The following is a 49029-nucleotide window of genomic DNA, read 5'->3' on the forward strand; positions in this document are numbered from 1 at the left end:
GGCCCTGGGGTGCGACGTGGGTGCCATTGCCAACAGTCTCGTGTTCATCTCCGATGATGAACCCGTTCTGGTTCTGGCCAGCGGTCGGCACAAGGTGGACACCACGGCACTCGCCGCCCGGTGGGGGCGTGGCAAGCTCCGGCGCGCCACCCCCGAGCAGGTGCGCCAGGCCACTGGACAGGCGATCGGAGGAGTGGCCCCCGTCGGCCACCCCCGTGCACTTCCCGCCGTGGTCGATGCAGCCCTGGCCGACTACGCCCGGGTCTGGGCCGCCGCCGGAACTCCCCGCACGGTCTTCCCCACCACCGCTGGCGAACTTGTCCGGCTCACAGGTGGACTTCTGCTCCCCGTAGGCCCATGACGAAGGGGCCCGTCGGCCCGGGGACGGATCTGTCCGGGCAGGTGGCTCTGGTCACCGGGGGCTCGACCGGGCTCGGCCGGGCCATCGCGCTCGGCCTGGCGTCCGCCGGATGCACGACGGTGGTGGCCAGCCGGCGGCCAGAGGTGTGCCGTCAAGCGGCGGCCGAGATCGCTGCCCGGACGGGCAATGCTGCCTTGGGACTCGCCTGCGACGTAACCGAGGAGGACGAGGTTCACCACCTCGTCGAGGAGATCGTCACCGAGTACGGCCGTGTGGACGTGCTGGTGACCAGCGCAGGGATCCAGGCGCGAGGCGAGCTCGGGGCGCTTGACGCCGTCACGTTGCGTCGCTGCCTGGATGTCAATGTCGTCGGAACCTTCCTCGCCTGTCAGGCGGCCGTACCGGTGATGCGCAGTGCCGGGTATGGCCGCATCGTCACCTTGGCCAGTGCTCTCGGGCTCGTCGGTGCCGCAGGTCGGGCAGGCTACGCGGCCAGTAAGGGCGCGGTCGTCCAACTCACCCGCAGCCTTGGTGCCGAACTCGCCGGCACCGGTATCTGTGTCAACGCGCTGGCTCCAGGTCCCTTTCGCACACCATTGAACGACGGCATCGATGACGACCCGCACGTACGGGACTTCCTCGATCACCAAGTCCCCATGGGGCGCTGGGCCGACCCTGAAGAACTAGTCGGCGCGGCAGTCCTGCTGGCCAGCCCAGCGGCCTCTTACCTCACGGGCGCCGTACTTCCGGTCGACGGAGGCTGGACCGCCCACTGACAGCGACGGTCCTCGGCTGCCCCGGCCCCGGCCCAAGCCGAGGATGATTCGATCTGCCGCGGTCATGCCTGTCGGCATGTCGTGTACCAGGCCCGCGGCTGAAGGACACAAGTGGGTGCAGCGAGCCGCCGTCCCTGGCGCCTCGCTGCACCACTCCGAGTTGAATAGCGCCAGCGCGTGGATGCAGGTGACCCGGCAGGAGGCGGTCACTGGTCCTTGGGGTGGCCTTGGAACCGCTCGTGCGCGGCATCCCTCCCGTCCGGTCCCGCCGCGGCCCTCGGCGCCGACGGCCGGCAAAGCTGCATGCGGACAAGGGCTACGACTACGACCATCTGCGTCGATGGCTCCACCGGCGGGGCATCCGCCACCGCATCGCCCGCAAGGGTGTCGAGTCCTCGCAGCGGCTGGGCCGGCATCGCTGGGTGGTCGAGCGAACCGTGTCCTGGCTGGCCGGCTGCCGAAGGCTCCACCGTCGCTACGAACGCAAGGCCGAACACTTCCTTGCCTTCGTCGGCATAGCCGCGACCCTGATCGGCTATCGCCGAGTGGTGGGCCCACTCAGGGCCTGAGCCGGTTCTGCTGCACGTCGAAGCAGACCAGTCCCATGGAATCCGCCACGGTTGCTGCGTAGACCGATGCCTCCTCGGCCATGCTCCAGCGCATGGGGAAGTAGATCAGCGGGCCGCTGGCTTCGCTGATCAACGGGCCGGTCGACCAGGGCGAGTTGCCCTCGTCGTCCTCGGTAATGTCGCACCACCGTTCAAGCAGCGCAGCCACATAGGCCGCTATGCGTTCGGATGGAGGCTCTTCCACCTCACCGTCGATGTAGCGTTCGTACAGCTCGTTGAAGACTCGGCCGGCAGTCTTGTCGTCCGTCGGCCTCTCGCCTTCCCAGACAGCCAGGTCGTAGCTCATGCCAGGAGACTCTCACGCCGCTCTGACAGCCATGAGAAACGACGTCTATGCAGCCGAAGCCGGCGGTGTCCGCCGGTCAGGGACACCCGCAGCGGGGTACCGTGCGCGTCGGTCAGCACATGATGCTTGGAGCCCGACCGTGTTGTCGACAGCCGTGCACGGTCAACCGGACTCGGGTCGACTTTTGGGCTGCTTCGCCCCCGCTTGGCCGGCACATGTGAGGTATCAACGGTGACGCGGGAGAAGTCCAGGCGGTCCGCCGCCCGCAACCGGTCCACAGCACACGCCGGAGTTCCTCCCACACCCGGGCTTCCTGCCATTCGGCCAGCCGCCGCCAGCAGATTGGCTGGCGTGGACAGCTTCCCGCTCTCGCGTGCGCTCGCCCGTGGCTGACGCGCCCTTCGCTACCCGTCTGCGGCCGGACCTCGGCCGGCGATCGTGCCGGGGCGCCACTGCGTCCCGGGGCCGCCGGGGCCACTGAAGTGCGGCGTGTTCGACGGCTCGGCGCCGCGTTCGGTGAGGGTGATGTCGCCCTCGGTGTCGATCCGCGCCAGGCCGTCGACGATCAGCGCGGCCGTCGCTGCCCTGTCGACACCCGTCGTCCGGCCTGTCTCGGCGACGGCATGGTAGGGGTCGATCTCGAAATCGGCGAGCAACGCGCTGAGTCTGCGGTCGGCGCGGCGACTCACCACAAGGCCATGCCGAGCACGGCATACATGGCACCGGCCCGGTCAATCCCCAACGCCGCAAGGCAAGTTGGTTCACCATCCGATGGTGGCCGGGACCGGCGGCCACGGCCGGATGCCGGGCCTTCGCGGTCTTCCGGCACGTGGCCCGGCAGCAGGCGCCTCCGTCTCAACCTGATTGGCGCGCTGTGCGTGGGGGTATTCCCCGCGTGTCCTGAGAGGCTCCGCCGCTGGATGCCGAGGGGAAGGTCATGGTGTGGTTCGGGGTGCTCGCCGTGCTGTGCCTTCTGGTCGGCGCGGCCGCCGTGCGTTTCCGCCGGGCCTATCGGCGCCTCGTCGACGCACCGGTCACCCCGCGCCCGCAGCACGAGGAACTGAGCCTGTACGAGTTGGCGTTCCTCCACGGACAGGGTCGGCGCGTCGTGCTCACGGCCCTGTCCGCCATGATGCTCGGCGGGCGGCTGACCGCGTACGGCAAGGAGGTCACCATCACCGGCCCCGTCCCACGTGACGAGGTGGAGGCCGATGTCATCGAGATCATCGGCCTGGGACCGCGCTGGGGCGTGTGGGACCGCATGCACCGGCTCAGCGAGAGCGCCAGCGTCGACGCCATCGGCGACCGGATGGCCGGACAGGGGCTGGTGGGCAGCCCCACCCGTTGCCGCGTCGCCGACGCGGCCTTCGTCACTCTGCACTTCTGGCTGTGGTGCACCGTCGCCTTCACTCTGGTCGCCGCCGTGTTCGCCGCTTTGGGCGACCGTGCGGCCCTGATCGCCCTCGCCACCGCCGTGCCCGTGCTGGCCGGTGGTTTCCTCGCCCAGCGGCACTCCGAGAAGTGGGATCCCGGCGTGACCGAGGCGGGACGCCGGCTGATGGTTCCGGGCCAGAACGATGACGGTGACCGCTCGGTGCCGCGTACGAACGACGACCTGTCCCTGTACGACGTCGGATGCCTGGGAAGAGTCGTGTACGACGGGGTGTTGACCGGGTCTCTGAGCAACCTCCACGACGCCCTGATCGCTCCCCCGGAAACGTGGGACGACCCGCCGGGCCTCGGCGGTCTGTAGAGGGCGCTCCGCCCGGCTGTCGCCGTGCGGGCAGGTGTCAGTCACCACCACCGCTGCCGCAACCGTCGCCGCGACCGTCACACCCTCAGCCACCCTCGTCGGTCACCCACCCGCTCTCCGCGTGTCGGGGTGCCGTGGGTGGCGACGCGTACCGGTTCGAACGGCCGGTCAGGTACCAGAAGAGGCAGGTCACGAGCGCGGACACTCCGATAAGTCCGATCGCGGCAGCGACTCCCTCTTCGCGCACCCAGCAGGGTCTGTTGATCGTCCTCGCCCTGACCGGGGCCCCGAGGGCGTTCGTGTCTGCTTGAGCAACGCGCCGGATGTGAACCATGCCCAACCGCACCGTCAACGGTGTGTGCAGGCTTGCGAAAGCGCCCTGAAGGTCCGTTGACGACGCCGGGCCATGTGAAGGATGCTGCCCGGGCAGGTCCTGCCCGGGGCGGGGCGTCTGTCCGTCACGGAAGCACGGTCGGCCGTGCGGGGGCACGGGACCGGAGTGGGTCCCTTCGGGGAGGGATCGGCGCCCGCGCTCCTCTACCGGGTCGTGCACGACGAGCCCCGGCTGGACGGGGTGCCCGCGGGACTGCTGCGGGAGGTGGTGGAGGAGTGCCTGGCCAAACGCCCGGAGGACCGGCCCACCGCCGGGGAGCTGCTGGACTGGCTGAACGAGGGTGAGTACCTCACTGCCCCGACGGAAAAGGTGACGGCCGTACGGGAAACGACCGCGGTGACCGCCGTACGGGACACGACGCCGGGGACGTCGACGCGAGTGGTGCCCGAGCCAGGGAACCCGACCGCCGCGCCGGTGCGAGTGGAGTACTCCGCGTACTTCCGCAAGCGCGGCTGTGGCTGCGCCACCGTCGGGGCGCTGACCGGCGTCGCCTTCTGGTTCGTGCCGCGGCTGGCGGGCGGCTGGAGCTACGCGCTCCTGGTGCCGTTGCTGCTCTTCGGGCTGATGTCCCTGTGGTGGGGTCTCAACATGCTGTGGCGCCCTACCCAGGGGACGGTCGAGGTGGGGGCGGACGGTCTGACGTTCCGGAACGCGGGTTTGGGGGGCGCCGACGTCTGGCGCGGCCGCTGGGACACCGTCGCCTGCGTCACCCTGACGCCCGTCGCCTTCCGGGGAGCGGCGAAATACTGTGCCGTTCGTGTTGTGGCCACCCCGCCACCGGGCGCGGAATGGCAGGTGCCCCCGGTCTTCACGGTCCGGCTGCCGGATGCCGAGCTGAACACCCTGCGGGCGGCGCACAGCGCACTGACCGGCGCCGGAAGGGCCGTCACCGCGACCTTGACCATGACCTATTCGGAGTTCGAAACCGCCCGTCATGAGATCGGCCGGCTCCACGAGGCCCTGCTCGCCCATGCCCCCGCCCGTTACCGTCCCGACGCCGAACTGGTGACGGCGCTGCGCCGCTGAGCTCCCGCAAGGTGGCCTGCAGCAGGCCGGCGTACGCGGCCACGGCACTAGTCGCATCCCCGCGTTGCGGAAACCGGGTGAAGCAGCACGAGATCGACGCAAGGACACGCCGGGACGACGACGGAGGAGTCGGTCGTTGCATCAACGAGCACCGGGACCGCTTCGGCGGGCACTCGCACGTCCAGACCGTGACGACGGCTTTTCCCCGTGCGTGCTGCCCCTCCAGATGCCGGGGCCTCGGCCGCCTCGGCCAGCGCGTGCGTCCTGTCGATCACCAGAGTCAGATGGAGCGCGACCCCTCGGGGCAGGCCCCCTTCGTTGCGGGGCCGCCGAGCCCTCCCGCCGGCTCCCACGCATCACCTTGTCCGCCGTACGCGCCTGATGGCTGAAGCGCAGAAACCTGCTCTCAGGGAAGGTACAGCGACGCCTTCCGCAGGACGTGCTTGGTGAACCCCCCGGCCCCACACCATGAGGCCATGACGATCGACGACCCGCAGCAGCCGGCTCCGCGGCGCGGCAAGATCCGGCGGAAGGTGTTCACCAGGCCGCGCCGAAATCTGACAAAGGCCCAGGTGAAACTCCTCCTCACGCGGGCGAAGGGGCCCACGAAGGCCCTCGCCGAGCGCCTGAGGGTCTCGACCCGAACCGTGCAGCGCTACCGTGCCGGGTAGCTGACGACACCCCAGAGCGGTTCCGGCCGCGCTGGGGGAGGAGACCGAATGAGTGGCAACCGCAGGTCAGAGCACGTGCGCGGGAACAGGCGGCAACGTCTGCCGGCATGATGGTGCGCGTCGTGGCCCACTTCGGGTTCACCGCCAACGGGTCATCCGATGACGGTCGCGAGCGCACGATCTCACCGCCGATTCGCCCACCTACGACGCAGAGATCCTCCGTCTGCGGGAGGCTGGTGCGACGGAGTCGGAGCTGCATCCGGTCGTCGCGGCGGCCGTGACCAAGCCCGATTTCACGGAATGGGGAACGCGGGCCAAGGGTCTGCACGCCGACCTAACGGACGTCCTGTCTATAGAGTTCGAATTCTAAGACACCGCAATTCCTGGCCTGCTATGCACCGTATTCGTGAGCCGAAGCGCGGTGGTTGTTGCCAAGGCAGGCGTGTTGTCACGAGGGGCGTTGAAGGGGGGGCGCGCGTAGGCGCTTCACCGCGGGGGATGCCGCCGACGCACAGCCACGAGGGTTCCTGTGACGAAGGCCAGCAACAGTAGCGCAAGACCGGTGAAAATGACGGGATTCACCCAGCCCGGGGCCAGCTCGGTTCCCACACCGTTTGACGTGACGCACTGAGCGCTGACCGGCAACGTCCATCGCGTCACCACATGATCGCCCGATACGCCCATCGACGCGCACATCTGATCCGGGTCCATGATGTAAGACCCCGACATCACACCCCACGAGTACGCGCCGTACGCCGCCGCGCCAGCCAGGACCGCTACCAGAGCGCAGGTGGCGACGCTGGGCAGGTCTCCGACAAGGACCGGCTGCTGCTTACAGACCCGTCGGACGAGCGCGACGGCAGCGCCCAGGCCAATGCAGGGCGCCAGGAACGGCCCGAAGGTCAGGGCGATAAAAAGAAGATCATCCATGTCTGCCCAGACATCGCCCGGGCGGGACCGGTTCCACCGATCCGTCTGAACCGAGCTGGCTGAGCGTTCTGCGTGGCGACCGTCTCCAACTGAACTGCTCAAGCCACACACGAGGCTGGTTGCCTGGGCTGGCGACCAGCAGAGCGTAGTTGCCGGTGACAACCACCATGCTTCATACGCCTCGGAGACAGGAGCGCGCCGACTTTGACATCCGCTGTGCTTCACGTGATCAAAGCTGCAGTCAGTGGACGCTGCTGGTGACACCTGTCGTACTTCGGCGCAATTCGCGGGCCGTCGCAGAAGCGCTCTGGCGGCGGCCCGCCCCTTTTGGACGCCCCATGCGATTGGAGTACTAGTGCTGCATCAGCCAACGTTTGCCCTGCATGTACGGTCGGGACATGGATGCCAGCGGCCAGCCGACGCTTGATGAGATGGTGTTCGTCGTGGTGGCCCAGTCGAGAATTCGGAGGTTGGCAGCGTGGTCCGAACTCGATTTCGTCGAGCAGCATGTCCCAAAGTACGGCTGGCCGCCGGAGACGATCGAGGAGTACCGGGCTCAGCAGCTTCAGGAGTAGGCGTCAGAGGCTTGACCAGCCGAGGAAGGACAGAACCCCGTGGACGCGATGCCCACGGGGTTCTGTGCTGCTTCGCCGGCTGGCGGGACGTCGACGCTACTTCCCGCACTTGGTCTTGAAGCCGTCCAACAGAGCCTTGCCGGCATCGGAGCTGTCACGTACGTACACGCTACCGCTGATGCTGATCGAGGTATCACTGGTCGAGATGGGCTCGCTGCCGGTCCGCTTGTTGCGGGTGTCCTCTCCGGCGACCGTCCAGATGATCTGGGACTGATCCTTGTTGAACTCGCCGGTGCTGGTCACGTCCGGCTTCTCGTAGACACCATCGCAGTCATACTCATGATGCGAGACGCTGTTGCCCTTGACAACCAACTGGCCGAGTTGGGAGGTGCCGTTGACGTCCTTGACGTAGTAGGTACCGTCGAGCTTGCTGCCGCTGTCGCTGCTTCCGCTGCAGGCGGTGAGTATGAGTGAGCCCGTGGCCAGGGCCCCGATGGACACAGCGATCTTGGCCCGCGTCCTACGAGTGGTCCTGGTGATGCTCATGGCGTTCCCCCGTCGTTCGTTCTGGATAGTCGGTTGAGATATAGGCGAGTCAAAGACATCATATGGATAGGTGACTTTGACTGACCGGGACCGCCTGTCAGGCACCTTCTCGGAGGTTGTCGAGCCGATGCTCAGTCAGCGCCAGCGCGACCTCGGCCTGATTGAGCGCGTGTTCGCCGTCCTGGATGCGCCAGTGCAGACGCTGCACGGGCGGAACGTCTGCCTCTTTGACTGCCAGGTCACCGAGTTCACGCAGCTCCGCGTACTCTCCCTGCAGCTGTTCCTCGTGGTGTGCTGACCGGCCCCTGAGGCGGCCGGCCCGCTCTTCCCACCAGCACACCCGCCACTCGGGGTCGAGCGTTTGCGTGCATGGCTCGCGGAGCTGAGGAAACGCCAGACGACGTGACGAGGCCAGAGCTGCCATCCCGGCGCCGATCGCTGCCAGGCTGATGCGCATGGCCGAACGGGTGCGGGTGCGGGAGATCGATGACGACGAGGGGCGACGGCTGCTGCGGATCATCCGCAGAGGCACTGGCTCGGTCGTAACGTGGCGGCGCGCGCAGATGGTACTGCTGTCCGTGCAGGGCATGGCCGTGGCGAAGATTGCCGAGGTGACGTTCACGAGCCCGGACCGGGTTCGTGACGTGATCCATGACTTCAACGCCGACGGTTTCGAGGCGCTTTACCCGAAGTACAAGGGTGGACGCCCCAAGACCTTTACCCTGCCTGAGCGACGCGAGATCAAGAAAATCGCCAAGTCAAAGCCAGCTGAGCATGGCCTGCCGTTTTCAACCTGGAGCCTGGCCAAGTTGGCCGACTTCCTGGTCGCCGAGGGGGTGGTCGACGACATCAGCCACGAGGGCCTGCGGGTCCTGCTCCGCGAGGAGGGCGTCTCCTTTCAACGCGTGAAGACCTGGAAGACCTCCCGCGACCCCGACTACGAGGCCTAGAAGGCCCGGGTCGAGCACCTCTACGCGATCGCCGACGGCGAGGTCATACCGGAGCCCGGCGAGCCTGAAGTCGTCTTCTGTATGGACGAGTTCGGGCCGCTCAACCTCCAACCACACCCCGGTCGGCAGTGGGCCGAACGCGGCGGCAAGCACAAGGACCCCGAGCGTGAACCCAGGCCGAGGCGGCGGGCGACTTACACCCGACCGCACGGGGTGAGGCACCTGCTCGCCGCCTACGACCTGGGCAGGGACAAGCTCTACGGTCACATCAAGGAGACCAAGACCCGCTCGAAGTTCTTAGAGTTCTGCCGCTACCTGCGCAGCCTCTACCCGGCTGGCGTGCGCATCGCCGTCGTCTGCGACAACTTCTCCCCGCATCTGACCACCAAGCGCTGCCAGCGGGTCGCAGACTGGGCCGAGGCCAACAACGTCGAGATCGCCTACACCCCGACCAACTCTTCCTGGCTCAACCGCATCGAGACCCAGTTCACGGCCCTTCGCTACTTCGCCCTCAACGGCACGGACCACGCGAGCCACAAGGAGCAGGGCAGCATGATCCGCCGCTACATCATCTGGAGGAACAAGAACGCTGCCGACGAACGGCTACGCGATCTCGTCAACAGGGCGAACGTTGCCTGATGTGGCACTAGGCGCCGAACGCCCAGAGCAGGGCGATGACGCCACCGAATCCGAGGCTGCCGAGAGCGGTCCCCGCGACCGCGGTCACCAGGCGCCCGGTGCCGCGGCGTGCGTAGTGGATGCCGGCGGCGCCGAACGTCATGGCGAGCGCTCCGGCGAGGACCGCCCACGGGAGCGTGTAGAGGGTGAGCCCGGGTGCCCACACGCCTATCACGGAGAAGGCGCCGAGGAGGAGCGCGATGGGCCCCAGGGCGACGGCGGGTGCGTCCCGGTGGTCGGACACGGTCGACTCGGACATGACCTGTTCCCCCTTTGAACGAGTTCAAAATCGTGTTCCGATCGTAGCGGTACGGCAGTGCACCCGTGGGCGCGGGGCGACGTGCGGTCCGCCACCTTCGGAGCGCACGGACCAGCGAGCCGTCGCACCACCCCGGAGCGGGATCCCGGAACAGCGCCATCCGGTCGGCCGGCCGTCGCCCGTTGGCCCGTACGGGCGCCTCCTCTCGCACGTCGATCCCGTCCACAGCAGACTGGCCGCCAGGCGCCCCTCGGGGCGCGAGCCGTACGCCGGAAGGACGTGCCCATGCCCACGGACGCCGCGCATCCCGGCCCGCTGAAGGTCCTCGTCCTCGGAGCGGCCCTGCGGGCCGGCTCGACGAACGCGCGACTCGCGTCCCTCGTGGCCCGCGTGATCACCCGCACCACCTCGGCGGACGTCGACCTGGCCTCGCTGCGGGACTTCGACATGCCGCTGTACGACGGCGACCTGGAGACCGCCGGCGGGCCACCGGACGGCGCCCTCGCGCTGCGCGGCCGGCTGGAGGAGAGCGACGCCTTCGTCATCTCCTCCCCGGAGTACAACGCGTCCGTCCCCGGCGTGCTGAAGAACGCGATCGACTGGGTCTCCCGGATCCGGCCGCAGCCGTTCAAGACCAAACACGCGCTGCTGGTCTCCGCCTCCCCCTCCATGGTGGGCGGCAACCGCGGGCTGTGGGCGCTGCGCGTCCCCCTGGAGCACCTCGGCACCCGGGTCTACCCGGACATGTTCAGCCTCGCCAGGGCCCACCAGGCCTTCACCGACGACGGACGACTGACGGACAACGGACTCCAGCAGCGTCTCGAAGAGACCGTGCACGGCTTCCTGCGACTCGTCGAGGCGGACACCCGGTACGTGTGCCTCCAGCGCCGTTGGTACGAGTTCCTCGGCGACAGCACCGAGGCGCCCGTCACCCAGCGGGCGGAGGACTAGGACATCCCCCTCAGGACATCCCTTCCTGAGGGCCGCTCAGCCGCTCCGCCGGCGGGAGGAAGAGCGGCGCGCCCGAGAACTGCGGGAAGGCCCGTCGAACCGCTCCCGCTCCCCTCCTGACACAAGTCCGTTTCACGCTACGCACATCGACGGAGCGTGCGCCGCAGGCGCGTGTCGTAGGGACGGCGGTGGAGGTTTCCCTGCCTACAGGGCGCGTCTGCGCCAGCTCGACCAGGCGCCGAGGGCGAGGACGAAAGCGATCAGCAGGTCCGCGGCCGTCGCCGAGCCGTCGCCGCGCTCCACCTGCTCCACCAGGGTGGCGACGCTGCCGACGGCCAGCGCGCCCAGCAGGACGGCGAGCACCGTCCAGACCTTCCTCATACGGCACACCCCTCCGGCTCGTGCGGCGACGGGCCCACGGTAGCCGCAGCGCTCCGGGCGGGGAGGGGAACGAAACGGGGCCCTCCGGGTGTCCGGAAGGCCCCGCGGGGTGGGAGCGGCTCAGCCCTGGCTGTGCGCGCGGCGACGGCGCGCCACGGCGAAGACCGCACCGCCCGCCGCGACCAGGCTCGCCGCTGCGGCGCCGAGCATGACCGTGTTGTCGCTGCCGGTGGCGGCGAGGCCACCGGTGGTGGAGCCGGTCGAACCGGAGGTTCCGGTCGTGCCGGCAGCCGTGGTGGAGCCGGTGGATCCGGCCGAGCCCGTCGTGCCGGACGTACCGGACGTGCCGGACGCACCCGAGGACGACGTGGAGCCGGACGTGCCCGACGTGGCGCTGCCGGTGCTGCCCGACGTGCCGGTGGTGCCCGACGTGGAGCCACCGCTCGACGAACCGCCGGTGGTGGTGCCGCCGTCCGAGGTGCCGCCGGTGGTGTCACCCGTGCCGTTGAGCACGATCCGCGTCGAGTTGTTCGCCTTGTTCGGGTCCTGCTCGGGGGAGACCCCGAGGTTGCGGAAGGTGACGCTGCCCGTGGCGTTCTCGACGACCTTGTCGATGCGCAGCTTGAGCGGGAAGGCGTGGGAGTCACCGGAGACCAGACCCAGCTTGTCCCAGGTGGTCAGCTTGCAGATGACCGTCGTCCCCTTGCCGCGCTGGCAGGCGTCGTCCGTCAGAGCGGTGGTGCCCGGGGGAGGCGTGACGTCCAGCTCGACCACCGGGTCGAACGAACCGTACGGCGCCAGGGAGTAGCCCGTCCAGCCCGGACCCTTGTTGGTGACGGTGAGACCGGCCGTGACGATGTCACCGGCCTTTCCGGAGAGCGTCGCGCCGGTCACGGACATGTCGGCCGTGTTCTTCACGGTGATGTACTGCGAGTGCCCGACATGCTCGCGGGGCTTGGTGGACTGCTCGACCAGCTTCAGCGCGGGGCCGGTGCCCTTTGCGGGCTTGGCCGTGCCGCGGAGCTGAGCGAGGGTCTCCTCCGAGTAGGGCGCCACCGACCAGGCGGTGTTCTCGTTGAGCGCCCGGCTCTCGGTGCCGATCGGGAGCTGCTGCGACGCGGCGTACGCCGTGCCCGGCGCCAGGGTCTCGTCCAGCACGCAGATGGCCCGGGAGGCGCCGAACTTGGTGCTCGCGGGGTTGTCTATGTACTCGCAGTTGGAGAACGCGTGGTCGAGCTTCAGGCCGTAGGAGACCTGGACATGGAGGATGGCGCCCTTGGCCTCCGTCTGTCCCTTGTTGATCACGGAGACGGGGACCTTGGCGGTGCCGCCCGACGGGAGGTCCTTGATGTCGGCGATGTGGCCGAGGGCAAGGGCCGGGGCGTCCGCGGCGGACGCGGGGACGGTGCACCACCCGGTGAGTCCGGCCGCCAGCGCGACGGCCGCGGCCGCGGCCGTGCGGCGCCTCGAGGCCGTCGAAGGTGTTGATCTTTCTGCCATGTCAGGGCAGACCAACCGGCTGGTCAAACGGTTGTACGCCCGTCGCCATCTCTTTCGTCACGGTTGCGGGCCCCGGCGGGCCGGTCGGGAGCGTCAGAGCCAGCCGTTGCGGCGGAAGCCGCGGTGGATGAGGAAGCACGCGAGGGCGATGACCCCCAATGTCAGGGGATATCCGTACGTCCACCGCAGCTCCGGCATGTGCTCGAAGTTCATGCCGTACACACCGCAGACCATGGTCGGGACGGCGACGATCGCCGCCCAGGCGGTGATCTTGCGCATGTCCTCGTTCTGCGCGACGGTCACCTGGGCGAGGTGGGCCTGGAGGATCGAGTCGAGCAACGCGTCGTACGCGGTGAGCTGCTCGGTGGCCCGCACCAGGTGATCCGCCACGTCACGGAAGTACGCCCGTATCTCCGGATCGACCAGCTGCAGCGGCTTGGTGGCGAGGGCCTGGAGGGGCCGGTCCAGCGGTGCCACGGCGCGCCGCAGTTCCAGCAGCTCGCGCTTGAGCTGGTAGATCCGGCCGGCTTCACCTCGGGCCGCCTGTTCGCTGAACACGGCCGTCTCGACCTGGTCGATGTCGTCCTGCATCGCGTCCGCGACGGCGAGGAGGTCGTCCACCACCCGGTCGGCGATGGCGTGCAGCACTGCGGAAGGCCCCTTGGCCAGCTGCTCCGGATGCTCCTCCAGCGCTTCCCGGACCGGGCCGAGCGATCCGTGCCGGCCGTGCCGGATGGTGATGACGAAGTCCGGGCCGGTGAAGACCATGACCTCACCGGTGTCCACCACCTCGCTGGTGGCAGTGAGCTCCTGGTGCTCGACGTAACGGCACGTCTTGAACACGGCGAACAGCGTTTCGTCGTACGGCTCCAGCTTGGGTCGCTGGTGCGCGTGGACGGCGTCCTCGACGGCCAGAGGGTGCAGCCCGAACAGCTCGGCGATCCTGGAGAACTCCTCCTCGGTCGGCTCGTGCAGGCCCAGCCAGACGAAGCCCCGGCCGGACGCGCGCACCCTCCGCAGGGCCTCGTCCACGGGGCAGGACCCCGGCTGCCGTACACCGCGCTCGTAGATGACGCAGTTCACCACGGCGTCGCCCAGCGGGGAGCGGACCGGATGGCTCAGGTCCACGGTCCTGCGGTAGGCGCTGCGCACCGCACGGCGCAGGTTGCGGATGACGGGCACGGCAGAGCTCCTTCGGACGACCGGCGGCCAGTGTGCCATCGGCCGGCCGCGCGGCGAACACCCCGTCGGCCCCGAGGAGCCGGGTGAGCGGGCCCCTGCTTGAAGGCCGTGGGGTGTTCTGCAAGGGTCGCCCCGACGGCCGGGGCGGAACCCGGCGCAGGCGGTGACGGGGGTGGGGGAGACGTGGGTGTCGCGTTGTTCGCGCTCGGGGGCACGATCTCGGTGTCCGGGCGTGCTCAGGGGGAACGGCTGACCGGTGCAGAGATCGCCGCCGCCGTGCCCGGGCTCGACCGGCTCGGGGTGGCGCTCGATGTCCGGGACGTCCATGCCGTCCCCAGCGGAAGCCTGACCTTCGCGCAGGTGCTCGACGTCGTCGACGAGGCCTCCCGGGCCGTGGCAGCGGGCGCGGTCGGTGTCGTCGTCACACAGGGCACCGACACGCTGGAGGAGACCGCGTTCCTCGCCGACCTCGTGTGGCACCACGAGGCACCGTTCGTGCTGACCGGCGCGATGCGGCAGCCGGCCATGGCCGGGGCCGACGGGCCGGCGAACGTGCTGGCGGCCGTCTCCGTCGCCGCTTCCCGCGCGGCACGCGGGCTCGGGGCGCTGGTCGCCTTCAACGACGAGGTGCACGCCGCGCGGTGGGTGCGCAAGTCCCACAGCACGAGCACCGCGGCCTTCGTCTCCGCCGACGCGGGACCCGTCGGTCACCTCGTGGAGGGCGAGGTGCGGGTGTTCGCCGCGCCACCACGCCGAGCCGCCCTGCCGGCCGATCCCGACCGGGCGCGGCTCGCGGCCTCCCGCGTCGCCCTCCACTGCGTCTCGCTCGACGACGACGGTGGCCCCCTCGAAGGGCTGGCCGACACGCACGGCGGTCTGGTGGTCGCGGGGTTCGGGGCCGGGCACGTGCCCGGGCCCCTCGCCCCCGTGCTGGGTGCCCTGGCCCGGCGCATCCCCGTCGTCCTGACCTCCCGCACGGGCGGCGGTCCGGTGCTGCGGCGCACCTACCGGGCGCCCGGATCCGAGACCGACCTCCAGGAGCGCGGGCTGATCAGCGGCGGCCGGCTCGACCCGTACAAGGCCCGGGTGCTCCTGCGGCTGCTGCTCGCGTCCGGGGCGGGGCGGGACGAGGTGGCGGCGGCGTTCGCCGCGCGCGGCTGAACCCCGCCGGGGCGGAGGGCGCCGGTCCGCGGGCGGTCCGGACGGTGCTGCCCCGGGCTCGTTGCGATGCCGTTCCGGCGGCTCGCGTCCCGGTTCCGGTGCGGTCCGGTGCGGTCCGGTGCGTTTTCCGGCCCCCGGACGTCCCGCAAGGAGTCCTATATGTCGTACATCACATGAAGAGTGCGGCTTGTGCGGAACATCCTCGGGCTCTGCGTCGTTGTGATGAGTGCGGCTCGCGGAAAGGGACAGTGTCCCCGGGCCTCACCCCTCGCCCATGGGGAAGATCGTTCGGCTGAAGCCCCGTGGAGCCTTTCGCCGAGAGGCGACCGCCCTTCCGCGCAGCCCGCCCCGAGCGGTCCCGGCTGGTCTCCCCCCGTCCAGCCGGGGCCTTCCTCCTGTTCGTACGCCCCGCCGCGCGGCCGCCGCCCCGGCGCTCGGTCGCCGTCCCGGCGTCCCGTGGACGAGCGGTGGCCGCGAGTGAACGCCAGGACGCTGCCCGCCACGGCGATCACGACGATGGCCAGTGCGACGCTGACCCCGCCTTCGGTGCCCCGTACACGTCCTCCAGGCTGATCAGCAGCGCCGCTTCGTCCAGCACCAGGGCCAGCCCCACCCCGTAGCCGAGCCCTCTCCACGCACGCACCCGTGCGGAGCGCTGGACCAGACCTGGCGCGCCCACGGCCGCGAGCAGCAGGAAGCCCCACGTGCAGTGGTGGAGGGGCACACTGCCGGCCTGAACGTCCCCGAGGCCGGCCACGTCGATGTGGATGAGCGAGATCAGCAGCCGCATCCCGCCGAAGGTGAGGGCGAACCCCCCGGCCACCGTACGATCCGATCCACCAGGGCCCGGGCCGGTCGCGACGGCCGGGACGCCGTCCCGCGCCGGTCAGAGGCCGAAGAGTTCCGGATCGGCGGCCAGCGTACGGAAGACCGCTCGCGGATCGGCGACGAGCCTGCGCTTCTCCAGGTCCAGCAGACCGCCGACCCCGGTCACCTCGGCAGCCACCGTGCCGTCAGCCTTGCGGATGGTCTGCTCGATCCGGAAGGTCCGGCCCTCGCCCCACAGGAACGCGCACGTCACCTCGACCTGGTCCCCGGCGCGCAGCTCACGGTGGTAACGGACCGTCACTTCGAGGGCGACCGGTCCCACGCCCCGGTTCATCAGGTCGGTCTGGCGGATACCGGCCTTCTGCAGCAGCGACCAGCGGGCGTGCTCCGCGTACTGCAGGTAGACGGCCTGGTTCAGATGACCCTGGGTGTCCGTCTCGTACCCGCGGACGACGACCGGAACCGAAAATGCCTCTGCCACGACGCTCCTCTCCGAGACCGCACACCCTACGCGGTGCCGTGCCGCTCCCTCCGTCCCGGCGCCGGAGGCGTCCGTACCGGACGACCCCGGTCGGCGTACGCCTGACCGCGCGTAACCGGGGTATCCGGCGGTCGGAACCGATACCACGGGTACGTCGAAGGAGCCACCATGCCGACCAGTGCCTCAGCCACGACCACGGACGTCGTCGAGCTCATCCTGCGGGACCACCGCAGGATGGAGGAGCTGTTCCGGGCGATGCGCAACGTCCAGGCCGACCGGGCGGGCGCCCTCCAGGAATTCGCCTCCCTGCTCGTGGCTCATGCGACCGCGGAGGAGCGGAAGGTCTACCCCGCCCTGCGGCGCTACAAGAACGTGGACGACGAGGACGTCGAGCACAGCGTGCACGAGCACGAGGAGGGCAACGAGGCGCTCCTCGCGCTGCTCGAAGTCGAGGACACGGCCTCGGAGGAGTGGGACGAGAAGCTCGAGGAGCTCGTCACCGTCGTCAACCACCATGCCGACGAGGAGGAGCGGACGCTCCTCAACGACGCCCGGGAGAACGTCTCCGACGAACGCCGTGCCGAGCTGGGCGCCGCCTTCGACAAGGCCAGGGCGGAGCAGCTGGCCGCCGACTGCGGCAGCATCGACAACGTCCGCCGACTCGTGAAGGCGCAGAAGAACTGAGGCACCGAGCAACCGAGGCGGTCATGTGCCGCGGCCGGACCGCCGGCCGCGGCACATGACCGCCTCCTGCCGTGCCGCCCCGGTTCCGGATGCCGGCGGGACTCAGCGCAGCAGTACGGCGACGAGAGCCGAGATGATCACGGCGACGGTGCAGCAGAGCACGGCCGAGTGCTGCCAGGGCGAGGGGCCGGCCCCCGTCGGGTACCGCTGCCGGAGGCGCGGTGTGTCGCTCCACGGGCCGTCCACCCAGGGGCCGTCCACGGCCTCGGACGTGACGAGGCTGGCGCAGTGGCGGCAGGGCCGGGTGCTGAAGTCGCCCCAGCCCGCGCCGCCGGCATCGAATGTGGGCTCCATGTGCGGTCAAACGCCGTGACCGCACCTCCGGCAACGCACGCACGGCAGGTCCTTACCGGATCGCGATGTTGGGCATTCGGTCGGCATAGGCGCCTGGCGCAGTCGCCCGATCGGCGCATTTCCTCCCTGCTCGCCCGTCAGCGCCTCCGCGCCGGCACCGGGCACCGGCGGCTACCACCACGGAGAAAAGGTGGAACCGTCGGGAACCGCACATGGCGCGAATGTGTCCCCGCTTCAGGAAGGCGCTGCGGGCACCGTGCACCGGTGGTCCATCGTGCGACGCGACCGCGCCGAGGGAGCGGACATGAGCAATTGGTCGGTCCCCGGGTACACCGAGACCCGGGAGCTGGGAGCGGGCGCCAGCGGACGGGTCGTCCTCGCCGTCCACGACGCGACCGGCGTGCCGGTGGCGGTCAAGTACCTCGGCGAGCGCCTGCGGACGGATGCCGCGTTCGTCGACGACTTCCGCGCCGAAGCACGTCTGCTCGGGGGGCTGGACACGCCCCACGTGGTGCGTCTGTACGAGTACGTCGAAGCGCCGGCGGGCGCCGCCATCGTGATGGAGCTGGTCGACGGCGTGGCCCTGCGCGCGCTGCTGTCCCGGGAGGGCGCGACCGGGCCCGAGGCGGCGCTGGTGGTCCTCAAGGGATCGCTGCTCGGCCTGGCCGCCGCCCATCACGTGGGCGTCGTGCACCGCGACTACAAGCCCGAGAACGTCCTGGTGGCGGCCGACGGCTCCTCCAAGCTCGTCGACTTCGGCATCGCCGCCGACCACGGCAGTACGCGGGGCGTCGCCGGCACCCCCGCCTACATGGCCCCGGAGCAGTGGCAGGGGATGCCCGCCTCCCCGGCGGCCGACGTCTACGCGGCGACCGCGACGTTCTACGAGTGCCTGACCGGCCGCAAGCCCTTCTCGGGCGAGAACTTCGCCGAACTGGCGCTGCAGCACATCGAGGCCCCGGTGCCCGACCACGAGGTGCCCGAGCCGGTGCGCGGACTCGTCAGGCGCGGACTCGCCAAGGAACCGGCTGACCGGCCGGAGAACGCCGACGCCTTCGTGGCGGAGCTGGAGCGGGCGGCCACCGCGGCCTACGGGCCGGACTGGGAGGAACGCGGCCGGGGCAGGCTCGCCGCCCTCGCCGCCCTCCTGCCGTTGCTGTTCCCGTCGGCAGGCGACGCGGCCACGGGGACCACAGCCGTCGCGACGACCACCGTGCCGGGCGGCCCGCACCGGCTGGGAAGGCAGTGGCTCCAGGGCGTACCGGTGGCCGTGGCGGCCCTGGTGCTCGCCCTGGTGCTCGCGGTCACCGCGCAGGCCGGCGACGACGACGGGGCCGTGCGTACGACCGGCCAGGTCCTCGCCACCACGAGCGCGCGGCCCGGCGGGCCGGCGGCCGCCTCCACGGCCCCGTCGATCGCCCCGAGCCTCTCGCCGGCGGTGAGCACTCCGCCCGCGGAGGCCACCCTCCCGGCGACTCCCAGCGCCGCACCGGAAACCACGCCCCCGCCGGCGCCCGTACCCGGGCCGGCCGACCCGCCCGGTCCCGCCTCCCCGGCCGCACCGGCCTCCCCGGTGCCACCCCCTCCGACCACGGATCCGCCCTCCCCGCCCGCTCCCCGGCCGGTGGCGGTGAAGTCCGTGTCCGTCACCGGCCTGCGGCAGACGGGCCCGAGCGACGCCGAGGCGACGTTCGAGGTCGCCACCGACGGCACGGGCCCGGTGAGCGTGGTCATCGCCTGGTTCACCGGAGACAGCAAGGGCGAGCTCGGTCAGCCGGACGGCTCGGAGACCCTGCGGCGCAGCGGAGCGACGCAGTACACCATCACGCTCGCCCACACCTTCCAGGGCACCGGCTGCTACTGGGGCGTGCGCGCGACGACCGACCCGGCCGCCGCGAACGGCGGTTCCTCGCAGCAGATCTTCATCCGGCGGTGCATGCTCACATGACGGACCCACGAGTTCCCTACGAGCGCGACACCGCGTCCCGGACCCCGTCCCCGCACGCGCACCCGCCCCGGCCTCCGCACGAGGGGGCACCCGGCGAGGAGGGGTACAGCGCGACCGTTCTCGCCAGCCACTGGATCGAACGGGAGGACGCATCCGCCGCGTCCGGCCGCGCTCCCGTCCCCGGCCGGCCGGCGAACGGCGTGGCGCCCGACCGCGTCGAGGGCGACGTCCTGCGCTTCGGCCCGGGCGTGACGGTGGCCGCGCGGCGGCGCTTGCCGGACGAGGACGGTGCGACGCGCGTCTGGCACGGCACGGTCGCGGGAGGGGCCGCCGCCCGGCCCGCACCACGGTGGCGCGGCCTGGTGCGACGGTACGCGCCGGCCGCCGTGATCCTGGCCGCCGTGCTCGGGTTCCTCGCCTGGCAGCGTTACGGCGGTGTCCTGACGGTGCGGGAGGCGACGGTCACGGCCGGATCGCGGGACCTCGGCTGCGACGGCACGGCGGACATCGTCGGAGAGGTGAGGACCGACGGGCGCCCCGGCACGGTGACCTATCGCTGGGAACGGAGCGACGGCACCGCGTCCGGGCTCCTGCGCGAGAAGCTCCGGAAGGGCCAGGAGCGCGCGCGGCTCCACCTGCTCTGGACCTTCCACGGGCGCGGAGAGTACCGGGCGACGGCCCGGCTGGTCGTCGTCTCACCCGGCGAGCACACCGCCACCTCCGGGGCCTTCACCTACCGGTGCCCCTGAACGGCCCGCCGCGAGCCTCCGGAACGGCACTGCCGTTGCGCGCCCGGTCGGGGCACGCAACGGCAGTGACGGGTGCGAGGGGCCCGGCTCAGAAGGTCAGGTTCCAGGCGTCGATCCTGCCGGTGTCCTGGGTCGCGATGTCCCGGACCCGGAGTTTCCAGGTGCCGTTGGCGGCCTCGGCCGAGGCGTTGACGGTGTAGGTCTTGGCCACGTTGTCGGTGCCGTCGTTGTTGGCGAAGTCCTCCAGCAGGTACACCGTGCCGTCGGGAGCGACCAGGGAGACGACCAGGTCACCGCGGTAGGTGTGCTTGATGTCGACACCCACCTTGAGCGTGGCCGGTGCATTGCCGCTCAGGCCCGAGACGGTCAGCGGGCTCTCCACGGTCGCGTTGTCCGCGACCGCGACGTCCGTGGTGGTCTCGAAGTACGAGCCGGGGGGCGGGGTGGAACCGGCGACGGCCTTCAGCGCGTCGGTCTGCCCCTCGCCGAAGAAGCCGTTCTTCGTGGCCGTACCGGTGCAGCGGCTGTCCGACGGGCAGGCGACGTCGCCGGCCTGGACCCCGAGCCTGGAGCGCAGGTCCGCCGGGGTGGCGGCCGGGTCGGCGCTCGCCATCAGCGCGGCGACGCCCGCGACGTGCGGCGAGGCCATCGACGTACCGTTCTTGTTGCCGTACTTGCCGCCGGGCAGCGTGGAGTAGACACCGGACGTGCCGTCACCGCCGGGCGCGGCGATGTCGATGACGCCGTTGCCGTAGTTGGAGTACGAGGCCTTCACGTTGCCCTTGCCCATCGCGGCGACCGTCACCACGCCCGGCAGCTCGGTCGGGATGTCGAGGCAGGCGTTGGTGATGGTGCGGGTGACCGGGGTGGAGTCGTTCGGGCTCTGCGTGTCGACCGTCTTGTTCGCCAGGTCCAGGTTGGAGTTGCCGGCCGCCGCGACCTGCAGGGAGCCGTGGCGCTCGGCGTACTCCTGAGCGCGCTTGACGCCCTCGATGATGGCGGCCTGGTCGGCGTTGTCCGGGCAGTTGAACTGCCACGGGTCGGTGTAGTAGCTGTTGTTGGTGACCTTGAAGCCGTGGTCGCCGGCCCACATGAGGCCGCAGATGGTGTTCTCCGCGAAGAACAGCCCGCTGCCCGGCTCGGCGATGCGCACCGCGGAGATCTTCACCCCCGGCGCCACACCGACGACACCCTTGCCGTTCTTCGCGGCGGCGATCGTACCGGCGACGTGCGTGCCGTGGGTGTCGATGTCCCGCCAGGCGCCCACGCGGGTGTCCGGCTTGCCGTACGCGCACGAAACGGAGTCGGCGGCGTTGAAGTTCGGCGCGATGTCCTGGTGCTGGTCGTCCACGCCCGTGTCCAGCACGCCGACCTTGACCGTCGCCGACCCGGTGGACACCGCCCACGCCTGGTCCGCCTTGATCTGCGTCATGTCCCAGCGCGTCAGGCTCTCCGTCAGCGTGGTCGGCGACTGGGCCGGGTTCGCCGGGAGGGCGGGGTTGTACGCGTCCGCCGGCACGTCCGAGGTGCGCGTCGCGCCGACCTGCTGGACTCCGGACACACCGCGCATGGCCGAGGCGAAGCCGGCCGACGCCGAATGCGCCACGACCACACCGATCGCGTCGTAGGACGCGTACACCGAGCCGCCGTTGGCGGTCACCGCCGCCCGCACGGCCGACGTGTCACCGGGTGCGGCGATGACGAGGTAGGCGCGGGTCCCGGCGGCCCAGCTCGCCGCGGGCGCCTGAGCTGCCTGAGGCTCCTGGGGCGCCGTGCCGACGGCCACGGCCGGCGTCCCGAACGCGAGCGTGGCGCCGAGCGTGACGGCGGCGACCACAGGTGTCCGGAACCGGCTGAATATGTGAGGTATCAATGCGTCCTCCGAGTCCCGGCTTGCCGGTCGGGCCGCCGGGCCGAATGTGTAGGGGGCGAACGCACGATGTCAGACACCCCAACAGCGCAGGAAGAGGGGAAACCCTTGCACTTCACCCGGCAGTGATCGAGGCCGTACGCAGCGGCACCCGCCTCCGGGGACCACGCCGCCCCACGCGGCACACCGGCTCCGCGCGCCTCAGCACTGCCGGGCCACGACCGCCGGTCGCACGGCTGTTGCGGTGGCCTTGTTCGGGGCACCTGTCACACAGGCCGGTTCGCCCCCACTCAGCAGGAGGTTCGTCATGACCAGCACCGGACACCCCGCAGCCGTGAGCGAGGCCCGCAAACAACGGCTGAGACGCCGGCTGGAGCGGCTGATCGGCGTGGCCGCCACCGAGGGCAACGAGCTCGTACCGCTGCGCAACGGCGATGAGATCTTCCCGGCCATGCTGGCCGCCATCCGCGGTGCGGAGCACACCGTCGACATGATGACGTTCGTCTACTGGCGGGGCCGGATCGCCCGCGACTTCGCCGCCGCGCTCGCGGAACGCGCCCGGGCGGGTGTCCGCGTACGGCTGCTGCTCGACGGCTTCGGCGCGCGGCAGATCGAGAACGACCTCCTGGACACGATGGACGCGGCGGGGGTCCAGATCGCCTGGTTCCGCAAGCCGTTCTGGCTGTCGCCGTTCAAGCAGAACCACCGCTGCCACCGCAAGGCCCTCGTCGTCGACGAGCACACCGCCTTCACCGGAGGGGTCGGCATAGCGGAGGAGTGGTGCGGCGACGCCCGCAACCCCGGTGAGTGGCGCGACACGCACGTACAGGTGCGCGGCCCGGCCGTGGACGGCATCGCCGCCGCGTTCGCGCAGAACTGGGCCGAGTGCCACGACGAGCTGTACGACGACCGGGACCGGTTCACCGAACACGCCCAGCACGGCACGTCGGTCGTCCAGGTCGTCCGCGGATCGGCGAGCATCGGCTGGCAGGACATGCAGACCCTCATCCGGGTCATGCTCACCTCGGCGGAGGAACGCTTCCGCCTGGCCACCGCCTACTTCGCCCCCGACACGTACTTCATCGACCTGCTGTGCGCGACCGCGCGCAGGGGAGTGCGCGTGCAGATCCTGCTGCCCGGGCCGTACACCGACCAGCGTGCCTGCCAACTGGCAGGCCAGAGCCACTACTCCGAGCTCCTGAGCGCGGGCGTGGAGATCCGGCAGTACCAGCCGACGATGATGCACGCCAAGATCATCACGGTGGACGGGGTTGCTTCCCTGATCGGTTCCACGAACTTCAACCGCCGCTCCATGGACCACGACGAGGAAGTCATGCTGGCGGCGCTCGACGAGACGTTCACCGCCACCCTGGACGAGCACTTCGACCAGGACCTGGCGGACAGCGCCGTCATCGACCTCCGCCGCTGGAGGCGCCGCGCCGCGCTGCAGCGCCTCAGGGAGGCGGCGGTCACCCCGATCCGCCGGTTCCTCTAGACGGCGAGCACCCCGGTCCGCCGCTTCCTCCAGGCGGCGAGCACCCCGGTCCGCCGGTTCTTCCAGACAACGAGCACGGCCGCGACACGCCCGCCCCCGGCCGGCTCCCGTTCTCGATGGGATGAATCACCACGGGATGCGGATGCGCCGAGGGCACGGGGCCACACGCTGGTGCCGTGCGGAGGACGAGTGATGACGCAGGCCGGCAGCAGGGTGCGGACCATGGGGGCGAAACCCACGAGAACCGCCCGGACCACGAGGCGCCGGGCCGCCCGGGCACGGACGGCGGAGCCCCGGGCGGCGCGGACGGCAGGGGCCCGGCGCGCGACGGGACGCCGCGGCCGCAGTCCCCGCCCCGTGCGGACGCGGGGACGACGGAGCGAACGGCCTTGGGACAGCGCGCGTGGTACTGGTTCGACACAACGCTCGCCGGTGGCACGTCCGTCCTCATCGGATGGCTCGTGGCCGCCTGCCTGGCCGTGGTGGTCCCCACAAGCGCGGTGCTGGTCTGGACGGACCGCCGGGCACCCGACTCCCTGTCGGGCAAGCTCGCCGCGGTCTGGAGGAACACGGGGGAGACGCTGCGGCTGGGCGGCGAGGGAGGATCCCCCTTGCGGATCGCGCTGTCGGTGCTGCTCGCCCTCGTCGCCCTGCTGTACGTCTCCACTCTCGTCAGCCTCATCACGACAGGACTCAGCGAGAGGCTCCTCGCCCTGCGCAGGGGCCGTTCCGCGGTGCTGGAGCGCGGGCACGCGGTCGTGCTCGGCTGGTCGGAGCAGGTGTTCACGGTCGTGTCCGAGCTGGTCGAGGCCAACGCCAACCAGCGCCGCGCCGCCGTGGTGGTCCTCGCCGACGAGAACAAGACGGAGATGGAGGAAGCACTCGCCGCCAAGGTGGGCCCCACGGGCCGCACACGGCTCATCTGCCGCAGCGGACGCCTCACCGACCCCAACGACCTCCTGCGGGTGAGTCCCGCCACCGCCCACGCCGTCGTGGTACTGCCGGGCGACAAGCCGTCGGAGGACGGTGAGATCGTCAAGACCCTGCTCGCCCTGCGGGCGGCGGTCGGCGACGAGAGTCCGGTGCGCATCGTCGCGGCCGTGCGCGACGACCGGTACCGGCTGGCCGCCACCCTCGCGGCCGGGCCGCACGCCTCCGTGCTCGAAGTCGACGACATCACCGCCCGGCTCGTCGTCCAGGCCGCCCGCCAACCGGGCCTGTCCGCCGTGCACCAGGAGCTGCTCGACTTCGAGGGCGCCGAGTTCTACACGGTCACCGAACCCGCGCTCACCGGCCGCACCTTCGGCGACGCCCTCCTGGCGTACCCCACGTCCTGCGTGGTCGGTCTCGTCCGCGACGGCGGAACCGTGGCGCTGAGCCCACCGCCCGACACGGTGATCCGGCCCGACGACGCCCTGGTCGTCATCGCCCAGGACGACGACACCACCGTCCTGCCCCCCGCACCCCCGGCCGTGGACCCCACGGTGATCGTGCCGCGCCCGGAGGTCACCGCCCGCCCCGAGCGGGTGCTCCTGCTCGGCTGGAACCGCCGCGCCCCGAGGATCGTCACCCAGCTGGCCCGCTGCGCCCTGCCCGGCTCCGTCCTGGAGGTCGTGGCGGAGGGCGGGAAGACGACCGCCACCGCCGTACGGGTCTCCGGAGCCGCGGCCGGTGGCGCCCTGTCGGTCGTCTTCCGGCGCGGCGATCCGACCAGGCCCGGCACGCTCCACGCCATCGACGCCGCGGCCTACGACAGCGTCATCGTCCTCGGGCCGGACCGGGGGCACGGCGACCACGGCGAACCGGACGACCGGACCACCCTGCTGCTCCTGCGCGCCATGGAGCGCGCGTCCGGGCGGGAGATCCCCGTGGTCACCGAGATGACCGACGACCGGAACAGGGTCCTCGCCCCGGTCAGCCCCGGCGCCGACTTCATCGTGAGCGGCAAGCTGATCGGCCTGCTGATGTCCCAGATCTCGCAGAACCACCACCTCGCCCCGCTGTTCGAGGAGCTGTTCTCCCCCGAGGGCAACGGAATCCACCTCCGGCCCGCTTCCCACTACCTCCGGCCGGGGTGCGAGGCCACCTTCGCCACGGTCGTCGAGTCGGCGCGGCGCCGCGGCGAGTGCGCCATCGGCTTCCGCAGCCCCGCGGGCCCGGAGGCCGCGGCGGACCGCGACCCGGGCGTACGCCTCAACCCGTGCAAGGCGACGCCGCGCCGGTGGTCCGGCCGCGACGAGATCATCGTGATCGCCAGGGACTGACGACGCAGGTCGCGGCGTGTCTCCCCGGTCTCCCCGAGTTGACGCCGTCCCCTGTTCGGGGGGCCTTGCCCGGTATCCCCGTGACGCCGCGCCCCACTCCACTAGGAAGGGCGCATGACTCAAGATCACGAGGACCTGACTTCCGGAACGCCGCTGTCCCGGCGCCGGTTCGCGACGACCCCCTCGCCGGTACCGCCGGCGCCGCATCGGTGACCCCCGCGGCGGCCGCGAACGCGCCCGCGCCCGCAGCCCCGCCCTCCCCGGGCTCCAAGGGGCGGGCGGCGGACTTCGAGCGGTGCCTGGCGGTGGCCCGCGCCCTGCTCGTCGTGGACGAGCACGACCGGCCCCTGGTCCCCGGCTACGCGCGCATCCTCGAGGAAGGCCTGCCCCGGCGCACCGGCCCTGGGAAGAAGGTCCTCGTCGTCGGCGCGGGGCCGTCCGGCATGGTGGCCGCATGGCTGCTCCGGCGCGCCGGGCACCGGGTGACCGTCCTGGAGGCGAACGGCAACCGCGCGGGCGGGCGGATCAAGACCTTCCGCACCGGCGGACACGAGAAGGCGCCGCAGCCCTTCGCGGATCCCGCCCAGTACGCCGAAGCGGGAGCCATGCGCATCCCCGGCAGCCACCCCCTGGTGATGGGCCTGATCGACCGGCTCGGCCTGCCCAAGCGCCGGTTCCACTACGTGGACGTCGATCCCGACGGCCGCCCGGCCGGCCGCACGTGGATCCACGTCAACGGCATCCGCATGCGCCGCGCCGACTACGCCCGCGCGCCGCGCCGGATCAACCGGTCCTTCGCCGTCCCGCGCGCCCACTGGGACACCCCCGCGGCGACCATCCTCCGCCGGGCCCTGGACCCCGTGCGCGACGAGTTCAGCCACGTGGGCGCCGACGGCAAGCGGGTGGACAAGCCCCTGCCGGAGCGCGTCCAGGGCTGGGCCCGGGTCGTGCAGCGCTTCGGCGACTGGTCCATGTTCCGGTTCCTCACCGAGCACGCCGGACTGGACGAGCGCACCATCGACCTCGTCGGCACCCTGGAGAACCTCACCTCCAGACTGCCCCTGTCCTTCATCCACAGCTTCACCGGGTCCTCACTCATCAGCCCCGACACGGCCTTCTGGGAGCTGGAGGGCGGAACGGCCGTCCTGCCCGACGCGCTGCTGGGCCACGTCCGCGACCTGGTGCGCTTCGACCGCCGGGTCACCCGCATCGAGTACTTCGACCCCGGCCGGCCGGACGGCGACGTGCGGCACGTCCGTGCCGACGGCCCGCACGTGTGGGTCGACACCGTCTCCGAGGGCCGCGACGGCCCGGTCGTGCGCGAGCAGTTCACCGCCGACGCCGCCGTCGTCACCGTCCCGTTCTCGGGTCTCCGGCACGTGCAGGTGGCGCCGCTGATGTCCTACGCCAAGCGCCGGGCCGTCACCGAGCTCCACTACGACTGCGCGACCAAGGTCCTCCTCGAATTCAGCCGCCGCTGGTGGGAGTTCAGCGAGGAGGACTGGAAGCGGGAGCTCGGCCTGATCGGCCCGGAGCTGTACGACGCCTACCGCGCCGGCGGCGCCGCCGCGGACGGAAGCCTGCTGGGCGCACACCCCTCCGTACCCCGCGGGTACATCACCCCCGCCCAGCGCGTCCACTACGCCGCCAACCGGCACACCACCCGCGACCAGCCCGAGGCTTCGCACGTCCGCGGCGGCGGCTCGGTGACGGACAACGCCAACCGTTTCATGTTCCATCCCTCCCACCCCGTGCCCGGCAGCCGCGGCGGCGTGGTCCTCGCCTCGTACAGCTGGGCCGACGACGCGCTGCGCTGGGACTCGCTGCCCGACGAAGCCCGCTACCCGCACGCCCTGAGCGGCATGCAGCAGGTCTACGGGCAGCGCATCGAGGTCTTCTACACCGGTGCCGGCCGTACCCAGAGCTGGCTGCGCGACCCGTACGCCTACGGCGAGGCATCCGTGCTCCTGCCCGGACAGCACACGGAGCTCCTGCCGTCCATCCCCGCCCCGGAAGGACCCCTGCACTTCGCCGGCGACCACACCTCCGTGAAGCCGGCCTGGATCGAAGGGGCTCTGGAGTCGGCCGTACGGGCCGCCCTGGAGGTGCACACCTCGTGACCCGGTAGCGTCCGCCGGCCGGCCGCGGAAACAGCGGACGCCCCGCCGGCGGGATACGGCGGGGCGTCCGGCGGGATACGGCGGGGCGTCCGGACCGGGGCCGCGGGTGTCAGCAGAGCCGGCCCGCGTACCAGGCGTACTTGACGATCGAGGTGGGGCCGAGATAGGTACGCCCCGGTCCGACGCACTGGTCGTAGCCCGGTGCACCGTGCCGCTCGACGCGGATGACGACCCTCGTGTCGGCACAGTGGTTGTAGTAGGCGATCCCCGCGGCGGCGTCGGGATCCCAGCCGCAGGCCAGCGCGCCGGTTCCGGCGGCCGCGGCCGGACCGGCAGCGGCCAGCCCGCCCGTCACACCGGCGACGGCCATGAGGCCCGCGGCGGTGAGTGCACGGACGATGGAGGGAATACGGGTCATCGGTCTCCTTCCGGACTACTGTCACGGGACAGAGGTGCGTGGGGGTGGACTTGCGCTTGCGGCGGTCGTGCGGCCCGGTGGGGATGTCCGGTACGCCCACGATGGCAGCGGGGCTTTCGCGGTTTCCATGGGTAGAAGTACGTATGGACCATGGAGGGGAGACCGTGCCGTACCTGCCGACGAGCGCCTACAAGCGGATGCTGGACCTCGCCGTGGGCGTCCTGGAAGCCGGATGTCCGGACGACGTCTGGCCGTTGATCTCCTCGGAGCTGCTGCAGAGCCTCGACGGCACGCTCCTGCTCAGGAAGGACGTCGAATGGACCCCGGCCGGCGGCGCCGTCACCGCCTGGCGCAGGGGTTCCCCGGAACCGGACGTGCTGGGCGCGGAGGCCGCCCGGCACATCAGGGAGGGCTTTCCGTTCGCCGGGCACTACGGCACGACGCCGGACCGGGCCCCGCGGACCGCCGCCGAGATCGCGGGGGAGCGGACCTGGCGGCGCAGTGGAACGGCCGTCGCGCTGCGCGAGGAACTCGGCACGGACCAGATGCTCGGCATTCCGCTTCCGGCCTCCGGCAGCACGGTCCAGGGGTTCATCATCCATCGCGCAGGAGCCGACTTCCGTCCCCAGGAACGCCTGTACGCGGCGCAGGTGCAGCCCCTCCTGTCCGGTGCCGCCGCCCAGGCCCGGCTCCTGGGACACTGCCGGCGCACCGAACGGACGGACCCCGCCCGGTACGGGCTGACACCCCGTGAGACGGCTGTCCTCGGGGCGCTCGCGAGCGGACTGCCCGCCACCGGCATCGCCCGCCGGCTGCGCATCTCGGAGCGGACGGTCCACAAGCACCTGCAGAACCTCTACCGCAAGCTCGACACCGTCGACCGCCTGAGCACGGTCCTGCGCGCCCAGGAACTCGGTCTGCTGACGGCACCCGCACCCGCCCGCTCGGGGGAGCGGAGCCGCCGTACGGCCGGCCCGGGAGGCTGAGGGGCCTGGCCCCGGACCACGTGCCTGCAGCAGCGGCGCCAGGGCCCGCCGGGTGTACGGCGACTTCCCGGGAGTGTTCATGACGAGCGCGGGCACGAGGGGCGTGTGGAGACCCTCGACACGACCACCCGCCGCCCACCGGGCGCCGGCCGTGCCCGCCCGCGGTGGTGGATCACGGTCCCGGCCGTACTCCTCTGCCTGCTGCTCCTGCTGGTGCTCGCGGTGCGCCTCGGCCCCCTGCGCGGTCTCGGTGACCTCTTCGGTGAGGAGACCCGGGACCGCTCGGGGCCCGCGCTCCTCACCTCGATCCAGAACATGAGCCGCTACGAGGGCGCGGTGGGCACCTACCAGATCGTCGTCGACCTGGAGAAGGACGCGAAGTTCCTGCCCGACGCCCTCCGGGGCACCCGGACGCTGTACGTCGGCGCCGGCTCGGTGAGCGCGTACGTCGACCTCGGCCGGACCGGCCCGAAGAACGTCACGGTCGACGAGGACCGCACCACCGTCACGCTGCGCCTCCCGCGCGCACGGCTCGGCGCGCCGGCTCTCGACCCCGAGCGTTCGTACGCGGTGTCGAAGCAGCGGGGGCTGCTGGACCGCCTCGGAGACCTGTTCTCCGACAACCCCGCGGACGAACGCGCGGTACACCGGCTGGCCGCCCGCCGCATCGGCGAGGCGGCCCGGGAGAGCGGCCTGACCGCACGGGCGGAGAAGAACACGACCTCCATGCTGGAGGGCCTGCTGCGCTCCCTGGGCTTCCGCACGGTGAGCGTGGTCTACGCCTGACGACGTCTCAGGTCCGCGCTGCGGGCTCCCGTGCACCGCGCCGCCGGTCCTCGCCGACCTGCGGCCCCCGCGAACAGGCCCTGCGGAAAAGGCAGTTCGCTCCGCCCTCGGGAGCCTGCCCGGCCGGCCGGAAAGCGCCTTCCCGTTGTCACGCATTCGGCTGACATCCGGGCGCCGGCTTCCTAGAGTACGGAGTCTCGGGTGGGCAGGGGGAGCCATGAGGCGAGCGGGCGACAAGGGGAGAGCCGTCTTCCTGTGCGGGATCCTGGTGGCGGTGGGCAGCCCCTGGGCGCGCGAGCTGCTACTGGAGTGGTGGCCGCACGAGGGCGTGCTGTTACTGCTGCACCGGGCTCTGTTCGTCCCGCAGTGGTCCACGCCGGTGACGTCCGACGACCTCACGCATGTCGTGACGTGGCGGAACTACACGGCGCTCGCCGGCCTGCTCCTCGGAGTCCTCGCCCTGGTACCCCGGCTCGTGGGCCGGGCGCCGACGCCGGGCATCCGGTGGGTCGCCGCCCTCGGTACCGGCTTCCTCATCTCCCTCCTCAGCACGGTCCTCTCGTGGGCCGTGATCGCCACCTCCGGTCCCGAGGTCCTCATCGCCTTCGGGGGTGACGCCTCCGCCGTCCTCGTCAACTTCACCGTCGACGGCCTCCTCTTCGGCCTGCCACTGGGCCTGCTCATCGCCGTCGTGTACGCCAGGGCCGGCACCGCGGCGCCGCGGTGCCGGCGCCGGACGCCGACCCGTACCCGTGAACGGAGCACCCCCATGGGCACCTCCACACCGGACGCACCCGTGGCCGTCGCCACCGGGACCGTGCCGGGTGATGTCACCCGTTACCTGTGCGCCGCCGCCTACACCGATCCGGTCTTCGTCCGCCGCGTGGTCGAGGGCGTGCTGGGGGACGGGCTCGGTGCGATCGCCGTGTCGCCCGGGGTGGATCTCGTCCCGGTGGCTCGGCACAGTCTCACGGCGCGCCGGCTCCGCCGCCGGCGGGACCGCAGGCTGGCCGCGGCCTACGGTCTCATCGCGCTGTTCGGCCCGCTGTGGCTCCTCTTCGCCCCACTCGCCCTGCGCGTCCTCGGGGGTGCCGCCGCACCGCGGGCGAAGCGCCGCCCGGTACGGGGACGGGACCTGCCGCGGACCTCCGAGGCCGTGTGGCGGCTGGCCGGCGCGGCGACAGCGCTGCTCCTGGCCGGTGCGGCGGCGGGCATGGCGTTGTCGGCCCTTCCGCTTCCGGGCCTGCTGCGCTGGCTGACCGGAGGCTACCTCCTCGGCATCCCACCGCTCCTCGCCGGCCTCGCCGGGGCCGCGCTGGCCCTCCGTATCGTGCTGGACGAGGAGACGGACGTCGACGCACGCATGCGGGGAGCGCTCCGCAGGGACGCGTTCGACCCGGACGGGCTGCCCCGGCCCGGGGCGGTGGAACCGTGGGCGGCCTCCAGGATCGCGGCCGTGGCCGACGCCCAGCGGGGCAACGTCACGTGCTACAGCGGCTTCTCACCGTTCATCGGGTACGGCAGGCGGGAATCGGAATGGGCCCTGGCCCTGCCGTTGCTGCCGTCCGACCCGCCGGGAGGCACCGGACCGGAACTCCCGCGGAGCGTCGCCGGCTTCGACGCCTGGGACGTCGTGGAACGCCTGCGCCACCGCCTCCAGGAGGCTGCGGACGGCGCGCCGCCGGCCACCGGACCGGCAGTACGGGCGCAGAGGAGCGGGCCGGTCCGCCGCGCTCAGGCACCGGGCGACGGCGCGCGCCTCACGGGACTGGTGGTGGAGGACCGGATCTTCGTCAGCGGCCGGGAACTGGCCCAGGAGCCTCCTCTCCTTCCCGACCCCCTGCTCGCTCCCGCCACCCGGCTGTCCGCCGACGACCTGCGGAGGATCGCACTCCACCCGGACGGCGTGGCCCGGCACTGCCTGGCTTCCCATGTGCCCCTGTGGGGCGGCGAGGTGGTACCCAGCCACTTCCTGCACGTGGCGGTCGTGGGCAGGACGCTGCACCTGCGCTGCGAGAAGTTCGTGCTCGGGCCGGTGCGGCGCGAGCTCCACTCGGTCGACCTGCTGCCACCGGCCGACCCCCGTACCGGACGCAGCCCCTCCCTCGCCCTCACGGCACTGCGGCGCACCGGTGGCGCGCTGTGGGCCGCCCCCTGGTCGTGCCTGTCCGACGCTCTCGCCGAGTACCGCAGACCCCGCCGTCTGCGCCGGGAGCTGCGAGCGGCCCTGGAGGACCCCGCCTTCGACCGCGGCGCCCGGGTGAGCGTCCGCGAGGACGCCCAGGGCCCCGAGTACTTCCACCACTTCCAGTCCGGGGACGCCCGGCGGGCGCTGCACGCCCTCGACCGGCATGTACTGGCGGCCGTGCGGGACTTCCTCGACGAGCACGGCGTGGACACGGCCGACTTCCGTGCCCAGACCCAGACCATCCTGAACCACGGCGTCCTGCAGACGGGCGGGGTCAGCGTGGTGGGCAATCAGGCCGTGGGCCCCGGCGCCCGGGCCACCGCCGAATCCGCCACCGCCGCGGCCGGGGCGCCGCCGGCGCAAGCCACCGGCTCCGGCCCGGTCCGGTGACAGCCGGCGTCGTCGTCGGGTGGCACCCGGCACCGTCCAGCAACAGGAGGAGAACGTGTCCGGTCAACCCCATCAGTCTCCCGACGAGCCCTCCCAGGTGCTCAACTTCGGGGTGCAGCAGTACGGCGGCCACAGCCACGTCGCCAACCAGGCAGTCGGCCCGAACGCGAGGGCGGTGGCCGGCCGGATCTCCGTGCAGGCTCCGACCGCCGACCAGCGCGCGCAGGTGGACGCCCTGATCCTCCTCATCGAGCGCCTGCTGGAGGAGCACCGGGCCGCGCTGCCGGACCAGGAGGCACCCCGCGCCGAGCTGCGCAGGCTCCGTGAGGAGCTGGACGAGGGCTCACCCGAGCCGGGAGTGGTACGACGCGCACTGGAACGGCTGACGCTCTTCGCACAGCCCGCGGCACCGCTGGCGGCGGCCGTCGCCGAACTCGCCCGTATGGTGCAGTCGTTCTGACCCATGACGGTACGGGTCCGGCGCTCGCGCGCTCGCCGGACACCACGTCGCGCGACGGCCCGGCGCGCCCGCGCCGCAGGCCCCGCTCGCTCCCCGCGGCCCGTCAGGCCGTGGGGAGCTGTGCGGGCAGGACCACCTCCCAGGTGTCGACCGCGTAGTCGGTGCGCATGCCGTGCGCCTCGTAGATCCGCAGCGCTCCCGACTCGTTCCGGGTGTCCACACCGAGTCCGATGGTGTCGCGGCCGCGTGCGGCGTACGCGGCGAAGGCGTGGCGCAGCAGGTGGCCGGCGATCCCGCGGCCCCGGAACGGCGGACGCACGCCGATGTTGTTGATCCAGCCCATGCTCTGGCGGTCGTTGCGGGAGAACAGCACGGCGACGTCGTCCGCCCCGAGCGAGGCCACCCAGACCAGCGACCAGTCGACGTGGGCGCCCGCGATGTCGTCGAGCCATTGCTCGTACGTACGCGGCTGGTGGTCGAAGTGCTCGCTGAACGTCTCCTGCACCAGGGCGTGGGCGCGCCGCCGGTCCGCCTCGTCGGCGCAGTCGCGCAGCACCAGACCCGGTGGAGGCTCCGGCACGGAGCGATCGGCATCGGACAGCGGGCGCGACAGGACGTGGTAGCGCCGCACCCGCAGCCAGCCCCGTCGGCCCAGCATGTCCACGTCGGTGGTGGGCCGGGCGTTGAGGTGCAGGTGCAGCACGGCGCGGGACGCGCCGTTGGCACCCGCCCGGGCCGCGGCCCGCTCCTCGGCCGTGGCCAGGAGCCGCTCCCCGGCGGCGTCGTGTCCCGGCAGCACGTAGTGGTCGGCATCGATGCGTTCGGCACGGGAGTCGTCCCACACCAGGGCGTAGGCGACGAGACGGTCGCCGGTGAAGGCGAGCCAGGAATCCTCGCGCAGCTCGATCTCCGGGTGTGCGAGCTCGGCCTCGACGGTGTGCAGGTCCGTGTCGGGCCGGCCCGTCTCGATGGTGTCGATCTCGTTGAGCAGGGCGCATATCAGCGGCGCGTCGCCGAGGGTGGCCGGACGGACGGTGAAGAGGGGATCGGATCGCATCAGGTCACTCTCGGCGGCCGGGAGCCGGGCCCGCAAACCATTTCCGCGGGCCGGCGGTGCAACGGTGCGAGCGGGCACCGCCGTCGGCCGTCGTCACCGCTCGGGCACACGCTCGGGCACCTGCGTGAGGAGCAGCCGCCCGTCGGCCCGTATGTTGCACTCGCTTACGGTGCGGGAGCAGACGAAGCCGTGGCCCTCCGGCGTCAGGAGCCGGAGCGTCAGGGTGACTTCGCCGAGCCCCTGCCGGAATCCGTCGTCCTCCACGAACTGGCGGTAGAGGGTGTTGGGCCAGCGCTCCGGGTCGGGATCGCGCCAGATCCGCAGCTCGGAGTGGAGGAAGCGGCACGGCTGCCCGCCATGGGGTTCCTGGAGCAAGGAGTGGCTCAGGGGAAGGGTCCCGAGCAGCGGGACGAGCCGGACGCGCAGATTCGCGTTCTCGACGAGGCGGTGCTGCTGCCAGAAGCGCCCGCTCGGCGCCGTCATGCGCAGCGCGGCGAGCAGATACGGTTCCCGGCTCGGGGCGTGGCGGGGGTAGTCCGGCCGCCACACCGGCCATGCCGGTGCCGCGGGTTCGTGCCCCGGCGCCCCGGCGCCCGTCGGCACCTCGCGCAGATCGGGTCTTGCGTCCTCGTTCACGTTCGCCCCCGGTGTGATCACCCGGGGACAGGTTACTGGGCGCGCGCTGTGCGACAGCACACTTCAGGCCGCGATGGGACGGGCCGTGCGCCGCGGCCGGCCGCTCCTTGTCAAGGAATCCTTGACAAGAAGCGGCTTGTCAAGGCAACCTTGACGTCATGACCACTTCGACTCGCCCCACGCTCGCTGTTCCGTCGGCGGCCACTGGTTTGCTCGCCGCCGCCACCGCGCTGATCGCCGTGGGAATCTCGTTCGCCGACGACCTCTCGACTCCGGCCTTCATCGCCCTGATCTGCGCCGATCTGCTGATCGTGCTGGCCATGGGGGCGCTCATCGGCGCGTCGGTCGTGACGAACCGGACCGCCGAGGCGGAAGCGGAAGCGGCGCGCCTGCGGCGCGACCTGGAGACGCTCGACGCCCTGGAGCCGCTGGGCGCGCCCGAGACGGGCGGGCGACGATGAAGGAGGAGGCCGAACTGCTCGGCGAGGAAGAGGTCCTCCGCATCCGGGAAGCGGTCGCGGCCGCCGTGCTGGACGCACCGGAGGGGCTGGCCGACTCGCTGGAGCGCGACCCGCGCAGCTATCTCCGGCTGGTCGCCGCCACCCGTGTCGGCGCCGAGGAGATGAGCCGGCTGCTGCGCGAAGCGGTCCAGGGTGCCAGGGCCGCAGGCCATAGCTGGGACACCGTGGGCGGCGTCCTCGGTGTGAGCCGGCAGGCGGCGCAGCAGCGGTTCGCCGGCAAGGGCCCCGGACCGGACGTCTCCGGCGGTGCCGCGGAGCGGCGGGTGCTCACGCCGCTGACCGCTTTCAACGAGATGCAGGCCCTGGCCGAAGCGGGCCGCGACGGCTGGCACGTGGTGGACTACGGGCCGCTCTTCCATGTCGTGGAGAGGTCCGACCACCCCTGGGAGCACCGCCGGGTGCCCTTCGCCGTCGGCTCCCGGCACCGCCGGATGGAGAAGGAGGGCTGGATCCAGGTCGGCCCCGGATCCTTCCCCTGGCGCTACTACAAACGCCCCCTCGGCGAACTCTAGGTCAGCCGGTCCTCGTCCGTTGCGTGTCGCCGGCCCGTCGGCGAGGTGATCACGAAGGGCTCAACGGCGGGTGAGGTGGGTGAGGGTGACGCCGCTGGGGAAGGCGGTGCGCTCGGCGACCTCGAACACGGTGGGGTCGAAGGCGCCGTCGAAGGCCGGGATCCCGGCGCCCGTCACCACCGGGTAGCTCTTGACCACCAGTTCGTCGATCTCGGGCAGGAGGGCGCCCGCGAGCTTGCCGCCGCCGCAGAGCCATACGTTCAGGCCGTTGCCCTTCTCCCGCTTGAGCTCGCGGACGAGGGCGACCGGGTCGCCCGGGACGACGGTGACGGCCGGGTCGGTGCCGGGCTGGAGCGTGCTGGACACCACGTACTGGCGCAGGTGCGCGTAGGGGCTGGTGATCCCCCTGTCGAGGGAGTCGCGGTAGGTCCCGAGGCCCATGACGACGGTGTCGAACTGCCGGTTGGGCGCGTCGGTGAGGCCGGCGGCGGCGCGGTAGGCGGTCGGGACGGTCTCCGGGTACAGGGCGTTGACCCAGGCGCTGTAGGCGGCGCTCTGCCGTTCGTCACCGGCGGTCAGGAAGAAGTCGTACTCGCCGCCGGGGCCGGCGATGCGGCCGTCGAGCGAGACCGCGACGTAGTACACGAGCTTTCGCATCCTGAATAACTCCATCTGTAGTACTCTCTTTGTAGTGGTCACCAACGTAGTACTACAGCTGGAGTGGTGTCAATGGTGAGACGGAACGACCAGCGGCGTGCCGCCCTCGTCGACGCGGCGATCGAGGTGCTGGCCAGGGAGGGGGCCCGAGGTCTGACCTTCCGGGCGGTCGACAATGAGGCCGCCGTGCCCGCCGGGACCGCGTCCAACTACTTCGCCAGCCGCGACGATCTGCTCACCCAGGCCGGCGCCCGTGTCTACGAGCGGCTCCAGCCCGACGAGGCCATGATCGCCCGCCAGCAGGCGGCCGGCCGCGACCGGGAGGCGTACGCGGAGCTGATGAGGGAGGTCGTCGGTCGCGTCGCCGCCTTCCGCACCGGCTACCTCGCACTGCTCGAACTCCGCCTGGAGGCCACCCGCCGCCCCGAACTGCGCAAGGTCCTCACCGAGCGGGTCCGGGCCGACGTCGACGCCAACGTCGCCTACCACGAGGCCTCGGGTCTCCCCGGCGACGCCGTGGCCGTCAAGCTGCTCATGCTGGCCTTCAACTGGCTGATCGTCGAGCAGCTCACCCTGCCGGACGTCTTCACGGAGGCGGAGCGCGAACAACTGGTGACGGCGGCGGTCGAGCGCATCGTGGCGGCGCAGTAGGCGGCCGCAGCGCGGCTGATCGCCTTGGCGTTGGACGTCCGGTGAGGGGGCTCCGCAGCCCTGCGGAGCCCCCCGCCGTTCATCGCCCCCGGGTCGTGATCAGCCCACGGTGATGCAGGGAAGACCCAACGAACCGAAGTTGCCTCCCCCGTTGTTGCGTCACAGCTCGGCGCAGACCCGGGTGCCGTCGGGCAGGGAGGCCGGGAACTTGCCGTACATCCTGCCTCCCCCGTAGGAGTACTCGGTCCCGTTGCGGTCGAGGCCGGGCGCCCAGTAGTGGATGTGGTAGTACCCGATGGCGCCGCAGCTCCGGGTCGAATGGATGTAGCCGTCGCCCGGCGCCGAGATTTACAGGCACCGGTTGCCGCCCGAGCCCGCCGCCGCCGGGGAAGTGGTGGCGAACAGCATGGCTGGCGCGGCGCAGAGTAATCCGAGAACGCCGATGAGCTTGTTCTTCTTCCTGGTGCGCACGACCTTTCGGCTGTGGTGGGCGGGGACCGGGGCGCCGGCCACCCCGCGGTGACCGAGGGCCTCAGCCGAGCGGGCTGGGGTTGCGGACCGGTGCGGCGCCCGCGTCGGCCCCGCCGGTGGAGTCGGGACCGACGACGTGCGATGTGTACGGACCGCCGGCGAGCGGGGTGCCGTCGCTCGGGGTGCCGGTGTGGGCCGCCCCGGTGGTGAGGGCGATGAAGACTGTCGCTGCGCCGATGACAGCGGCGAGGGTGGTGCGCATGGACGTTCCTTTCGGTGTGCCGAGGGCTTCGACGCGTGGTGGCGGCAGCTGCCGACCCGGCCCGGGCGCGGTGCCCGATGGGCTCTCCGTACCGCGGGCCACCCTGCGATTCTGTGTGCTCGGGGGAGGGGCGGCGAGCTTTTCGCGATTCCTCGAAACGACGGAGCGTGCGTGCTGGTGGCACCGCTCGTCGGCCTGCGGGCACGGCGGCGTTTCAGCTCAACACGCCCGTGAACAAGGGGTGTTGATTCTCCGTGCTCGTCGGCACCATGATCTGGTTCTATGATGACGTTCTAGAAAAGCATTCCAATTTTCTGACGGGGTTGACGTGGTGGAGCTGCAGGGGAGCGGCGCCGAGCCGCTGGAGGCGGGGGATCCGCACCGCATCGGGCCGATCCCGCTGGCGGGCCGGCTCGGAGCCGGCGGAATGGGGCGGGTGTACCTCGGGGTCCACGAGGGCAGGTACGTGGCCGTCAAGCAGCTGCTGGCCTCCGTCGTGGGCGAGGACGAGGACTTCCTGCGCCGTTTCGGGCACGAGCTGGACAACATCTCCCGGCTGCCCCCGCGGGCCACCGCGCCGCTGATCGCCGGCGACCGCACCGCGCGGCCCCCGTGGTTCGCCACCGCGTACGTCCCCGGGCTGACCCTGAGGGAGGCCCTCGAGGTGCACGGCGGACCCTTGCCCGTGCCGGCGCTGTGGCTGCTGCTGCGGGAGGTGGCGGCAGGGCTGGCGTCCGTGCACGAGCTCGACATGGTGCACCGGGACCTCAAGCCGTCCAACATCATGCTGACCCTCGACGGTCTCACCCTCATCGACTTCGGCATCGCTCGCGCCGCCGAGCAGAGCCAGCTGACCAGGACCGGCATGGTCGTGGGCACGCCCGCCTACATGGCGCCCGAGCAGGCGTCCGGCTCACGGCGGTTGAGCGGCGCGACCGACGTGTTCGCGCTGGGCTCGGTCCTCGCCTACGCGGCGTGCGGTCAGCCGCCCTTCGGCGACGAGTCGGGGCACGGCGTGCTGTACCGCATCGTCCACGAAGAGCCCGGCCTGGGGCCGCTGCGGGAGCTGGAGCCGGACCTCGCGGAGGTCGTCGCGGCCTGTCTCGACAAGGACCCCGAGGGGCGCCCGACCGCCGCCGAGCTCCTCGAACGGGCGACGCGGCAGGGCTCGTCCACCACTCCGCTGTGGCCGCAAGCCGTCACCGGGCGCCTTGCCGAGCGGGCCGCCTTCGCCGCGGAGGTGCAGGCCGTCGACACGCCGACGGTCCCGCTCACGGAGGGGAGCCCGGAGCCCGAGGCGGAGCCGGAGCCGAAGCAGGAGCGGGAGCCCGGTGCGAAGTCCCGCCCGGGCCGGCTGGAGCGTCCCGAGCGCCGCCGCAACCGCGTCTTCGTCCTCCCCGTCCTGGCCGTGGTGGTCGTGGGCGGGACGACCCTCGCCATCCAGCATCTGCCGTACGCATCTCCGCCGCGGGCCGAGGCGCAGGCCACGCCCTCCGCCCCGGCTCCGGCGCCGGACGGCTCGTCACCGCCCGGGGCGAGCGGGACCCCGTCGGGCGCGGTGTCACCGGGTGCGTCTCCGGCCGGCGGAAAGCCCGGATCCGACGCGGGGAAGCAGGGGCAGCCGGGCGTGGTCGGATCCCAGGGCGCGGGCACCGGGGGCACCGGCGCGCAGGACGGCACGGACGGAAGCGCCGCCTCCGGTACCTCCGGCGGTGCGGCCGCCTCGGGTGGTTCCGGCACCTCCGGCACCTCAAGTACCTCGGGCGCCTCAAATGGCTCCGGCACCTCCGGCAGTTCGGGTGGAACCAGTGGCTCCGGAAGCGTGACACCCGCCCCCGCCCCGCCTCCTGCCTCCGGCACCTACCGCTACCGCAACGGCGACAACGGTGCGTGCATCACCCAGGTGTACGGCGCCGCCGACCATCAGGACTGCGCGGACTCCACGGCCCGGTGGACGGTGCGGAGCGGATCCGACGGTTCCTTCAAACTCGTCAACCAGCAGACCGGTCAATGCCTGTACTCCAACGGACTGGGCCAGGCCGTCTTCGTGGGCGACTGTGCCCAGGGCGCGGGCCGGCTCTGGCGTGCGGGTGCGGGCGGCAGCCTCCGGAGCGACTACGGCGGCGGCTGCCTCGATCTGGGCATGAGCAGCGGCCTGGTGACGAAGACATGCGCCGGGGAGGCGTCGCAGCGCTGGACGAAGCAGGCCTGAGGGCTGTCCCGCAATGCTGTAGCGCTTCCGGCCTCGTGACATGCCCGCCCTCCGGACCGCGGTCGCACGGTGGCCCCATCCCTTGACATGATCGCTGGATGAGTGATGACCAGCGCAGGGCACCCTCAATGTGAGGGCTCCCGTGCTGTCACGGACGCCTTCACGTCCCTCGATGACACGGTGGAATACCGAGGGGAGAGAATCTCGCTGCGTTACGTCCTCACGCACATGATCGAGGAGTACGCACGGCACAACGGCCACGCTGACCTGCTGCGCGAGGCGATCGACGGAGCGGTCGGCGAGTAGGCCGCCGGGCGAAGCGGATCTCCCATCGGACACGCCGCAGGGCCGGTTTCCTCCGTCGGGCTCCTTGGTGCAGGACGGCCCGAGCACGCCGGGGCGCCTGCGTGAGGCCGGCGAAGCGCGGGTCTGCGGTGACGCGTGGATGCGTCATCCCGGGCGGGGCGAGCACGTCGTCCGCATGCAACGGGTGGCGCGACCCGGCGCCGCCGGCTATTGGCAGGTCGGTGGCAACATCTTCGACAACGTGACCTGGTCCGCCCGCGACGGCGACCACAACCCGGCGGGGCCCGACCCGCGCTCCAACACCACCGTCGGCATCCCGTACGCCTACGGTCTGGACGCCGCCGGCTGCGTACCGGACGTCGTGAGCCGTACGGCCGGCGCCGGCAAGGGGCTGCGTGTGTCGGACGGCAGCTGCTCGCCCCAGACGCCGGACCCGAGCCCGGCGCCCACCACGCCCACACCCACTCCGACCACCCTTGCCCGCCGCTGACGGATCCGGACACCGGTGCTCCTGCTGCGGACCCGGACACGTGCCGGTACCGGCGACCGGGAGGCGGGCGCCGAGTGTCCGCGGTCCGTGCCGGCCATGAACCCGGCCTCAGCGGTAGGCGGCGAGGAAGGCGCGCGTCCCGGCGGTGGCGTAATGATCGAGTTCGGCCTGGGTGTGCTGCGGACTGCCGTGGAACATGGCCTTGTTGACCGGGATCCACAGCAGCAGGCCGGAGAAGTGGTGCGCGGCCAGGAGTGGGTCGTCGACGCGCAGCAGTCCGTGCTCGGCGAGCTGCCGGAAGGTGGCCGCCAGGGTGGCGAGGACGCGTTCGAAGCCCTGCTCGTACCAGGCGGCGCCCAGCTCCGGGAAGCTGTCGGCGTTGGCGATGATCAGGCGCCGCAGCTGGAGGACCTCGGGCTGGGTGAGCGCGGTCAGGAACTGCCGGGCAAGGCGTGCGAGGTTGTCCTCCAGGGCGGCGGCGTCGGCCGGGACGTCCGCCACCAGGTCGACCATGGCGTCGATGCGGTCCGTGGTGGCCAGGACGATGTCGGCGAACAACCTCTCCTTGTCGGCGAAGTGCTTGTACACGGTCTGCTTGGACACCGCGGCACGTTTCGCGATGTCGTCCATGCTGGTGCCGGAGTAGCCCTTGTCCAGGAACACCTTCGTCGCGGCGTCGATGATCGCTTGATGCTTGTGCGCCGACCTTCCCTGCTCGACCGTGGTCATTCCGCCTCCAAGTTCGGTACTGGACAGTCCAGTTCGACGTGAGTACTGTACCGTCCAGTTCCACGGAGTACCACACCGTCCAGTTCCGTGACCGAGGCGGACCACCTCGGCTGCCCCCGACCGCGGCGGCACTGCCGGCCGCTCGTACCTCCTCGCCACCAGCAGCAGAAGAAGGAACACACGCATGTCCGGCACCGTGAATGGCCCCGCCAGCTACTTCCCCTCGATCGAGAAGAGGTACGGCCGCCCCGTCGCGGAGTGGAAGGCTCTCATCCGCTCATCGCCCCTCACGAAGCACATGGAGCTGGTCGCCTGGCTCAAGTCCGAACACGCCATGGGCCACGGCCACGCCAATGCGCTCGTGGCCCACACGCTTGCCGAAGGCAGCGGCAAGTGAGCCGTACCCGTCCCGGATCGACGACCTCGGAGCGAAGCATCATGACCGACATCACCACCGAGACCGACATCACCACCGAGACCGGCATCACCACCGAAACCCACGCGCTGGAAGCGCCGGGTGCCACCATCCACTACGACATACGGCGCCGGGCGGCGGACGAGGGGACCGACCACCCCGCGCTCTTCCTGATCGGCTCGCCGATGACCGCCGAGGGCTTCGCCACGCTGGCCTCGTACTTCACCGACCGGACCGTCGTGACCTACGACCCGCGGGCAGCCGGCCGCAGCGTGCGGACCGACGGCGCGACGGAAACCATGCCCGAGGAGCACGCCGACGACCTGCGCCGGGTCATCGAGGCACTCGGAGCGGGGCCGGTCGACCTGTTCGCCAGCAGCGGTGGCGCCGTGAACGCGCTCGCCCTCGTGGCCGGCCACCCGCACCTGGTGCGGACCCTTGTCGCGCACGAGCCGCCCACGGCGCAGGTCCTCCCCGACCGCGAAGCGGCCCTGGCCGTCTGCGCCGATGTCCACGCGACCTACCAGCGTGACGGCATGGGCCCCGCGATGGCGAAATTCCTCGCGGTGGTCAGCCGGAAGGGCCCCTTCCGCGACGACTGGGCCACCGATCCCGCCCCTGACCCGGCGGCCTTCGGCCTGCCCGCGGAGGACGACGGCTCCCGCGACGACCCGCTGCTGGGCCAGAACATGCGGGGCTGCACGGCCTACCGGCCCGACTTCGCCGCGCTCCGTACCGCCTCGACACGGATCGTGGTCGCGGTGGGCGAGGAGTCCGCGGACCAGTTCCCCGGCCGCTCCGCCGCGGGGGTCGCCGCCGGACTGGGCACCGAGCCGACCGTCTTCCCCAGCCACCACGGCGGCTTCCTCGGCGGTGAGTTCGGCCAGCAGGGCGCGCCGGAACCGTTCGCGCGCACCCTGCGGGCAGTCCTGGACGCCTCCCCCTGACGCCTGCTCGGCCGTGGCTCGCCCGGCACGGGTGCGAGCGGCGCCAGGTGAAACGGTTCGGCACCGGCCGCTCGTGCCGGTGCCGGTGCCGGCGATCGAGTGCGTACGGCGGACGGAGCCGCACTGACCGACCGGTCCGGGGAGGCGGTCCGCGCCGGGGGCCGCCCAGCCGTGCCGCGCCGCAGGTCCGGGGGGTGGGCTGTCCCCGGCTCTGCGGGACAGGGCCGTACGGTGGTTGAGCGGAAGTCCCGCGTAACCCGTCATATGCCAACGCGTTATGTCCAGTGCTGCCCGCGGTGTGCGGGAAAAAACCGAGCTCGCCCGGCCTTCTCCGCCGGGCACAGGAAGGGACTTCGCAATGGACATGGCGCTGTGGCTGCTGCTTGCGTGCGGATCGGCCTGCATGGCGCTGTCGGCTTTCTTGCCGGCGCAGGCCTCCCGCATGGGGCGGATCGACACCCTCGAACTGCGTCGCCGTCGCCGCATGATCGACGTTCTCGCGGCCAACGCCTGCAGTTCCGGTGGCAGCTCCGTGCACCGCCTGACGCCGGAGGGCGCTGCCGGCAGTCCCGAATAGACATGTCCTCCGCCCCTGCCGCCCGGAAGCCCGGCCCCTTCATTTCCGTGGCCGCGCACGGCGTAGAGGCCCGGCCCGTACGTGCCGCGACGTGATGGACGCGCACCGAGGTCCGCGCCGGACACACGGGGCGGCCCGCTGAGAACCCCGGTTCCGGCGTCCCCCGTCCCCGATGCCCGGGCACGCCACGCGGCATGGCTCGACCCCCCTTCGACGCGGATCGACTTCACGGTGTCCGCCGACCTCCTCGCGGTGGACGGCCTCCGCCCCGGTCGCTGATGCTCTTCACGATGCTGTGCCTCGCGGTCATGGCCGCCGCCGGACGGCATGCGGACACAGCGAACACGCTCCCGGTCTCGGCCGACGACTGGAGCCCGCCCCGGCGGGCTGCCGGGTGACCGGGGCCGTCCGCCGACCGTCGGACTCGTGGCGATCGGCCTGTGGCCGTACTCCGACCACCACACCGCAGTACGGTCGTCCGGCCACTGCCGCGCCCGGACGCGTTCCTCCAGGCATCGGGGCCGCGCAGGCCGGGCCCGGTCGAAACCCTGACGCCGGACGACGGGGCGACGGCGCGTCAGGTGTGCGCGTCGCTCACCCGGTGCCGGCATGGGCGACGGCCGCCGCGGCCAGTCCCGTGATCAGCGGATGGGCGCGGGTGCCGTCGCCGTCCAGTTCGGGCTGGAAGAGGGTGGCCAGGAAGAACGGGTGGCCGGGAAGCTCCGCGATATGGATGTCGCCGGACTCGTCGGTGCCGGTGAAGGCCAGGCCATGGGCGCGCAGCGTTTCGAGGTGGTCGGGGTTGGGGCCGTAGTTGCAGTGGTAGCGCGCCTGCGTGCGCGCAGCGCCGAGCAGGCGGGCGGCGTGTGAGCCGGGCGCGATCTCGACGGTGCCTTCGTGACCGACCAGGGAGCACGACAGCGGGACGACCACGGCGTTCCCGTCCGCGGTGTCCGGGTCGTTCTCGGCATGGCCCGCGTGCGACATGGCGCAGACGTTGCGGGCGAACTCCAGCAGCGCGTGCTGGAACCCTCCGCAGGTGCCCAGGAACGGGACACCGCCTTCCCGCGCGGCGCGGATCGCCGCCAGCACGCCGGCCTCGCTCCGGTACGGGCTGCCGGGCAGGACCCAGACCGCGTCGAAGCCGTCCATGCCCTGGTCGGCGTCCTCGCTGGGGATCCAGTAGGCGTCCAGGTCCAGCCCCTCGTGTACGCGAAGGGCCTCCAGAAGACCGGGTATACGGGTGTGGGAGCGAACGGCGTCGGAGCGGTCCCCGACGAGAGCGATACGTGCGGTGCGGTTCATGACGACCATGCTGCGGCCCAGGCCCGCATCAGGTCCAACGATGATCTCTGGAACTCGCATAAGCGATACTGATGGACATGGATCCGCACCTGCTGCGCACCTTCGTCGCGGTTCTCGACCACCGTTCCTTCTCCGCCGCCGCCTCGGCCCTCGGCTACACCCAGTCCGCCGTCTCCCAGCACATCGCCGCCCTCGAAACGGACTTGGGCACCCGGTTGGTCGAACGCCGCCCCGTAGCACCCACCCCGGCCGGAACGCGGCTCATGGAACACGCCCCCGCCCTGCTGCTCCGCCTGGACGCGGCCCGCGCCGACATCGCCCGCCTCCAGCACGTCCGCTCCAGTCGGCTCACCCTCGTCTGCTCGCCGGCCGCGCTCGGATCCTCCGTGGCACACGCACTGGCCCATCTCCACAGCACCACGCGGCCGTTGGACCTGGAGGTCCGCGTACAGGGCCGGGAAGCGGTGATCGAGCACGTGCTCACGGGGCGCGCGGACGTCGCCCTCGTCGACGGCGTCGCCGCACCCAGCGACCCGCTCCCGCTGCCCGACCTCGGACCGGCGACCACCCGTGCCCTGACCGAGGAGGCCCTGGCGGTGCTCTTCCCGCACGACCATCCGCTGGCGCGGCGCCGTTCGGTACGCCTGACCGACCTGGCGCAAGCCCATTGGATCGACGCCCCGGACACCGCCGTCCCCCTCGACCGGCTGCGTGCCGTCTGCCGCACCGACGGCTTCCGGCCCCGGATCCGCCACCGCGGGACCGATGTGCACGGCCTCGCCGCGCTCGCCGCCGCCGGCCATGGCCTCACGGCTCTTCCCCTGTCGCTCGCCGCCACGCTCACGGGCGCGGCCGTACCGGTGCACGGACCGCGGCTGGTGCACCGTACGGAACTGGTCCACCCGGCCGACCCTTCCGACGCCGTCCGGCATCTGATCGACCTCGTCCACCGGTGACGGACACCGAGCCCATCAGCGGCGCAGCAGGTCCACCACCCCGGTCAGGCTCTCGTCACCACTGGCCTCGGCCAGCCGGCGGCGCATCAGCTCGAAGAAGGGGGAGATGAGTTCAGGACTGACCTTCTGCTCCTCCGCGGTGCTCAGGAAGGTCGGGATCCCGGCCACCTGCATGCCGAGGTGGGAGACCACGCCCTGCGTGTAGTCCCCGGTGCTCAGGTGCTCGGCGGTCTGGTGAACCGACGGAGCCATCGCCACCAGCCAGTCGGCGAGCAGCGGGGCGAACGTCACGGGGTCGATGTCCTCGTCGCGGATCAGGGCGAACGCGTGTGAGACGCCCGCGAACATCCCGTACATGGCGCTGAGCAGGGCCACATCGTGCAGGGCCGCGAAAGCCGCGTCCTCGCCCACGTACCTGGTGCCGGCCGGGACGCCGAGCGTCTCCCGGTGCTGCTCGAACAGCTGCCGCGAGCCGCTGTAGAAGACGTAGCCGCCGGCCTCCGGGACACCGATCATCGGTGGGACGGCCATGATGCCGCCGTCCAGGTAACGGGCACCGCGCTCCTGCGCCCACACCGCACGGGTGCGGGCCTCAGCGGGGGTGCTGGTGGTCAGGTTCACCAGGTCCTTGCCGGCCAGGTCGACGCCGGCCAGCGCTTCGCCGATCGAGGCGTCGTCCAGCAGGCAGGCGACGACCAGCCGGTTCGCCGCGACCGCATCGGACACGCTGCCGGCGACCGCCGCCCCTTCCTCGCCGAGGGCAGCGGCGCGGGACGGTGTGCGGTTCCAGACGGTGAGGGAATGGCCGGCGGCGAGCCAGGTACGGGCCAGGGCGGCACCCATCGCGCCGAGGCCGAGGACGGTGAGGGAGGTCTTCTCCGCGGTTGTGTGCGTCATGCGGTCTAGGCTGGTCCCGGGCCCGGTGGTGATCAAGTACGCACTTGGGAGTGGGTGGTTACCCCGGGGTGAGTGAACAGGTCAGAGGGGTGGGGCATGGCGACGCTCAACCGGCCGGGCGGTCCCGAGGGGCACGTCTGCGGGATCGACAGCGCGATGGAGGTCATCGGCGGCAAGTGGAAGGTGCTCATCCTGTGGGCGCTGCACGAGCGGCCGCACCGTCGCTTCGGCGAGCTGCGCCGGATGCTGCCCGGGATCACCGAGAAGGTGCTCGCCTCCCACCTGCGGGAGATGGAGGCGAACGGCATCGTGCACCGCGTCTCCTACGACGAGGTGCCGCCCCGCGTCGAGTACGCACTGACGGAGGACGGCATCCGTCTCAACGAGGCCCTCGAACCGCTCGCCGCCTGGGGGCGCGAGCGGGCTGTCGGCCCGGGAGCGTCGAAGGGGGCGGCGTAGAACCTGCCTCCTTGGCCGCGTCCCCGGGCCCCCGCGGAGCGGGCGGACCGCCGGGCGGTCCGGCCGGGGCCTCCTGCTTATCCGAACTGGCCGATCCGGTAGTCGCCCGCGGGCTGCTGGACGATGACGTTCAGGCGGTTGAAGGCGTTGATCAGGGCGATGAGGGACACCAGGGCGGCAAGCTGCTCCTCGTCGTAGTGCTTCGCGGCGTTCGCCCATGCCTCGTCCGTGACACCACCGGCCGCGTCGGCGATGCGGGTGCCCTGTTCCGTCAGCTCCAGGGCGGCCCGCTCGGCCTCGGTGAAGACCTTCGCCTCCCGCCAGGCCGCGACCAGGTTGAGGCGTATCGAGGTCTCCCCGGCGTGCGCGGCTTCCTTTGAGTGCATGTCGAGGCAGAAGCCGCAGCCGTTGATCTGGCTGGCGCGGATCTTCACGAGCTCCTGCGTCGAGGCCGGCAGCGTCGACTCCCAGATGCCCTTGCCCGCCGCGGAGAGGTACTTCACGAACGTGGTCGCGATCGGGCTGCCGAAGAGGTTCAAGCGGGCTTCCATGGTGAACTCCTCTGTCGTGGTGGGTGGTTACACACCTCTGACGCGGCAGCTCGCCGGGGTGTGACATGAGCGCATGTGACGTGCGTCTCCCCGGGCTTTCCCGTCACGCTTCCCCGTCCCGCTTCCCCGGCTGGGCGCTGCGGCCGCGCGGCGGCTTCGGAAGGTGAATCCGCGCCGGATGTCGCGGTACACCGGCAGCACGCCGTCGCCGTGCGGCGCCCGGCCGCGCGCTCCACGCACCCGTCCGTCCGGCCGTCCGTCGTTCCCGCGACCGCCGAGAGGAGTTGACGCGTGACCTCCCCGTCCGGCCCGTGCCGTACAGCAGCAGGAGGTGTTCACGGCCCCGCAGCAGGTCGTGCAGGCGCAGCGGAAACGTGGCGATGCGCGCCCGAGGCCACCGCCGTCAGGGGTCCGGTCACCCCGGCGCGTCGACGATCGGGCTACCCGGGTGCCCGACGAGCAGCGCCCCCCGATGCGGGCCGCCCGCGCCGACGGGGGAGCCGTGAGCCGGGTGTCGGCGCCGCCCCCGGCCTGCGTTTCCCCGGCCAGGGAAACGCAGGCCGGGTCCCCCGGTGCCCGGCTCAGCTGTCCGCCGTCCCGGCGGGTCTCAGTTCGGGGTGCTCCTCGGCCAGCCGGTCCGGCGCGGCCTGCCGCCAGGAGTCGACGAGGATGTCGCGCAGCTCGTCCAGGTCTTCCAGTGCGGCGAGCCGTACCCGTACCCACGCCGAACTCGCCTCGTGGGGCGGCACCCAGAACTTCTCCGGCTCGGAGGCGATCAGCTCGGCACGCTCGTGCCGGGGGCAGCGCACGGCGAACGAGGTCTGGTCGTCGGGGATCGTTACGTACATCTTCCCGGCCACGCGGAACGTGGGCATGCTCCACGCTTCCTTCTCCACCGTCTCGGGAAAGGAAAGGGCGGTGCGGCGGACGTCCTCGGCATCGATCATGGTCACAACGGTAGCCACCGCCGCTGACAGAGCCTCACCGCAGCGTGGCCCGGCCGGCGCGGCAGCGACATGGGAGTCGAGAGGTCGGGGCCGTGTCCACGACCCCTCGGCGAGGCCGGAGTGACGGACCTCGGTGTGCACACCGCACGTCCTCAGCGGCGGGGCGGGAACGCTGTGGCGGACTTCTGTGCCCGGACGCTGCGGGCGGCTGCGCCCGCCATGCCGGAGGGCGGACACGTGGACGAAGCGGTGCTGTGCAGCGGTCTGCGCATGCTGTCCGGCCCCGCCTTCCGGGACCTCGCACCGGCCTGCGTCCCGTCCTGGGGATGCCGCCCGGTGGGTGCCGGGCAGAGGAGTGCGCACGGGTGAGGTACGCACACGCGCCGGTTGCCGTGCTGGTCCGTGGCGCCTGTTGAGTGGCGGGTCCCTGCCAGGGCGGGG

At 71.7% G+C, this 49029-nt stretch carries 50 protein-coding genes and 5 pseudogenes; 31 read left to right on the forward strand and 24 right to left on the reverse strand.

What is annotated here, in order from left to right; all coding sequences use genetic code 11:
- The 3 genes and pseudogenes from IH00_RS39630 to IH00_RS40860 form a co-directional block, all read left to right on the forward strand.
- On the forward strand, positions 1 to 361 hold a 361-nt coding region (locus IH00_RS39630; RefSeq protein WP_031079592.1), incomplete at its 5' end, for a YbaK/EbsC family protein.
- The gene (locus IH00_RS0132040; RefSeq protein WP_031079593.1) at positions 358 to 1137 is read left to right on the forward strand and encodes an SDR family NAD(P)-dependent oxidoreductase; all 780 of its coding nucleotides are present in this window, start codon (positions 358 to 360) and stop codon (positions 1135 to 1137) included. The genes IH00_RS39630 and IH00_RS0132040, both read left to right, overlap by 4 nt.
- 227 nt (positions 1138 to 1364) lie before the next feature.
- Positions 1365 to 1706: pseudogene (locus tag IH00_RS40860) on the forward strand (transposase); the annotation flags it as partial.
- Here IH00_RS40860 and IH00_RS0132050 read toward each other — a convergent pair.
- From IH00_RS0132050 to IH00_RS0132055, 3 genes and pseudogenes are all read right to left on the reverse strand, one after another.
- The gene (locus IH00_RS0132050) at positions 1696 to 2052 is read right to left on the reverse strand and encodes a hypothetical protein (RefSeq protein ID WP_031079595.1); all 357 of its coding nucleotides are present in this window, start codon (positions 2050 to 2052) and stop codon (positions 1696 to 1698) included. The pseudogene IH00_RS40860 and the gene IH00_RS0132050 overlap by 11 nt on opposite strands.
- Before the next feature lie 62 nt (positions 2053 to 2114).
- Positions 2115 to 2398: pseudogene (locus IH00_RS44465) on the reverse strand (IS5/IS1182 family transposase); the annotation flags it as partial.
- Positions 2399 to 2456: 58 nt separating this feature from the next.
- On the reverse strand, positions 2457 to 2708 hold the full coding sequence (locus tag IH00_RS0132055; RefSeq protein WP_031079596.1) for a hypothetical protein: 252 nt from the start codon (positions 2706 to 2708) through the stop codon (positions 2457 to 2459).
- Positions 2709 to 2989: 281 nt separating this feature from the next.
- Between IH00_RS0132055 and IH00_RS0132060 the strand changes: the two genes are divergently transcribed.
- The 3 genes from IH00_RS0132060 (at position 2990) to IH00_RS44470 (ending at position 5896) form a co-directional block, all read left to right on the forward strand.
- Entirely contained in the window at positions 2990 to 3805 is an 816-nt protein-coding gene (locus IH00_RS0132060) for a TIGR04222 domain-containing membrane protein (RefSeq protein ID WP_031079597.1), read from the forward strand.
- A gap of 415 nt (positions 3806 to 4220) precedes the next feature.
- Positions 4221 to 5225 (forward strand): serine/threonine-protein kinase, encoded by a 1005-nt coding sequence (locus IH00_RS43515; protein WP_031079598.1) that lies wholly within the window; start codon positions 4221 to 4223, stop codon positions 5223 to 5225.
- A 476-nt stretch (positions 5226 to 5701) separates the two neighbouring features.
- On the forward strand, positions 5702 to 5896 hold the full coding sequence (locus IH00_RS44470; RefSeq protein WP_234335031.1) for a hypothetical protein: 195 nt from the start codon (positions 5702 to 5704) through the stop codon (positions 5894 to 5896).
- A 486-nt stretch (positions 5897 to 6382) separates the two neighbouring features.
- Here IH00_RS44470 and IH00_RS0132080 read toward each other — a convergent pair whose 3' ends face one another.
- Complete coding sequence (locus IH00_RS0132080; RefSeq protein ID WP_031079599.1) at positions 6383 to 6826, reverse strand: hypothetical protein; 444 nt, start codon at positions 6824 to 6826, stop codon at positions 6383 to 6385.
- Positions 6827 to 7224: 398 nt separating this feature from the next.
- On the opposite strand from IH00_RS0132080, the gene IH00_RS0132085 reads away from it, so the two are divergent.
- Positions 7225 to 7401 (forward strand): hypothetical protein, encoded by a 177-nt coding sequence (locus IH00_RS0132085; protein ID WP_158828044.1) that lies wholly within the window; start codon positions 7225 to 7227, stop codon positions 7399 to 7401.
- A gap of 96 nt (positions 7402 to 7497) precedes the next feature.
- Here the strand turns inward: IH00_RS0132085 and IH00_RS0132090 are convergent, their stop codons facing one another.
- Together IH00_RS0132090 and IH00_RS40870 are read right to left on the reverse strand one after the other, a co-directional pair.
- Positions 7498 to 7947 carry a hypothetical protein gene (locus tag IH00_RS0132090; protein WP_158828046.1) on the reverse strand — a complete coding sequence of 150 codons (450 nt, stop codon included), beginning with the start codon at positions 7945 to 7947 and terminating at the stop codon, positions 7498 to 7500.
- 97 nt (positions 7948 to 8044) lie between these two features.
- A complete protein-coding gene (locus IH00_RS40870) occupies positions 8045 to 8404 on the reverse strand; it encodes a hypothetical protein (RefSeq protein WP_234335032.1) in 360 nt (119 codons plus the stop codon).
- Here IH00_RS40870 and IH00_RS45325 point away from each other — a divergent pair.
- Positions 8403 to 9536 (forward strand): annotated as a pseudogene (locus IH00_RS45325) (IS630 family transposase). The gene IH00_RS40870 and the pseudogene IH00_RS45325 sit on opposite strands and share 2 nt — an antisense overlap.
- Positions 9537 to 9543: 7 nt before the next feature.
- Here IH00_RS45325 and IH00_RS0132110 read toward each other — a convergent pair.
- Positions 9544 to 9834, reverse strand: a complete 291-nt coding sequence (locus tag IH00_RS0132110) for a hypothetical protein (RefSeq protein ID WP_031079605.1) — start codon at positions 9832 to 9834, stop codon at positions 9544 to 9546.
- Between the two features lie 285 nt (positions 9835 to 10119).
- On the opposite strand from IH00_RS0132110, the gene IH00_RS0132115 reads away from it, so the two are divergent.
- Positions 10120 to 10785, forward strand: coding sequence for an NADPH-dependent FMN reductase (locus IH00_RS0132115; RefSeq protein WP_031079606.1), 666 nt, complete (start codon positions 10120 to 10122; stop codon positions 10783 to 10785).
- A gap of 204 nt (positions 10786 to 10989) precedes the next feature.
- Here IH00_RS0132115 and IH00_RS43015 read toward each other — a convergent pair whose 3' ends face one another.
- The 3 genes from IH00_RS43015 to IH00_RS0132130 form a co-directional block, all read right to left on the reverse strand.
- Positions 10990 to 11166: a hypothetical protein gene (locus IH00_RS43015; RefSeq protein WP_158828048.1), complete on the reverse strand. Its 177-nt coding sequence runs from the start codon at positions 11164 to 11166 to the stop codon at positions 10990 to 10992.
- 120 nt (positions 11167 to 11286) lie between these two features.
- Entirely contained in the window at positions 11287 to 12666 is a 1380-nt protein-coding gene (locus tag IH00_RS39140) for a hypothetical protein (protein ID WP_031079607.1), read from the reverse strand.
- A gap of 93 nt (positions 12667 to 12759) precedes the next feature.
- Positions 12760 to 13848: a magnesium and cobalt transport protein CorA gene (locus IH00_RS0132130; RefSeq protein ID WP_031079608.1), complete on the reverse strand. Its 1089-nt coding sequence runs from the start codon at positions 13846 to 13848 to the stop codon at positions 12760 to 12762.
- A 183-nt stretch (positions 13849 to 14031) separates the two neighbouring features.
- Here IH00_RS0132130 and IH00_RS0132135 point away from each other — a divergent pair, with 183 nt between their 5' ends.
- Positions 14032 to 15009, forward strand: coding sequence for an asparaginase (locus IH00_RS0132135; protein ID WP_031079609.1), 978 nt, complete (start codon positions 14032 to 14034; stop codon positions 15007 to 15009).
- A gap of 508 nt (positions 15010 to 15517) precedes the next feature.
- Here IH00_RS0132135 and IH00_RS37995 read toward each other — a convergent pair.
- Together IH00_RS37995 and IH00_RS0132145 are read right to left on the reverse strand one after the other, a co-directional pair.
- The gene (locus tag IH00_RS37995) at positions 15518 to 15832 is read right to left on the reverse strand and encodes a hypothetical protein (RefSeq protein WP_234335034.1); all 315 of its coding nucleotides are present in this window, start codon (positions 15830 to 15832) and stop codon (positions 15518 to 15520) included.
- A 63-nt stretch (positions 15833 to 15895) separates the two neighbouring features.
- On the reverse strand, positions 15896 to 16318 hold the full coding sequence (locus tag IH00_RS0132145) for an acyl-CoA thioesterase (RefSeq protein WP_031079610.1): 423 nt from the start codon (positions 16316 to 16318) through the stop codon (positions 15896 to 15898).
- A 168-nt stretch (positions 16319 to 16486) separates the two neighbouring features.
- Here IH00_RS0132145 and IH00_RS0132150 point away from each other — a divergent pair, with 168 nt between their 5' ends.
- Positions 16487 to 17002: a hemerythrin domain-containing protein gene (locus IH00_RS0132150; RefSeq protein WP_031079611.1), complete on the forward strand. Its 516-nt coding sequence runs from the start codon at positions 16487 to 16489 to the stop codon at positions 17000 to 17002.
- 102 nt (positions 17003 to 17104) lie between these two features.
- Here IH00_RS0132150 and IH00_RS0132155 read toward each other — a convergent pair whose 3' ends face one another.
- Positions 17105 to 17356, reverse strand: coding sequence for a hypothetical protein (locus IH00_RS0132155; protein WP_031079612.1), 252 nt, complete (start codon positions 17354 to 17356; stop codon positions 17105 to 17107).
- 304 nt (positions 17357 to 17660) lie between these two features.
- On the opposite strand from IH00_RS0132155, the gene IH00_RS0132160 reads away from it, so the two are divergent.
- Together IH00_RS0132160 and IH00_RS0132165 are read left to right on the forward strand one after the other, a co-directional pair.
- Positions 17661 to 19304, forward strand: a complete 1644-nt coding sequence (locus IH00_RS0132160) for a serine/threonine-protein kinase (RefSeq protein ID WP_031079613.1) — start codon at positions 17661 to 17663, stop codon at positions 19302 to 19304.
- Positions 19301 to 20053, forward strand: a complete 753-nt coding sequence (locus IH00_RS0132165) for a hypothetical protein (protein ID WP_031079614.1) — start codon at positions 19301 to 19303, stop codon at positions 20051 to 20053. The genes IH00_RS0132160 and IH00_RS0132165 overlap by 4 nt, the downstream gene beginning before the upstream one ends.
- A gap of 88 nt (positions 20054 to 20141) precedes the next feature.
- Here the strand turns inward: IH00_RS0132165 and IH00_RS0132170 are convergent, their stop codons facing one another.
- Positions 20142 to 21926: a S8 family peptidase gene (locus tag IH00_RS0132170; protein WP_199819850.1), complete on the reverse strand. Its 1785-nt coding sequence runs from the start codon at positions 21924 to 21926 to the stop codon at positions 20142 to 20144.
- A 304-nt stretch (positions 21927 to 22230) separates the two neighbouring features.
- Between IH00_RS0132170 and IH00_RS0132175 the strand changes: the two genes are divergently transcribed.
- From IH00_RS0132175 to IH00_RS38000, 3 genes are all read left to right on the forward strand, one after another.
- Entirely contained in the window at positions 22231 to 23418 is a 1188-nt protein-coding gene (locus tag IH00_RS0132175; protein ID WP_031079616.1) for a phospholipase D-like domain-containing protein, read from the forward strand.
- Between the two features lie 389 nt (positions 23419 to 23807).
- Complete coding sequence (locus IH00_RS0132180) at positions 23808 to 25682, forward strand: CASTOR/POLLUX-related putative ion channel (protein WP_031079617.1); 1875 nt, start codon at positions 23808 to 23810, stop codon at positions 25680 to 25682.
- Positions 25683 to 25891: 209 nt separating this feature from the next.
- Positions 25892 to 27802: a flavin monoamine oxidase family protein gene (locus IH00_RS38000; protein WP_052411793.1), complete on the forward strand. Its 1911-nt coding sequence runs from the start codon at positions 25892 to 25894 to the stop codon at positions 27800 to 27802.
- Positions 27803 to 27911: 109 nt separating this feature from the next.
- Here the strand turns inward: IH00_RS38000 and IH00_RS38005 are convergent, their stop codons facing one another.
- A complete protein-coding gene (locus IH00_RS38005) occupies positions 27912 to 28220 on the reverse strand; it encodes a DUF6355 family natural product biosynthesis protein (protein WP_039947632.1) in 309 nt (102 codons plus the stop codon).
- Between the two features lie 143 nt (positions 28221 to 28363).
- Here IH00_RS38005 and IH00_RS0132195 point away from each other — a divergent pair, with 143 nt between their 5' ends.
- From IH00_RS0132195 to IH00_RS0132210, 4 genes are all read left to right on the forward strand, one after another.
- Positions 28364 to 29206 carry a helix-turn-helix transcriptional regulator gene (locus tag IH00_RS0132195; RefSeq protein ID WP_063835459.1) on the forward strand — a complete coding sequence of 281 codons (843 nt, stop codon included), beginning with the start codon at positions 28364 to 28366 and terminating at the stop codon, positions 29204 to 29206.
- 105 nt (positions 29207 to 29311) lie between these two features.
- Positions 29312 to 29992, forward strand: coding sequence for a DUF4230 domain-containing protein (locus IH00_RS0132200; protein WP_031079620.1), 681 nt, complete (start codon positions 29312 to 29314; stop codon positions 29990 to 29992).
- 217 nt (positions 29993 to 30209) lie between these two features.
- On the forward strand, positions 30210 to 32570 hold the full coding sequence (locus IH00_RS0132205) for a hypothetical protein (protein ID WP_052411795.1): 2361 nt from the start codon (positions 30210 to 30212) through the stop codon (positions 32568 to 32570).
- 55 nt (positions 32571 to 32625) lie between these two features.
- Entirely contained in the window at positions 32626 to 33030 is a 405-nt protein-coding gene (locus IH00_RS0132210; protein WP_052411807.1) for a hypothetical protein, read from the forward strand.
- Positions 33031 to 33133: 103 nt separating this feature from the next.
- Here the strand turns inward: IH00_RS0132210 and IH00_RS0132215 are convergent, their stop codons facing one another.
- Together IH00_RS0132215 and IH00_RS38010 are read right to left on the reverse strand one after the other, a co-directional pair.
- Complete coding sequence (locus IH00_RS0132215; RefSeq protein ID WP_031079623.1) at positions 33134 to 34087, reverse strand: GNAT family N-acetyltransferase; 954 nt, start codon at positions 34085 to 34087, stop codon at positions 33134 to 33136.
- Between the two features lie 93 nt (positions 34088 to 34180).
- On the reverse strand, positions 34181 to 34744 hold the full coding sequence (locus tag IH00_RS38010; protein WP_234335035.1) for a hypothetical protein: 564 nt from the start codon (positions 34742 to 34744) through the stop codon (positions 34181 to 34183).
- 137 nt (positions 34745 to 34881) lie between these two features.
- Between IH00_RS38010 and IH00_RS0132225 the strand changes: the two genes are divergently transcribed.
- On the forward strand, positions 34882 to 35184 hold the full coding sequence (locus tag IH00_RS0132225) for a hypothetical protein (protein WP_158828050.1): 303 nt from the start codon (positions 34882 to 34884) through the stop codon (positions 35182 to 35184).
- A complete protein-coding gene (locus tag IH00_RS0132230) occupies positions 35181 to 35756 on the forward strand; it encodes a hypothetical protein (RefSeq protein WP_052411796.1) in 576 nt (191 codons plus the stop codon). Before IH00_RS0132225 ends, IH00_RS0132230 begins: the two co-directional genes overlap by 4 nt.
- A 60-nt stretch (positions 35757 to 35816) precedes the next feature.
- On the opposite strand, the gene IH00_RS0132235 is transcribed toward IH00_RS0132230, so the two are convergent.
- Positions 35817 to 36413: a dihydrofolate reductase family protein gene (locus tag IH00_RS0132235; RefSeq protein WP_031079627.1), complete on the reverse strand. Its 597-nt coding sequence runs from the start codon at positions 36411 to 36413 to the stop codon at positions 35817 to 35819.
- A gap of 72 nt (positions 36414 to 36485) precedes the next feature.
- Here IH00_RS0132235 and IH00_RS0132240 point away from each other — a divergent pair, with 72 nt between their 5' ends.
- Positions 36486 to 37064 carry a TetR/AcrR family transcriptional regulator gene (locus IH00_RS0132240; protein WP_031079628.1) on the forward strand — a complete coding sequence of 193 codons (579 nt, stop codon included), beginning with the start codon at positions 36486 to 36488 and terminating at the stop codon, positions 37062 to 37064.
- A 532-nt stretch (positions 37065 to 37596) separates the two neighbouring features.
- Here the strand turns inward: IH00_RS0132240 and IH00_RS0132250 are convergent.
- Complete coding sequence (locus tag IH00_RS0132250) at positions 37597 to 37797, reverse strand: hypothetical protein (RefSeq protein WP_031079629.1); 201 nt, start codon at positions 37795 to 37797, stop codon at positions 37597 to 37599.
- 328 nt (positions 37798 to 38125) lie between these two features.
- Here IH00_RS0132250 and IH00_RS0132255 point away from each other — a divergent pair, with 328 nt between their 5' ends.
- From IH00_RS0132255 to IH00_RS40880, 3 genes and pseudogenes are all read left to right on the forward strand, one after another.
- Positions 38126 to 40009 (forward strand): serine/threonine-protein kinase, encoded by a 1884-nt coding sequence (locus IH00_RS0132255; RefSeq protein WP_031079630.1) that lies wholly within the window; start codon positions 38126 to 38128, stop codon positions 40007 to 40009.
- A gap of 138 nt (positions 40010 to 40147) precedes the next feature.
- A pseudogene (locus IH00_RS42215) lies at positions 40148 to 40315 on the forward strand (DUF664 domain-containing protein); the annotation flags it as partial.
- 199 nt (positions 40316 to 40514) lie between these two features.
- Positions 40515 to 40787: pseudogene (locus tag IH00_RS40880) on the forward strand (pectate lyase); the annotation flags it as partial.
- A 126-nt stretch (positions 40788 to 40913) separates the two neighbouring features.
- Here IH00_RS40880 and IH00_RS0132270 read toward each other — a convergent pair.
- Entirely contained in the window at positions 40914 to 41534 is a 621-nt protein-coding gene (locus tag IH00_RS0132270) for a TetR/AcrR family transcriptional regulator (protein WP_031079633.1), read from the reverse strand.
- Between the two features lie 184 nt (positions 41535 to 41718).
- On the opposite strand from IH00_RS0132270, the gene IH00_RS0132275 reads away from it, so the two are divergent.
- The 3 genes from IH00_RS0132275 (at position 41719) to IH00_RS0132285 (ending at position 43473) form a co-directional block, all read left to right on the forward strand.
- Positions 41719 to 41931, forward strand: a complete 213-nt coding sequence (locus IH00_RS0132275; protein ID WP_031079634.1) for a DUF4287 domain-containing protein — start codon at positions 41719 to 41721, stop codon at positions 41929 to 41931.
- Between the two features lie 41 nt (positions 41932 to 41972).
- On the forward strand, positions 41973 to 42896 hold the full coding sequence (locus IH00_RS0132280; RefSeq protein WP_031079635.1) for an alpha/beta fold hydrolase: 924 nt from the start codon (positions 41973 to 41975) through the stop codon (positions 42894 to 42896).
- Positions 42897 to 43254: 358 nt separating this feature from the next.
- Positions 43255 to 43473, forward strand: coding sequence for a hypothetical protein (locus IH00_RS0132285; RefSeq protein WP_031079636.1), 219 nt, complete (start codon positions 43255 to 43257; stop codon positions 43471 to 43473).
- Positions 43474 to 44067: 594 nt separating this feature from the next.
- Here IH00_RS0132285 and IH00_RS0132295 read toward each other — a convergent pair.
- Complete coding sequence (locus IH00_RS0132295) at positions 44068 to 44778, reverse strand: CTP synthase C-terminal region-related (seleno)protein (RefSeq protein ID WP_031079637.1); 711 nt, start codon at positions 44776 to 44778, stop codon at positions 44068 to 44070.
- 77 nt (positions 44779 to 44855) lie between these two features.
- Here IH00_RS0132295 and IH00_RS0132300 point away from each other — a divergent pair, with 77 nt between their 5' ends.
- Positions 44856 to 45734: a LysR family transcriptional regulator gene (locus tag IH00_RS0132300; protein WP_039947652.1), complete on the forward strand. Its 879-nt coding sequence runs from the start codon at positions 44856 to 44858 to the stop codon at positions 45732 to 45734.
- Between the two features lie 15 nt (positions 45735 to 45749).
- On the opposite strand, the gene IH00_RS0132305 is transcribed toward IH00_RS0132300, so the two are convergent.
- Complete coding sequence (locus tag IH00_RS0132305; protein ID WP_031079639.1) at positions 45750 to 46631, reverse strand: NAD(P)-dependent oxidoreductase; 882 nt, start codon at positions 46629 to 46631, stop codon at positions 45750 to 45752.
- Between the two features lie 96 nt (positions 46632 to 46727).
- Between IH00_RS0132305 and IH00_RS0132310 the strand changes: the two genes are divergently transcribed.
- Positions 46728 to 47090 (forward strand): winged helix-turn-helix transcriptional regulator, encoded by a 363-nt coding sequence (locus tag IH00_RS0132310; RefSeq protein ID WP_031079640.1) that lies wholly within the window; start codon positions 46728 to 46730, stop codon positions 47088 to 47090.
- A gap of 77 nt (positions 47091 to 47167) precedes the next feature.
- On the opposite strand, the gene IH00_RS0132315 is transcribed toward IH00_RS0132310, so the two are convergent.
- Positions 47168 to 47641, reverse strand: coding sequence for a carboxymuconolactone decarboxylase family protein (locus IH00_RS0132315; protein WP_031079641.1), 474 nt, complete (start codon positions 47639 to 47641; stop codon positions 47168 to 47170).
- 581 nt (positions 47642 to 48222) lie between these two features.
- A complete protein-coding gene (locus tag IH00_RS0132320) occupies positions 48223 to 48588 on the reverse strand; it encodes an MmcQ/YjbR family DNA-binding protein (RefSeq protein WP_031079642.1) in 366 nt (121 codons plus the stop codon).
- Positions 48589 to 49029: the final 441 nt, after the last annotated feature.

It is taken from the genome of Streptomyces sp. NRRL S-118 (genome assembly GCF_000716335.1).
Taxonomy (GTDB): domain Bacteria; phylum Actinomycetota; class Actinomycetes; order Streptomycetales; family Streptomycetaceae; genus Streptomyces.

Coding starts and splice junctions, on each gene's coding strand:
- IH00_RS0132310 (WP_031079640.1), top strand. CDS start 46,728: ATGGCGACGCTCAACCGGCCGGGCGGTCCCGAGGGGCACGTCTGCGGG.
- IH00_RS0132110 (WP_031079605.1), bottom strand. CDS start 9,834: ATGTCCGAGTCGACCGTGTCCGACCACCGGGACGCACCCGCCGTCGCC.
- IH00_RS0132155 (WP_031079612.1), bottom strand. CDS start 17,356: ATGGAGCCCACATTCGATGCCGGCGGCGCGGGCTGGGGCGACTTCAGC.
- IH00_RS40870 (WP_234335032.1), bottom strand. CDS start 8,404: ATGCGCATCAGCCTGGCAGCGATCGGCGCCGGGATGGCAGCTCTGGCC.
- IH00_RS0132080 (WP_031079599.1), bottom strand. CDS start 6,826: ATGGATGATCTTCTTTTTATCGCCCTGACCTTCGGGCCGTTCCTGGCG.
- IH00_RS0132195 (WP_063835459.1), top strand. CDS start 28,364: ATGGACCATGGAGGGGAGACCGTGCCGTACCTGCCGACGAGCGCCTAC.
- IH00_RS0132050 (WP_031079595.1), bottom strand. CDS start 2,052: ATGAGCTACGACCTGGCTGTCTGGGAAGGCGAGAGGCCGACGGACGAC.
- IH00_RS0132280 (WP_031079635.1), top strand. CDS start 41,973: ATGACCGACATCACCACCGAGACCGACATCACCACCGAGACCGGCATC.
- IH00_RS43015 (WP_158828048.1), bottom strand. CDS start 11,166: ATGAGGAAGGTCTGGACGGTGCTCGCCGTCCTGCTGGGCGCGCTGGCC.
- IH00_RS39140 (WP_031079607.1), bottom strand. CDS start 12,666: ATGGCAGAAAGATCAACACCTTCGACGGCCTCGAGGCGCCGCACGGCC.
- IH00_RS0132285 (WP_031079636.1), top strand. CDS start 43,255: ATGGACATGGCGCTGTGGCTGCTGCTTGCGTGCGGATCGGCCTGCATG.
- IH00_RS0132300 (WP_039947652.1), top strand. CDS start 44,856: ATGGATCCGCACCTGCTGCGCACCTTCGTCGCGGTTCTCGACCACCGT.
- IH00_RS0132205 (WP_052411795.1), top strand. CDS start 30,210: ATGAGGCGAGCGGGCGACAAGGGGAGAGCCGTCTTCCTGTGCGGGATC.
- IH00_RS0132060 (WP_031079597.1), top strand. CDS start 2,990: ATGGTGTGGTTCGGGGTGCTCGCCGTGCTGTGCCTTCTGGTCGGCGCG.
- IH00_RS0132305 (WP_031079639.1), bottom strand. CDS start 46,631: ATGACGCACACAACCGCGGAGAAGACCTCCCTCACCGTCCTCGGCCTC.
- IH00_RS43515 (WP_031079598.1), top strand. CDS start 4,221: ATGCTGCCCGGGCAGGTCCTGCCCGGGGCGGGGCGTCTGTCCGTCACG.
- IH00_RS0132230 (WP_052411796.1), top strand. CDS start 35,181: ATGAAGGAGGAGGCCGAACTGCTCGGCGAGGAAGAGGTCCTCCGCATC.
- IH00_RS0132235 (WP_031079627.1), bottom strand. CDS start 36,413: ATGCGAAAGCTCGTGTACTACGTCGCGGTCTCGCTCGACGGCCGCATC.
- IH00_RS0132150 (WP_031079611.1), top strand. CDS start 16,487: ATGCCGACCAGTGCCTCAGCCACGACCACGGACGTCGTCGAGCTCATC.
- IH00_RS0132040 (WP_031079593.1), top strand. CDS start 358: ATGACGAAGGGGCCCGTCGGCCCGGGGACGGATCTGTCCGGGCAGGTG.
- IH00_RS0132175 (WP_031079616.1), top strand. CDS start 22,231: ATGACCAGCACCGGACACCCCGCAGCCGTGAGCGAGGCCCGCAAACAA.
- IH00_RS0132250 (WP_031079629.1), bottom strand. CDS start 37,797: ATGCGCACCACCCTCGCCGCTGTCATCGGCGCAGCGACAGTCTTCATC.
- IH00_RS0132115 (WP_031079606.1), top strand. CDS start 10,120: ATGCCCACGGACGCCGCGCATCCCGGCCCGCTGAAGGTCCTCGTCCTC.
- IH00_RS0132160 (WP_031079613.1), top strand. CDS start 17,661: ATGAGCAATTGGTCGGTCCCCGGGTACACCGAGACCCGGGAGCTGGGA.
- IH00_RS0132320 (WP_031079642.1), bottom strand. CDS start 48,588: ATGATCGATGCCGAGGACGTCCGCCGCACCGCCCTTTCCTTTCCCGAG.
- IH00_RS0132215 (WP_031079623.1), bottom strand. CDS start 34,087: ATGCGATCCGATCCCCTCTTCACCGTCCGTCCGGCCACCCTCGGCGAC.
- IH00_RS0132295 (WP_031079637.1), bottom strand. CDS start 44,778: ATGAACCGCACCGCACGTATCGCTCTCGTCGGGGACCGCTCCGACGCC.
- IH00_RS0132275 (WP_031079634.1), top strand. CDS start 41,719: ATGTCCGGCACCGTGAATGGCCCCGCCAGCTACTTCCCCTCGATCGAG.
- IH00_RS0132270 (WP_031079633.1), bottom strand. CDS start 41,534: ATGACCACGGTCGAGCAGGGAAGGTCGGCGCACAAGCATCAAGCGATC.
- IH00_RS0132165 (WP_031079614.1), top strand. CDS start 19,301: ATGACGGACCCACGAGTTCCCTACGAGCGCGACACCGCGTCCCGGACC.
- IH00_RS44470 (WP_234335031.1), top strand. CDS start 5,702: ATGACGATCGACGACCCGCAGCAGCCGGCTCCGCGGCGCGGCAAGATC.
- IH00_RS0132225 (WP_158828050.1), top strand. CDS start 34,882: ATGACCACTTCGACTCGCCCCACGCTCGCTGTTCCGTCGGCGGCCACT.
- IH00_RS0132085 (WP_158828044.1), top strand. CDS start 7,225: ATGGATGCCAGCGGCCAGCCGACGCTTGATGAGATGGTGTTCGTCGTG.
- IH00_RS38005 (WP_039947632.1), bottom strand. CDS start 28,220: ATGACCCGTATTCCCTCCATCGTCCGTGCACTCACCGCCGCGGGCCTC.
- IH00_RS0132240 (WP_031079628.1), top strand. CDS start 36,486: ATGGTGAGACGGAACGACCAGCGGCGTGCCGCCCTCGTCGACGCGGCG.
- IH00_RS0132315 (WP_031079641.1), bottom strand. CDS start 47,641: ATGGAAGCCCGCTTGAACCTCTTCGGCAGCCCGATCGCGACCACGTTC.
- IH00_RS0132090 (WP_158828046.1), bottom strand. CDS start 7,947: ATGAGCATCACCAGGACCACTCGTAGGACGCGGGCCAAGATCGCTGTG.